61 protein-coding genes, 1 tRNA gene and 1 pseudogene (2 of these 63 only partly in view) are annotated in these 54,502 nt (G+C 73.2%); 30 read left to right on the forward strand and 33 right to left on the reverse strand.

All coding sequences use genetic code 11. The features are described 5' to 3' along the window. Together KRR39_RS23650 and KRR39_RS23655 are read right to left on the reverse strand one after the other, a co-directional pair. A protein-coding gene (locus tag KRR39_RS23650; RefSeq protein ID WP_216939779.1) for an STAS domain-containing protein crosses the window boundary here: on the reverse strand, positions 1-268 show its 5' portion. 68 nt of this gene lie to the left of the window's left edge; only the first 268 of its 336 coding nucleotides appear in the window; the start codon lies at positions 266-268; its stop codon lies off the left edge, out of view. A 25-nt stretch (positions 269-293) separates the two neighbouring features. After that, positions 294-1,466, reverse strand: a complete 1,173-nt coding sequence (locus KRR39_RS23655; RefSeq protein ID WP_216939780.1) for a PP2C family protein-serine/threonine phosphatase — start codon at positions 1,464-1,466, stop codon at positions 294-296. Positions 1,467-1,624: 158 nt separating this feature from the next. Between KRR39_RS23655 and KRR39_RS23660 the strand changes: the two genes are divergently transcribed. Both KRR39_RS23660 and KRR39_RS23665 read left to right on the forward strand, forming a co-directional pair. Then, on the forward strand, positions 1,625-2,725 hold the full coding sequence (locus tag KRR39_RS23660) for a protein kinase domain-containing protein (RefSeq protein ID WP_216939781.1): 1,101 nt from the start codon (positions 1,625-1,627) through the stop codon (positions 2,723-2,725). Positions 2,726-2,764: 39 nt separating this feature from the next. After that, entirely contained in the window at positions 2,765-3,181 is a 417-nt protein-coding gene (locus tag KRR39_RS23665; RefSeq protein ID WP_216939782.1) for a VOC family protein, read from the forward strand. On the opposite strand, the gene KRR39_RS23670 is transcribed toward KRR39_RS23665, so the two are convergent. From KRR39_RS23670 to KRR39_RS23710, 9 genes are all read right to left on the reverse strand, one after another. After that, positions 3,178-3,909 (reverse strand): glycosyltransferase family 2 protein, encoded by a 732-nt coding sequence (locus KRR39_RS23670; RefSeq protein WP_216939783.1) that lies wholly within the window; start codon positions 3,907-3,909, stop codon positions 3,178-3,180. The genes KRR39_RS23665 and KRR39_RS23670 overlap by 4 nt on opposite strands. Further along, on the reverse strand, positions 3,906-4,886 hold the full coding sequence (locus tag KRR39_RS23675) for an acyl-CoA dehydrogenase family protein (protein WP_216939784.1): 981 nt from the start codon (positions 4,884-4,886) through the stop codon (positions 3,906-3,908). The genes KRR39_RS23670 and KRR39_RS23675 overlap by 4 nt, the downstream gene beginning before the upstream one ends. Further along, entirely contained in the window at positions 4,883-5,449 is a 567-nt protein-coding gene (locus KRR39_RS23680) for a class I SAM-dependent methyltransferase (protein ID WP_216939785.1), read from the reverse strand. The genes KRR39_RS23675 and KRR39_RS23680 overlap by 4 nt, the downstream gene beginning before the upstream one ends. Continuing rightward, positions 5,446-6,192 carry a PIG-L deacetylase family protein gene (locus KRR39_RS23685; RefSeq protein ID WP_216939786.1) on the reverse strand — a complete coding sequence of 249 codons (747 nt, stop codon included), beginning with the start codon at positions 6,190-6,192 and terminating at the stop codon, positions 5,446-5,448. The genes KRR39_RS23680 and KRR39_RS23685 overlap by 4 nt, the downstream gene beginning before the upstream one ends. Positions 6,193-6,291: 99 nt before the next feature. Further along, the gene (locus KRR39_RS23690; protein ID WP_254185389.1) at positions 6,292-6,684 is read right to left on the reverse strand and encodes a sulfatase-like hydrolase/transferase; all 393 of its coding nucleotides are present in this window, start codon (positions 6,682-6,684) and stop codon (positions 6,292-6,294) included. Next, entirely contained in the window at positions 6,566-7,348 is a 783-nt protein-coding gene (locus KRR39_RS23695) for an alkaline phosphatase family protein (protein WP_216939787.1), read from the reverse strand. Before KRR39_RS23695 ends, KRR39_RS23690 begins: the two co-directional genes overlap by 119 nt. Positions 7,349-7,380: 32 nt before the next feature. Then, positions 7,381-8,220 (reverse strand): hypothetical protein, encoded by an 840-nt coding sequence (locus tag KRR39_RS23700; RefSeq protein WP_216939788.1) that lies wholly within the window; start codon positions 8,218-8,220, stop codon positions 7,381-7,383. Positions 8,221-8,223: 3 nt separating this feature from the next. Continuing rightward, on the reverse strand, positions 8,224-8,583 hold the full coding sequence (locus tag KRR39_RS23705; RefSeq protein WP_216939789.1) for a hypothetical protein: 360 nt from the start codon (positions 8,581-8,583) through the stop codon (positions 8,224-8,226). A gap of 94 nt (positions 8,584-8,677) precedes the next feature. Further along, on the reverse strand, positions 8,678-10,531 hold the full coding sequence (locus tag KRR39_RS23710; protein WP_216939790.1) for a family 43 glycosylhydrolase: 1,854 nt from the start codon (positions 10,529-10,531) through the stop codon (positions 8,678-8,680). A 94-nt stretch (positions 10,532-10,625) separates the two neighbouring features. Between KRR39_RS23710 and KRR39_RS23715 the strand changes: the two genes are divergently transcribed. The 13 genes from KRR39_RS23715 (at position 10,626) to KRR39_RS23775 (ending at position 23,302) form a co-directional block, all read left to right on the forward strand. After that, the gene (locus tag KRR39_RS23715) at positions 10,626-11,645 is read left to right on the forward strand and encodes a LacI family DNA-binding transcriptional regulator (protein WP_254185390.1); all 1,020 of its coding nucleotides are present in this window, start codon (positions 10,626-10,628) and stop codon (positions 11,643-11,645) included. A 57-nt stretch (positions 11,646-11,702) separates the two neighbouring features. Next, complete coding sequence (locus KRR39_RS23720) at positions 11,703-12,989, forward strand: extracellular solute-binding protein (protein WP_216939791.1); 1,287 nt, start codon at positions 11,703-11,705, stop codon at positions 12,987-12,989. After that, on the forward strand, positions 12,986-13,873 hold the full coding sequence (locus KRR39_RS23725) for a carbohydrate ABC transporter permease (protein ID WP_216939792.1): 888 nt from the start codon (positions 12,986-12,988) through the stop codon (positions 13,871-13,873). Before KRR39_RS23720 ends, KRR39_RS23725 begins: the two co-directional genes overlap by 4 nt. A gap of 1 nt (position 13,874) precedes the next feature. After that, positions 13,875-14,744: a carbohydrate ABC transporter permease gene (locus KRR39_RS23730; protein WP_254185391.1), complete on the forward strand. Its 870-nt coding sequence runs from the start codon at positions 13,875-13,877 to the stop codon at positions 14,742-14,744. Position 14,745: 1 nt separating this feature from the next. Further along, complete coding sequence (locus KRR39_RS23735; RefSeq protein WP_216939793.1) at positions 14,746-15,951, forward strand: Gfo/Idh/MocA family protein; 1,206 nt, start codon at positions 14,746-14,748, stop codon at positions 15,949-15,951. Further along, the gene (locus tag KRR39_RS23740; RefSeq protein ID WP_216939794.1) at positions 15,948-17,984 is read left to right on the forward strand and encodes a hypothetical protein; all 2,037 of its coding nucleotides are present in this window, start codon (positions 15,948-15,950) and stop codon (positions 17,982-17,984) included. Before KRR39_RS23735 ends, KRR39_RS23740 begins: the two co-directional genes overlap by 4 nt. 48 nt (positions 17,985-18,032) lie before the next feature. Further along, positions 18,033-18,989, forward strand: coding sequence for a glycoside hydrolase family 130 protein (locus tag KRR39_RS23745; protein WP_216939795.1), 957 nt, complete (start codon positions 18,033-18,035; stop codon positions 18,987-18,989). Then, entirely contained in the window at positions 18,989-20,212 is a 1,224-nt protein-coding gene (locus KRR39_RS23750; RefSeq protein WP_216939796.1) for an AGE family epimerase/isomerase, read from the forward strand. The genes KRR39_RS23745 and KRR39_RS23750 overlap by 1 nt, the downstream gene beginning before the upstream one ends. A 115-nt stretch (positions 20,213-20,327) precedes the next feature. Continuing rightward, complete coding sequence (locus KRR39_RS23755; protein ID WP_216939797.1) at positions 20,328-21,485, forward strand: mechanosensitive ion channel family protein; 1,158 nt, start codon at positions 20,328-20,330, stop codon at positions 21,483-21,485. A 159-nt stretch (positions 21,486-21,644) separates the two neighbouring features. Next, entirely contained in the window at positions 21,645-22,112 is a 468-nt protein-coding gene (locus tag KRR39_RS23760; protein WP_216939798.1) for an ATP-binding protein, read from the forward strand. A 42-nt stretch (positions 22,113-22,154) separates the two neighbouring features. After that, positions 22,155-22,445: a DUF1330 domain-containing protein gene (locus tag KRR39_RS23765; RefSeq protein WP_216939799.1), complete on the forward strand. Its 291-nt coding sequence runs from the start codon at positions 22,155-22,157 to the stop codon at positions 22,443-22,445. A gap of 121 nt (positions 22,446-22,566) precedes the next feature. After that, positions 22,567-22,642, forward strand: a tRNA-Arg gene (locus KRR39_RS23770). 171 nt (positions 22,643-22,813) lie between these two features. Beyond that, complete coding sequence (locus KRR39_RS23775; RefSeq protein ID WP_216939800.1) at positions 22,814-23,302, forward strand: DUF1269 domain-containing protein; 489 nt, start codon at positions 22,814-22,816, stop codon at positions 23,300-23,302. A 17-nt stretch (positions 23,303-23,319) separates the two neighbouring features. Here the strand turns inward: KRR39_RS23775 and KRR39_RS23780 are convergent. Beyond that, positions 23,320-24,859 (reverse strand): annotated as a pseudogene (locus KRR39_RS23780) (APC family permease); the annotation flags it as partial. 395 nt (positions 24,860-25,254) lie between these two features. On the opposite strand from KRR39_RS23780, the gene KRR39_RS23790 reads away from it, so the two are divergent. The 3 genes from KRR39_RS23790 (at position 25,255) to KRR39_RS25430 (ending at position 27,931) form a co-directional block, all read left to right on the forward strand. After that, positions 25,255-25,602, forward strand: coding sequence for a GYD domain-containing protein (locus KRR39_RS23790; protein WP_216939802.1), 348 nt, complete (start codon positions 25,255-25,257; stop codon positions 25,600-25,602). Between the two features lie 135 nt (positions 25,603-25,737). After that, positions 25,738-27,126, forward strand: coding sequence for a gluzincin family metallopeptidase (locus tag KRR39_RS26670; protein ID WP_216939803.1), 1,389 nt, complete (start codon positions 25,738-25,740; stop codon positions 27,124-27,126). Positions 27,127-27,265: 139 nt separating this feature from the next. Further along, positions 27,266-27,931 (forward strand): M1 family aminopeptidase, encoded by a 666-nt coding sequence (locus KRR39_RS25430; RefSeq protein WP_302053609.1) that lies wholly within the window; start codon positions 27,266-27,268, stop codon positions 27,929-27,931. Here the strand turns inward: KRR39_RS25430 and KRR39_RS23800 are convergent. Genes KRR39_RS23800 through KRR39_RS23825 form a run of 6 tightly spaced genes read right to left on the reverse strand, consistent with a single transcriptional unit; the run spans position 27,853 to position 32,501 of the window. After that, positions 27,853-28,485 (reverse strand): GTP cyclohydrolase II, encoded by a 633-nt coding sequence (locus tag KRR39_RS23800; RefSeq protein ID WP_254185392.1) that lies wholly within the window; start codon positions 28,483-28,485, stop codon positions 27,853-27,855. The two genes, KRR39_RS25430 and KRR39_RS23800, sit on opposite strands and share 79 nt — an antisense overlap. Before the next feature lies 1 nt (position 28,486). Further along, positions 28,487-29,179 (reverse strand): RibD family protein, encoded by a 693-nt coding sequence (locus KRR39_RS23805; protein WP_216939804.1) that lies wholly within the window; start codon positions 29,177-29,179, stop codon positions 28,487-28,489. Further along, on the reverse strand, positions 29,172-30,071 hold the full coding sequence (locus KRR39_RS23810; protein WP_254185393.1) for a lysylphosphatidylglycerol synthase transmembrane domain-containing protein: 900 nt from the start codon (positions 30,069-30,071) through the stop codon (positions 29,172-29,174). The genes KRR39_RS23805 and KRR39_RS23810 overlap by 8 nt, the downstream gene beginning before the upstream one ends. Beyond that, on the reverse strand, positions 30,068-31,120 hold the full coding sequence (locus KRR39_RS23815) for a glycosyltransferase family 4 protein (RefSeq protein ID WP_216939805.1): 1,053 nt from the start codon (positions 31,118-31,120) through the stop codon (positions 30,068-30,070). The genes KRR39_RS23810 and KRR39_RS23815 overlap by 4 nt, the downstream gene beginning before the upstream one ends. Next, positions 31,117-31,506: a 6-pyruvoyl trahydropterin synthase family protein gene (locus tag KRR39_RS23820; RefSeq protein WP_254185394.1), complete on the reverse strand. Its 390-nt coding sequence runs from the start codon at positions 31,504-31,506 to the stop codon at positions 31,117-31,119. Before KRR39_RS23820 ends, KRR39_RS23815 begins: the two co-directional genes overlap by 4 nt. After that, positions 31,503-32,501, reverse strand: a complete 999-nt coding sequence (locus tag KRR39_RS23825; protein ID WP_216939807.1) for a zinc-dependent alcohol dehydrogenase — start codon at positions 32,499-32,501, stop codon at positions 31,503-31,505. The genes KRR39_RS23820 and KRR39_RS23825 overlap by 4 nt, the downstream gene beginning before the upstream one ends. A gap of 64 nt (positions 32,502-32,565) precedes the next feature. On the opposite strand from KRR39_RS23825, the gene KRR39_RS23830 reads away from it, so the two are divergent. Continuing rightward, complete coding sequence (locus KRR39_RS23830; RefSeq protein WP_216939808.1) at positions 32,566-33,291, forward strand: CDP-alcohol phosphatidyltransferase family protein; 726 nt, start codon at positions 32,566-32,568, stop codon at positions 33,289-33,291. 292 nt (positions 33,292-33,583) lie between these two features. Here the strand turns inward: KRR39_RS23830 and KRR39_RS23835 are convergent, their stop codons facing one another. Both KRR39_RS23835 and KRR39_RS23840 read right to left on the reverse strand, forming a co-directional pair. Next, positions 33,584-33,940, reverse strand: coding sequence for a hypothetical protein (locus KRR39_RS23835; protein ID WP_216939809.1), 357 nt, complete (start codon positions 33,938-33,940; stop codon positions 33,584-33,586). A 63-nt stretch (positions 33,941-34,003) separates the two neighbouring features. Then, positions 34,004-34,216, reverse strand: a complete 213-nt coding sequence (locus KRR39_RS23840) for a hypothetical protein (RefSeq protein WP_216939810.1) — start codon at positions 34,214-34,216, stop codon at positions 34,004-34,006. 53 nt (positions 34,217-34,269) lie between these two features. Between KRR39_RS23840 and KRR39_RS23845 the strand changes: the two genes are divergently transcribed. From KRR39_RS23845 to KRR39_RS23855, 3 genes are read left to right on the forward strand one after another with little or no spacing between them, the layout of a single operon-like run. Beyond that, positions 34,270-34,905 (forward strand): sulfatase-like hydrolase/transferase, encoded by a 636-nt coding sequence (locus KRR39_RS23845; RefSeq protein ID WP_254185395.1) that lies wholly within the window; start codon positions 34,270-34,272, stop codon positions 34,903-34,905. A gap of 53 nt (positions 34,906-34,958) precedes the next feature. After that, positions 34,959-35,471 (forward strand): sigma-70 family RNA polymerase sigma factor, encoded by a 513-nt coding sequence (locus KRR39_RS23850; RefSeq protein ID WP_216939811.1) that lies wholly within the window; start codon positions 34,959-34,961, stop codon positions 35,469-35,471. Beyond that, the gene (locus KRR39_RS23855) at positions 35,468-36,169 is read left to right on the forward strand and encodes an anti-sigma factor family protein (protein ID WP_216939812.1); all 702 of its coding nucleotides are present in this window, start codon (positions 35,468-35,470) and stop codon (positions 36,167-36,169) included. The genes KRR39_RS23850 and KRR39_RS23855 overlap by 4 nt, the downstream gene beginning before the upstream one ends. Here the strand turns inward: KRR39_RS23855 and KRR39_RS23860 are convergent. Next, complete coding sequence (locus tag KRR39_RS23860; protein ID WP_216939813.1) at positions 36,116-36,523, reverse strand: hypothetical protein; 408 nt, start codon at positions 36,521-36,523, stop codon at positions 36,116-36,118. The two genes, KRR39_RS23855 and KRR39_RS23860, sit on opposite strands and share 54 nt — an antisense overlap. Positions 36,524-36,868: 345 nt before the next feature. Here KRR39_RS23860 and KRR39_RS23865 point away from each other — a divergent pair, with 345 nt between their 5' ends. Beyond that, complete coding sequence (locus KRR39_RS23865) at positions 36,869-37,651, forward strand: matrixin family metalloprotease (RefSeq protein WP_216939814.1); 783 nt, start codon at positions 36,869-36,871, stop codon at positions 37,649-37,651. Positions 37,652-37,663: 12 nt separating this feature from the next. Here the strand turns inward: KRR39_RS23865 and KRR39_RS23870 are convergent, their stop codons facing one another. Further along, entirely contained in the window at positions 37,664-38,098 is a 435-nt protein-coding gene (locus KRR39_RS23870; protein WP_216939815.1) for a hypothetical protein, read from the reverse strand. A 62-nt stretch (positions 38,099-38,160) separates the two neighbouring features. On the opposite strand from KRR39_RS23870, the gene KRR39_RS23875 reads away from it, so the two are divergent. Continuing rightward, on the forward strand, positions 38,161-39,861 hold the full coding sequence (locus KRR39_RS23875; RefSeq protein ID WP_216939816.1) for an alpha-glucosidase: 1,701 nt from the start codon (positions 38,161-38,163) through the stop codon (positions 39,859-39,861). Here KRR39_RS23875 and KRR39_RS23880 read toward each other — a convergent pair. Then, positions 39,849-41,723: a putative bifunctional diguanylate cyclase/phosphodiesterase gene (locus KRR39_RS23880; RefSeq protein ID WP_216939817.1), complete on the reverse strand. Its 1,875-nt coding sequence runs from the start codon at positions 41,721-41,723 to the stop codon at positions 39,849-39,851. The two genes, KRR39_RS23875 and KRR39_RS23880, sit on opposite strands and share 13 nt — an antisense overlap. Positions 41,724-42,068: 345 nt before the next feature. Between KRR39_RS23880 and KRR39_RS23885 the strand changes: the two genes are divergently transcribed. Further along, positions 42,069-43,211 carry an LCP family protein gene (locus tag KRR39_RS23885; RefSeq protein WP_216939818.1) on the forward strand — a complete coding sequence of 381 codons (1,143 nt, stop codon included), beginning with the start codon at positions 42,069-42,071 and terminating at the stop codon, positions 43,209-43,211. On the opposite strand, the gene KRR39_RS23890 is transcribed toward KRR39_RS23885, so the two are convergent. After that, positions 43,208-43,357 carry a hypothetical protein gene (locus KRR39_RS23890; RefSeq protein WP_216939819.1) on the reverse strand — a complete coding sequence of 50 codons (150 nt, stop codon included), beginning with the start codon at positions 43,355-43,357 and terminating at the stop codon, positions 43,208-43,210. The two genes, KRR39_RS23885 and KRR39_RS23890, sit on opposite strands and share 4 nt — an antisense overlap. 134 nt (positions 43,358-43,491) lie before the next feature. Here KRR39_RS23890 and KRR39_RS23895 point away from each other — a divergent pair, with 134 nt between their 5' ends. After that, positions 43,492-45,156 carry an HNH endonuclease signature motif containing protein gene (locus tag KRR39_RS23895; RefSeq protein ID WP_216939820.1) on the forward strand — a complete coding sequence of 555 codons (1,665 nt, stop codon included), beginning with the start codon at positions 43,492-43,494 and terminating at the stop codon, positions 45,154-45,156. Here the strand turns inward: KRR39_RS23895 and KRR39_RS23900 are convergent. Together KRR39_RS23900 and KRR39_RS23905 are read right to left on the reverse strand one after the other, a co-directional pair. Beyond that, the gene (locus tag KRR39_RS23900; RefSeq protein WP_216939821.1) at positions 45,153-45,785 is read right to left on the reverse strand and encodes a TetR/AcrR family transcriptional regulator; all 633 of its coding nucleotides are present in this window, start codon (positions 45,783-45,785) and stop codon (positions 45,153-45,155) included. The two genes, KRR39_RS23895 and KRR39_RS23900, sit on opposite strands and share 4 nt — an antisense overlap. An 89-nt stretch (positions 45,786-45,874) precedes the next feature. Continuing rightward, positions 45,875-46,426, reverse strand: a complete 552-nt coding sequence (locus KRR39_RS23905; protein WP_216939822.1) for a type 1 glutamine amidotransferase domain-containing protein — start codon at positions 46,424-46,426, stop codon at positions 45,875-45,877. Positions 46,427-46,542: 116 nt separating this feature from the next. On the opposite strand from KRR39_RS23905, the gene KRR39_RS23910 reads away from it, so the two are divergent. Continuing rightward, positions 46,543-47,691, forward strand: coding sequence for an FUSC family protein (locus KRR39_RS23910; protein ID WP_216939823.1), 1,149 nt, complete (start codon positions 46,543-46,545; stop codon positions 47,689-47,691). On the opposite strand, the gene glgC is transcribed toward KRR39_RS23910, so the two are convergent. Beyond that, a complete protein-coding gene (gene glgC / locus KRR39_RS23915; protein WP_216939824.1) occupies positions 47,681-48,898 on the reverse strand; it encodes a glucose-1-phosphate adenylyltransferase in 1,218 nt (405 codons plus the stop codon). The two genes, KRR39_RS23910 and glgC, sit on opposite strands and share 11 nt — an antisense overlap. Positions 48,899-48,989: 91 nt before the next feature. Here glgC and glgA point away from each other — a divergent pair, with 91 nt between their 5' ends. Continuing rightward, positions 48,990-50,153 carry a glycogen synthase gene (glgA, locus tag KRR39_RS23920; protein ID WP_216939825.1) on the forward strand — a complete coding sequence of 388 codons (1,164 nt, stop codon included), beginning with the start codon at positions 48,990-48,992 and terminating at the stop codon, positions 50,151-50,153. Between the two features lie 222 nt (positions 50,154-50,375). Next, complete coding sequence (locus KRR39_RS23925) at positions 50,376-51,494, forward strand: NAD-dependent epimerase/dehydratase family protein (protein WP_216939826.1); 1,119 nt, start codon at positions 50,376-50,378, stop codon at positions 51,492-51,494. Between the two features lie 6 nt (positions 51,495-51,500). Here the strand turns inward: KRR39_RS23925 and KRR39_RS23930 are convergent, their stop codons facing one another. After that, positions 51,501-51,686 (reverse strand): hypothetical protein, encoded by a 186-nt coding sequence (locus tag KRR39_RS23930; protein ID WP_216939827.1) that lies wholly within the window; start codon positions 51,684-51,686, stop codon positions 51,501-51,503. A gap of 145 nt (positions 51,687-51,831) precedes the next feature. Between KRR39_RS23930 and KRR39_RS23935 the strand changes: the two genes are divergently transcribed. After that, the gene (locus KRR39_RS23935) at positions 51,832-52,203 is read left to right on the forward strand and encodes a SpoIIAA family protein (protein ID WP_216939828.1); all 372 of its coding nucleotides are present in this window, start codon (positions 51,832-51,834) and stop codon (positions 52,201-52,203) included. 13 nt (positions 52,204-52,216) lie between these two features. On the opposite strand, the gene KRR39_RS23940 is transcribed toward KRR39_RS23935, so the two are convergent. From KRR39_RS23940 to KRR39_RS23960, 5 genes are all read right to left on the reverse strand, one after another. Beyond that, complete coding sequence (locus tag KRR39_RS23940) at positions 52,217-52,633, reverse strand: DUF7144 family membrane protein (protein WP_216939829.1); 417 nt, start codon at positions 52,631-52,633, stop codon at positions 52,217-52,219. A 95-nt stretch (positions 52,634-52,728) separates the two neighbouring features. Beyond that, positions 52,729-53,115, reverse strand: a complete 387-nt coding sequence (locus KRR39_RS23945) for a VOC family protein (RefSeq protein ID WP_216939830.1) — start codon at positions 53,113-53,115, stop codon at positions 52,729-52,731. A gap of 32 nt (positions 53,116-53,147) precedes the next feature. Then, a complete protein-coding gene (locus KRR39_RS23950) occupies positions 53,148-53,789 on the reverse strand; it encodes a phosphatase PAP2 family protein (protein ID WP_216939831.1) in 642 nt (213 codons plus the stop codon). A 56-nt stretch (positions 53,790-53,845) separates the two neighbouring features. Further along, positions 53,846-54,244, reverse strand: coding sequence for a large conductance mechanosensitive channel protein MscL (gene mscL, locus KRR39_RS23955; RefSeq protein WP_216939832.1), 399 nt, complete (start codon positions 54,242-54,244; stop codon positions 53,846-53,848). Positions 54,245-54,297: 53 nt separating this feature from the next. Beyond that, on the reverse strand, positions 54,298-54,502 hold the end of the coding sequence (locus KRR39_RS23960) for an SAF domain-containing protein (RefSeq protein WP_216939833.1). The gene runs 422 nt beyond the window's last position; only the last 205 of its 627 coding nucleotides appear in the window; its start codon lies off the right edge, out of view; the stop codon is at positions 54,298-54,300.

A 54,502-nucleotide genomic window follows, 5' to 3' on the forward strand; every position in this document is an offset into this window, starting at 1 on the left:
CCAGCACGGTCGCGACCTGCTGGGCGACGCCGGTGATCCGCACGTCCCCGTCGCCCTGACGGGCCTTCTTCAGCCCGGCGATCAGGGTGCCGAGCCCGGAGGAGTCCATGAACGAGACGGCGGCCAGGTCGACGACCACCCGCGGGTGCCCGGACTCGACGGCCTGGTCGATGACCGCCTTGAGGCGGGGGGCCGAGACCATGGTGAGCCGGCCCTCCAGACGGAGCACGGTGACGCCCCGTTCGCGGTCGGTCTGCTCGATCTCCATGCGGCTCCTGTTGCGGTGGGGGACGTCAGGCGACGTCGTGGCGGCGGACCACCACGGCGGTCACGTCGTCGGTGGCGTGGTGGTCGCGGGCGTAGGCGGCCACGATGTCGACGACCTCCTGCGCGGTCGAGCAGGACGCGACGGTCTCGCGGGCGGCCTCGCGGGCGTCCTCGATGGTGTCGAAGAGGTCCAGCAGGCCGTCGCTGAGCGCGATGAACGTGTCGCCCGGCTCGAGCACCACCCGGTCGGCGCGCCACGGCTCCCACGCCGGCGCGCCCAGCGGCAGGCCGTCGGACTCGAACTGGTGGGCCTCGCCGGCGCGGGTGACGATGCCGGCGATGCCGTGCCCGGCGTCGACGTAGGTCAGCGTCCCGCTCGCCGGGTCCAGGCGGGCTGCCAGCAGGGTGACGAACGTCGAGGTGTCGAAGAGGTCGGACTCCAGCGCCGCCGCGGCCCGGTTCACGGCCGTCTCGACGTCGTTGAAGCGGGAGGCGCCGCGCAGCACGGAGCGGACGCTCGCGCCGATGATCGCGGCGGGGATGCCCTTGCCCATCACGTCCGCGATCACCACCTGGAAGTCGTCGCCGAGGAGGTGCCAGTCGAAGAAGTCGCCGCCCACGGCGGACGCGGGCAGGCAGACGCCGGCGACGTCGTACCCGGGCAGGTGCGGGGTGCGTCGCGGCAGCAGGGTGCGCTGCAGCTCGCCGGCCCGGTCGAGCTCGTCGGTGCGGGCCAGCTCGGTCTCCACGAAGTCCGCCAGCTCGCGCAGGATGGCGAGCTGGTTGTCGTCCAGGGTGCGGGGCCGGGTGTCCACGATGCAGAGCGAGCCGACACGGGCGCCGCCCGGTGCGTGCAGCGGCTGGCCGGCGTAGAACCGGACGCCGCCCTCGGCAGTCACCCCCGGGTACGACGCGAAGCGCGGGTCGTGGACCGGGTCGGTCACCACCAGGGCCCCCTCGCCGCGGATGGCGTGGTCGCACATCGAGGCGGAGCGGGGGACGTCGTCGCGGTTGCCGATGCCGACCTCGGCCTTGTTCCACTGCCGGTGCTCGTCGATCAGGCTGACCATCGCCATCGGCACGTCGAACATCCGCCGGGTGAGCCGGACCAGCCGGTCGAAGCGCTCCTCGCGGGGGGTGTCGAGCAGGTTCAGGGCAGCCAGGGCCCGCAGGCGGGTCTCCTCGGTGAGTGCGACCATCGTGCTCCTTCCGCGGCCGGCCAGGTAGAGGTATCGGCCGACCCGCGCGGATGCTGACCCATTCCCCGATAGTCCGTGACGTTCTTGCTCCCCGAGGACCCGCCCGGGGACAAGTACGTCACGGACTATCGGGGGTGGGTGGGTGGCACGATGAGCCGATGCCGAGGATGCGGGTGGGGGAGACCCTGCACAGCGACACCGGGACGCCGTACCTCGTCGTCGGCCCGCTGGGCGAGGGCGGCTTCGGCGAGGCGTACGTCGGGCAGCAGCTGTCCGCCCGCGGCACCCCGCAGCGGACCGTCGCGATCAAGGTGTGCCAGAGCCTCGAGGACTGGCACGGCGAGGCGTACTTCGGGCGGCTGCTGCAGGGCGACCCGCGCGTCGTGGAGCTCCTGGACGCGTTCGTCACCGCGACCGGACGCGGCCAGCGCCAGCGCCGCCGGCACGTGCTGGTGTTCGAGCACATGGACGAGGGCACGGTCTGGGACGCGGTCGAGCGCGACGGGCTGCGCTGGAGCGAGGGCAAGGTGCGCGCCGAGATCCGGGCGCTGCTCAAGCTGCTGCGCCGGATGCACGGGGTGTGGATCATCCACCGCGACATCAAGCCCGACAACGTCTACCTGCGCGACGGGCGGCTGGTGCTTGGCGACTTCGGGATCACCAAGCTGGCCCTGGACCAGAAGGGCTCGGACGCCTCCAAGTTCCAGCCGGACTTCGCCCCGCGCGACCTCGCCTCCAGCACCCTGTGGGGGCCGGCCGAGGACATCTTCCAGGTCGGCCTGCTCGCCGCGACCCTGCTGTCCGGGGAGATCTGGTGGAACGACCTGGTGTCCGCGCGGGCGATCGCCGGGCTGGACGCCGACGACGCGTTCAAGAGCTGGATCTGGCACGCCACCGGTGCCCGGTCCAAGCGCTACTGGCACGCCGACGACGCGCTCGACGCGCTGTCCTCGCTGCGCCGCGTCGACGTCGCGCCCGGCCGGGCCCCGCGCACGCTGCGCGACCAGCCGGTGGTGTTCAGCGGCCGGCTCGACGGGCTGACCCGCGCCCAGGCGATGGCCCGGGCCCGGGCCGTGGGCGCCCACCCCCAGACCCGGCTGACCGACGCCACGACGGTGGTCGTGGTCGGGCGGGTCGGCACCTCGGAGGGCCTGAAGATGTTCGGGGTGCGCGAGCGGCTGCGCACCGGCCAGCCGATCCGGGTGATCAACCAGGAGCAGTTCGTGCGGCTGACCCGGCGGGTCCGGCTGCGCGGCTGAGACGTCCCGGGTTTGGCGGGCGCTGCGAGGGTGGGACACATGCCCATCGCCACCAGCTCCTACGCCCACGTCCGGATCACCGTCACCGACATCGAGCGCTCCCGGGCGTTCTACGACGCGGTGCTCGGCCTGCCGGTCGCCTTCGAGCTGCCGCCGGACGCAGACGAGGCCACCCGCGAGCAGCTGTCGTTCCTGTTCGGCGGGGTGATCTACCGGCTCGGCGACTCGCTGTTCGGGCTCCGCCCGGTCAGCCGCGACGAGTTCGACGAGAACCGCACCGGGCTCGACCACCTGAGCTTCGCGGTGGCCGACCGTGCGGCGCTCGAGGACGCGCTCGCCGTGCTGGACGCGCACACCGTGCCGCACGAGGAGATCAAGGACATCGGCGTGGGCTGGATCCTGGAGTTCCGCGACCCCGACGGGATCGCCCTGGAGCTCTTCGCCGCGAAGTCCTAGGCGACGCCGGCCGACGGCTCCAGGCCGGCCAGCCGGTCGGCCAGCCCGCCGGCTGCCCGGCCCATCAACCGGCCGCTGGTGACCACCGAGACGCCGGTGGTCCGCAGCAACCGGTGGCCCCGGGCCTCCAGCGCGTCGACGAGCGCCTGGTCCTCGCCGTGCACGGCGTGCGGGAAGCCGCCGACGTCGAGGTAGGCGTCCGCGCGGACGGCCAGGTTGGCGCCGTACACGTGCTGGTGCGTGTCGCCGTCGGTCTTCTCGCGGAGCAGCCGGTCGTAGGCCGCCGACGCCTCGGCGCTGCCCCGCCACCGGTCGAGGGTGGTGACGCCGACGACCGCGGCCGCGTCGACGGCACGGGCGGACTGCAGGATCCGGCCGACCCACCCCGTCCCGACCTCGGTGTCCGCGTCGGTGGACAGCACCCAGGTGCGTCCCGGGTCGCCGTCCAGGCGCGCCAGCCCACGGCGTACGCCGGAGTCGCGGACCTGCCCGACCGTCACCGACGACTCGTCCCGGGTGACCCGGGCGTCGCGGCGCCGCCCCAGCACCCCGCCCGCGCGTACGGCGGTCAGGTCGGCGCACCGGTGCGCGACGACCTCGAGGGCGCACCGGCCGACGAGGCCCTGCTCGACGGCCAGGTCCAGGGACGCGCACACGCCGTGCAGGGTCCGGGCGATGCCGTCCTGCTCGTCGCGGGCCGGCACCACGACCACGACGTCGACGCTCATCCGGTGGGCTCGCGGGTGTCCAGCGCGTGCCGGCCGGCCGCCTCGTGCGCGAGGTCGACGTGGTGCTGGCGCACGAAGATCGCCAGGTCCGCCAGCGTCCGGGCGAGCCGCGCGTCCCCGCTCAGCCCTCCCGGCCCGACGATCCGCTGGGCCTCGTCGACGACCTGCTCGCAGGCGGTGACCACGCAGGTGCGGGCCGCGGTGGTCTCGCGGGCGAGCCGGTCGCCGTCCAGGTCGGGCAGCCGCCGCGCGGTGGCGGCCACGACGGTCCGGGCCTGCCACACCGCCTGCTCCGCCACGCCGAGCCGGCGAACCTGGTGGGCGGACGGCGTGAACCGGCGCAGCCCGGCGGCGACCTGCTCCAGCACCGACTGCGCACCGCCGGCCCAGACGGCCGCGACGCCGAGCCCGCCGACGAGGAAGCCCGGACGGCGCAGGTAGAAGTTCTCCGGCCCCACCACGTCGTCGGCGCCGCACGGCATCGAGGCGGTCACGGTGAACGACCGCGAGGCGTCCATCGCCGAGGTGTGCCAGCTGTCGCGGTCGGCGCGCACCGCGTCGGCGGCGACGTCGAACAGCAGGTGGGTGTCGGCGTCCACCCAGCCCGGCAGCAGCGCCCGGTCGACGACGTCGATGCCGGAGGCGAACCGCAGCTCGCCGTCGAGGTGCCACCCGGTCCCGTTCGCACGGGCGCCGACGCCGGTGCCGGCGGAGCGCGACGCCCAGACGCCGTACACGCCGGGTCGGGGCGCGGCGCCGGCCTGGTCGAGGATCCGCAGGGCGTCGGCGTGCCCCTCGACCAGCCGCGCCAGGCACAGGTCGACGCGGGCGACCTCGGCGAGCGCGTCGGCGAAGCCGGGGAACGGGCCGGTCCACACCTCGGTGTGCTCGGCGGCGAGGTCCCGGACCGCGGCCCGCATCGCCGCGGTCGACGACCTGACCTCGTCGGCGCGCACGGTCAGCGCGACGGCGCTCACGCGGGGGCCTCGTAGACGTCGAGCAGGAAGTCCTGGTCGACGTGGGTGACGAGCGTGCGCACGTCTCTCCTCACGCAGTCGAGACGGATCCGGGCGTGCATCTCGGGCCCGCCGCGGAACGCGTCGTGGGGGTGGTGCGCCCAGTGCACGACGACCAGGTGGCCGCCGGGCTCGCACCGGGACCAGAGCGCGTCCAGCGCGCCCTCCAGGTCGGGGACGTAGTAGAGGAACTCGGCGGCCACGACGAGGTCGACGGTGCCCTCGAAGGGCACCTCGGGCAGCGTGGACCGGTGCACGCTGACGCTGGGCAGGTCGCTGGTGCGCTGCCGGGCGAGGGCGACCGCGGTGTCCGACACGTCGGAGGCGACCAGCTCCCCGACCCGGTCGGCCAGCCGGCGCGAGACCAGGCCGGGCCCGCAGCCCGGCTCCCACGCGCGCCGGTAGCGCTCCGCGGGCAGCGCGGCCAGCAGCACGGCCAGCTTGCGGCGCTCGTACCACGAGGTCTCGACCTGCCACGGGTCGTGGTCGGCCTGGTACATCGCCTCGAAGTCGGGGACGGTCATCGGCGCACCACGCACTCGTGCGGCCACGCGACCACGGCCGGCGGGAGCACCGGTCCGAGGTGCGGGGCGAGCGGCTCGACCTGGGTGCGGTACCCCGCGAGCGCCGTACGACGGGCCCGGCGGGCCGCCTCGCCAAGGGCCACCTGGGCGACGTCGTCGGGGACGTCGACGGGGTCGGTCCAGTGCACGGTCCAGAGCAGGAACTCCGCGACCCGGTCCGGTCCGCAGACCGCCAGCGCGGCCCGGGAGACGGCGCGGTGGTCGGGGTGCGGGTCGGCGTGCCACAGCGTCGCGACCCGGTCCGGCCGGTGGGTCTCGACGGCGCCCCGCACCGCGGCCTCGACCCGTCCGGGGTCGTCGGCGAGCCGGCTGTCGGGCAGGCCCAGGGCGGTGCAGCCGGCCAGCCCGAGGGCCGCGCCGGCCCGGTGCAGCTCGGCACGCCGGCGCGCGGCGAGGTCGCCGACCGGCTCGCCGACGTGGTCGAGCGCGGCCTCCCCGGAGGTCAGCGAGACGACCTGCACGTGCACGCCCGTCGCAGCCAGCTCGGCGAGCGTGCCGCCGAGCGCGAGGGTCTCGTCGTCGGGGTGCGCGACCACGACCAGCAAGCGGTCCCCGGCGGCGACGCCGACGGCGGCAGCGGGCGACACCGGTCTGACCGCGTCGAGCCGCCGCGCCCACGCGTGGGCGTGCACCGGGTCGGGGGTGACCCGGGTCGGGGTGGTCGGGTGCGGGGTCGCGGCCACGGGACTCCAGGGAGGGGGAGGACGGCTGGGGGCTCAACCGTCCGCGGGGTGGTACCCCGTCTTCCCGAAACCGTGCGTCCGGTCGGCGGCCCGGGCGTGTCAGCGGACGCTGAGCGTCTGCCGGGTGTTCAAGGTGCTGCCCGGCACCCGGGGCAGGTCGAGCAGGTCCAGCACCAGGTTGGCCAGCTCGCCGTTGCGGACCGGCTGCCGCCCGGCGTACGACGGACGCCCGACGCCGGGGTCGCGGCGGTCGTCGGCGTTCAGCGCGTACAGGTCCGCGCCCTTGGCCACGCCCACCCCCCACGCCATGAACGGCACCGTGTAGTCGACGGCCTTCGTGGGGTCGGTGTGGCCGGCGCCGAGGCCGCCGTGGTCAGCGGTGAGCACGACGGCCACGTGCCGGCGCAGCCGCGGGTCGGCGGCGACCGCGTCGAGGATCCGGCCGACCTGGGCGTCGGCGGCCCGCACGGCCCGCAGGTAGGTCGGCGACATGAACCCCGCGGCGTGGCCGGCCCGGTCGGGCTGCGCGAGGTGCACGAAGCTCAGCTCGTCGGGGGGCGCTGCGCAGCCGGCCCAGCAGCCGGGTGACGTTCGCGGCCTCGGTGGACACGGTGTAGCGGTCGATCTTGTCGCGGCCGTCGTTGGCGCCGACCCGGTCGACGGCCCCGTGGCCGGCGTCCCAGGACCGGTTCAGCAGGTCGAACTTGTGCTTGGCGGAGTAGAACGCGGTGGCGCGGCCGCGGTCGTGCGCGACGTCGAACATGCTCGCGACGTAACCGCCCGCGGTCCGGTGCAGGGTGCTGCCGTTGTCGTCGTTGAAGGTGACCCGGTGGCCGCCGGCTCCCGTCACCTGGCGGCCGGTGACCATGCCGGTGTGGTTCGGCAGGGTGATCGTCCGCTCGTAGGCGGAGCGCGCGTTCAGCGTCGTGGCGCCCTGGGCGATCATCCGGTGCAGCGCCGGGGTGCCGCCGGCGCCCAGCTCGCGGATCGCGTCGGGGTTGAGACCGTCGACCGAGATCGCCACCACGTAGTCGACCGGGTCGTCGGCCGAGCGGGGGCCGGCCGTGCTGGTGTCCGCGCCGACGGCGCAGGCCGTGGTGAGGGTGACGGCCAGCGCGAGGCCGGGCGTGCGGGTCAGGAGGCGGCGTGACGGCATGGATCTCCCCGAGATGAGTGGTACGACGTCCCCTATCGTCCCTCATCGGTGCCGGGGCCGGGCGCGCCCGGCCGGAGCCAGGCGGTCCAGCGCTCCAGCGCCAGGTAGCCCATCGACTCGTACGTCGGGCGGCCGTCGTCGCTGGCCACCAGCACGGCCGGCGCCCCGGGGTCGGCGAGCGTCGCGGCCCACGTGACCGCGGCGCCGGCGCCCCTGCCCCGCGCGGCCGGCAGCGCGGCGACGTACTCCACGAGCGTGGTGCCGGCGGCCCGGTGCGCCGCCGCGACCGAGGCGGGCTCCCCGTCGAGGTACCCCACCCACACGCGGGTCGGGCCGCCGAGCAGCCCGGGCGCGAGCACGCTGCCGGGCGGGGCGCCCGGCATCGGGTAGCCCTCGACGAGGACCCGCTCGGCGACCGCGAGGCCCTCGGCGTCCCGCACCTCCCGGACCTGCACGCCGGGCGGGTCGGCGCGCGGCCGTGGCGCGGGCAGCCGGAGCATCAGCGGCGGGTGGCCGATCAGCGCCAGGCCGTGCGGGGCGAGGTCGGGCGTCAGCCACGGGCTGAGCAGGAAGTAGGTCGTGCCGCTCGGGACCAGGTCCGCGATCTCGGCCACCACCGCCTCGGCCTCGCCGTCCGCGACCGGTGCGGTCAGCACGACCGGGTTCACCAGCGCGCCGTCGCCCTCGCCGAGCACCGCACCGGCCCAGCGGTCCGTGCGCCGCCACGGCCGGCCGAGCGCGCCGGCGACCTCGACCGGCCACGAGGCGTGCACCAGCACGGCGCGGCGCACCAGGGTGTCGTCGGCCGGGACGTCCACCTCCCAGCCGTTGGTCAGGTGCTCGCCCTCCGCGGGAAGGATCGACCCGGTCATGGCTCAGGAGCGGTGCGAGCGCTGCGCGGGGATCCTCAGGCGGGCCATCCGGCGCTCCTCCTGGTGGGCGAACATCCGCTCGAGGGCGAGCGGGATGTCCGGGTCGGGCACGGACGGCTCGGGCTCACCGGTGTCGAAGGAGCCGAGCGGGGGAGCGGCGGCCACCAGGGCGGGGTCCACGGTCACGGTGAGGGTGACCCGGGGCCACCAGCGGCCGCGGTCCTCGCGGGCCACGACGGCGCTCCCGCCGAACGCGTCCCGCGCATAGTCGAGCGCGGCCTCGAAGGACCCGCCGGTGACCCGCCAGGTCGGCCGGTGCCCGGAGACCTCGATCCGCTCCGGGATCGCCTCGAACACTTCCACGATGCCTCGTCCGAGTGGCATGACGTTCACCCCGTTCCGTCGCGACCCCTGCAGGCTAGTGGAATCGTGCGGCCGGCCGCGTCACCCGTTCTGCTCAGTTGCCCAGGGACCAGACGTGCACGTGCTCGAAGGTGGAGACGAAGCCGGCGCCGCCCAGCGAGACCAACCCGATGCGCTCGCCGGCCCCGAGCTCGTCGTAGGCCCAGGTCCCGCCGCGGACCCACCGAGTGCCGTCCTGGCTGGTGTAGGCGGTGAACAGGCTGTGCCCGCCGGAGACCCGCTTGACGATCCGCAGCCAGGTGAGGTCGGACGGGGGGCCGACGGTGAAGCCGCCGTAGCGAGGGTAGCCCTTGCCGCCGTTCGGCACCTCCTTGCCGAACTCGGTGATCCGGGTCTGGCCGGCCGAGACGTGGGTGAGCTTGAGGAACCGGTCGTCGGACCCGTAGACCACCAGGCCGCCCTGCACGTAGTCCTGGCAGCAGCCGGTGGCCGGCACGTTCAGCCGGACCGCGGTCTCCACCACGTAGCTGCCGGCGGGGGCCGCCTCGGTCAGCACCGAGGCCCCGTCGGCCCGGCCGGTGAGACCGCCGGCCTGGGTGGCGAAGTTCAGGGTGCCGCCGCTGACCGAGTACGTCGCGGGGTCGACCGGCGGACGCACCCACGACCAGCGCGGGTCCAGCGCTGTGCCGTCGAACTCGTCGCTGGCCGCGGCCACCGGGGCGCCGAGCACGTCGACGGGGACCGGCGCGGGCCGGTACCTCGAGCGCTGCTTGGGCTGGGCGGCCGGCGAGCCGCCCCACTCGACCGACGCGCCGTGGCCGGAGCGCACCGTCGGCCAGCCGTCGACCCAGTCGATCGGGTCGAGCATCGGCGGCCGCTTGGTGAAGCCGGGACGGTTGGCGAAGAACGGCTTGAACTTGTCGATCGCGTGGTAGACCGTCCACCACTGGCCGCCGAAGTCCTTGAAGACGGTGTTGTGCCCGCCGCCCACCCAGCGGTTGCCGTTGGGGGCGAGCACCGGCGTGCCGCCGACCCGGGCCGCGGTGAGCGGGTTGCCCTCCCGGTCCAGGAACGGCCCGAACGGGCTGGCGGACCGGCCGGCGAAGACGCCGTACCCGGACAGCGGCCCGGTGCAGCAGCTCCCGGAGGAGACGAAGAGGTAGTAGTAGCCGCCGCGGCTGACCACGTCGGCCGCCTCGTAGCGGCGGCCGATGGTCACCTGGCGCGAGGAGCCGGTGAGCCGCATGGAGTACTTCGCCAGGGCGACCCGCTGGGCGAAGATCCCGCCGCGGAAGCCGCCCGCGTAGAGCACCCCGGTGCGGCCGATGCTCTCGCCGAGCACGTCGGGGTCGATCGTCGAGCCGAACGAGCAGCCGGGGCCCAGCCGCTTGGGCCGGACCACGATGCTGCCCATCCGCCACGGACCGGTGGGGGTGGCGCTGGTCGCGACGCCGATCGCGGGGTCCTTGGCGCAGCCGGGCTGACCGCTGACCCGGTCGATCGTGTCGGTGACCGCGTAGGTCATGTAGTAGCGCTTGTAGGTGCTGGAGTAGACCACGTCGGGCGCCCACAGCTGCGCGGAGGCGCTGGCCCAGCTCGGCTTGCCGGGCAGCGCGGAGCCGACGTACTTCCAGTGCACGAGGTCGCGGCTGCGCATCATCGGCAGCCGGCGGAAGGTCGGGGACCCGGTGCGGGCGGTGTCCCGGTCGCTGAGCGGGTCGGAGGTGCAGTACATGTACCAGTAGCGGGCGTACTTCCCGCGTCCGCGCAGCACCGAGGGGTCCGAGCAGCTCTCGACGCGGGCGCCGGTGGAGGTCTTCGGCTTCAGCGCGTTGGCGTAGCGGCCGCGCACCTCCGCGGCCCCGGCGGACGGGGAGCCGACGGCGCCCAGCGTCAGCATCGTGGACAGCAGCGACAGCGCGACGACCAGCCGAGTTCCCCGTCTCATGTCCCGCAGTGTGTCTTTACTCTGCCCGGTGTGCAGCACTTTTCGGAAAGGTGACCCTTGACACACGGGTCCTAAACCGGTTTAGTTGCCCATCGTGAGCCGGCCCACCATCAACGACGTCGCCAGCGCGGCGGGCGTCTCGAAGGGGGCGGTGTCGTTCGCGCTGAACGACCGGCCCGGGCTGGCCCCGCAGACCCGGCAGCGCATCCTGGACGTGGCCGCCGAGCTCGGCTGGACCCCCAGCCCCCGGGCCCGGGCACTGTCGGTGTCCAAGGCGCTCGCCGTCGGGCTCGTCGTGGCCCGGCCCCCCGAGGTCTTCCGGGCCGACGCCTTCTTCCCCGCCTTCATCTCCGGGCTCGAGACGGTCCTGTCCCGGCGCGGGCACGCGCTGCTGCTGATGGTGGCCGAGCACGGCGACGCCGCGACGTACCGCCGGCTGGCCCGCGAGGGGCGGGTCGACGGCGTGTTCGTCACCGACCTCCAGGTCGACGACCCGCGGCCCGCGCTGCTCGAGGAGCTCGGCCTGCCCGCCGTGGTGGTCGGCCCGGCCGTCGAGGGCGACCCCACCCCGACGCTCGGCGTCGACGACGCCCCGGGCGTCGACGCCGCGGTCACGCACCTGACCGGCCTCGGGCACCGGCGGATCGCCCACGTGTCCGGCCCGCAGTCGATGGTGCACGGCCGCTCCCGCCGCACGGCGTGGGAGCGGGCGCTGCGGGCGGCCGGGCTGCCCGCCGACCTGTGCGTCGAGGCGGACTTCTCCGCCGAGTCGGGTGCCGCCGCCACCCGCGAGCTGCTCGACCTCGCCGAGCCGCCGACCGCGATCGTCTACGCCAACGACCTGATGGCGATGGCCGGGCTGTCCCTGGCGGTCTCCCGCGGGATCAGCATCCCCGGGCAGCTGTCGGTCACGGGGTACGACGACACCGAGATCGCCGCGCACCTGCAGCCCTCGCTCACGACCGTCAGCACCGACGTCGTGGCGTGGGGCCGGGCGGCCGCCACCCGGCTGCTCGAGCTGATCGGCTCCCAGGAGCCCACCCCCGTCGACCTGCCGCCGGCCCGGCTCGTCGTCCGCGCCTCGACCGGGCCCGCGCCCGGCCTCCCCACCTGACGTCCTGTCCCGCACCACCGCTCGACCCGTCCGACCGTCTGCCGAATTGGAGCACCGATGAGATCGAAGATCCTGACCGTGTCCGCCGCCGTCCTGGCGCTGGGAATGACCGCCGCGTGCGGGGGTGGTGGGTCCGGCTCCGGTGACGCCGCGAGCGCCACCGGCCCGATCAAGGTGTGGCTGTCGAACAACCCCGAGGAGATCGCCTGGGGCAAGGCGATGGTCAAGGAGTGGAACGCCGCGCACGCCGACCAGAAGGTCACCGCGCAGGAGATCCCGGCCGGCAAGACCTCCGAGGAGGTCATCGGGGCGGCGATCACCGCCGGCAACGCGCCCTGCCTGGTGTTCAACACCAGCCCGGCCGCGGTGCCGCAGTTCGAGAAGCAGGGCGGCCTCGTCGCCCTCGACGGCTTCTCGGGTGCCGCCGACTACATCAAGGCCCGGTCGGGCGACTCGGCCGACCAGTACACCTCGCCGGACGGGAAGTTCTACCAGATGCCGTGGAAGCAGAACCCGGTGATGATCTTCTACAACAAGGACCTGTTCAAGAAGGCCGGGCTCGACCCGAACAAGCCGGCCCTGTCGACGTACGACGAGTTCTTCGCGGCCAGCAAGAAGATCGTGGACAGCGGCGCCGCCGACGCCGCGATCGCGCCGGCCCCGTCCAGCGAGTTCTTCCAGTCCTGGTTCGACTTCTACCCGCTGTACGCCGCCGAGTCCGGTGGCAAGCAGACGATCGAGGACGGCAAGGCGACCTTCGACGACGCCGCCGGCCAGGACGTCTGGAACTTCTGGGCGCAGATGTACAAGGACGGCTACGCCCCGCAGGAGAAGTACGACGGCGACTCGTTCGCCGACAAGAAGTCCGCGATGGCGGTCGTCGGCCCGTGGGCCATCTCGGTCTACAAGGGCAAGGTCAACTGGGGCGTCGTGCCGGTCCCGACCAAGACGGGCATGCCGGCCGGTGAGGTGCACACCTTCACCGACGCCAAGAACATCGGGCTCTACTCCGCCTGCGCCAACCAGAAGACCGCGTGGGACGTGCTGAAGTTCGCGACCAGCGAGGACCAGGACGGCAAGCTGCTGGAGACGACCGGCCAGATGCCGATCCGCACCGACCTGGCGACGACCTACGCCGACTACTTCAAGGCGAACCCGGACTACGCGACGTTCGCCGACCAGGCCTCGCGCACCGTCGAGGTGCCCAACGTGCCGAACTCGGTGGAGATCTGGCAGGAGATCCGGGACAACTACTCGTCCTCGGTGATCTTCGGGAAGACGCCGGTCCAGGACGCGCTGTCCAATGCGGCGTCCAAGGCCGACGAGCTCGCCGGCCAGTCGTGAGCCCTGCGTCCAGGAGGGTGCTCGGCCGGCAACCGCTGGGCATCCTCTTCGCCGCTCCGTACGCGATCTTCCTGGCGGCGATCTTCGCCTACCCGCTGGGTCTCGCGGTGTGGATCAGCTTCCACGACTACTTCTTCGCGGCGCCGGGGGCGACGGTCCCGCGGCCCTTCGTGGGCTTCGAGAACTACGCCACGGTCCTGAAGGACCCGGACGTCCGGCAGTCGTTCCTGCACGTCGCCGAGTTCCTGGTGATCAACGTGCCGCTCACCGTGGTGCTCGCCCTGGTCCTGGCCACGGCGCTGAACTCGGTGACCCGGTTCAAGACGTTCCTGCGGGTGTCGTACTACGTGCCCTACGTGACGGCGAGCGTGGCCCTGGTCGCGGTCTGGCTGTTCCTGTTCAGCAAGGGCGGGATGGTCAACCAGATCCTCGGCCCGCTGGCGCCGTCGCCGTCGTGGCTGGTCAACAGCGCGCTGGCGATGCCGATCATCGCGCTGTTCGTCACCTGGAAGCAGCTCGGCTTCTTCATCCTGCTGTACCTCGCCGCGCTGCAGAACGTGTCGAAGGACCTCTACGAGTCGGCGTCCGTCGACGGGGCGGGCCGGGTCAAGTCGTTCATGAACGTGACGGTGCCGGGGGTGCGGTCGGCCACCACGCTGGTCGTCATCCTGGCCACCATCACCGGGGCCAACCTGTTCACCGAGCCCTACCTCCTGACCAACGGCGGCGGCCCCGACGGGGCCTCGACCTCGCCGGTGTTCGTGATGTACCAGAAGGGCATCGAGCAGGGGAACCCCGACACCGCGTCCGCCATCGGCGTGATCCTGGTGATCTGCGTCCTCGCGATCTCGCTCGTCAACCGCAAGATCCTGGAGCGTGACTGACATGGCCTCGACGAGCTCGAACCGCCTGAGCACCAGCTCGACCCGGCCGGGTCGCAAGATCTGGAGCACCACGGCCCTGTTCATCGGCGCCCTGGTGTTCCTGTTCCCCTTCTACTACATGATCATCGGCTCCTTGCAGAAGAAGCCGGACACGTCGCTGAAGGGCGCCTTCCCGACCGGCGGGCTGACCCTGCACAACTACGCGGAGATCAACAGCCGGGTGGACCTGGTCCGCTCGCTGCTGAACTCCGGCATCTTCACCGGCGGCGTGCTGCTCGGCACCGTGGTGTTCGGCGTGCTCGCCGGCTACGCCCTGGCGCGGCTGCACTTCCGGGGCCGGGGCACGCTGTTCGCGGTGATGCTGCTCGTGCAGATCGTGCCGTTCCAGCTGCTGATCATCCCGATCTACGTGATGATCGTCCGCACCTACGGGCTGGCCGACAGCTACGCCGGGATGATCGTGCCGTTCCTGATCAACTCGACGGCGGTCTTCGTCTTCCGGCAGTTCTTCCTGGCGCTGCCCGACGACCTGTTCTCCGCGGCCCAGCTGGACGGGGCCGGCGAGCTCCGGATCCTGTGGTCGGTGGCGCTGCCGCTCGTGCGGCCGGCCCTGCTGACGGTCGTGCTGCTGACCTTCATCGGTCCGTGGAACGAGTTCCTCTGGCCGTTCCTGGTCACCAAGGACCAGAGCCTGCAACCGCTGGCGGTCACGCTGGCCAACTACATCAGCAACATCGCCGGCCGGGCCTCCAACCCGTTCGGCGCGATCCTCGCCGGTGCGGTCGTGCTGGCGGCCCCCGCGGTGGCGCTGTTCGTGGTGTTCCAGAAGCGGTTCACCGCCTCCGAGATCAGCAGCGGGGTGAAGGGCTGAGATGGCCTCCCCCTCCTCGCCCCCGGTGCTGGGCCTCGGCGTCGTCGGCGCCGGCCGGTTCGCGACCTTCCTCTGCGAGGCGGTCGCGGACCTGCCGGACGTCGCCGTCCGCGCGGTGAGCGACCGCGACCGTGAGGCCGCGGCGGTGCTGGCCGAGGCGTACGGCGCCCGCGTGCACGACACGGCCGACGAGCTCGTCGCCGACCCGGCGGTCGACGTCGTCGTGGTGGCCACCCCACCCGCGTCGCACGCCGCGATCGCCGTCCGGGCCCTGCGGTCCGGACGGCACGTGTTCTGCGAGAAGCCGCTGGCCACCACCGCCGGCGACCTCGCCGACCTGGTCGCGGCGGCGGACGCCGGGCCGGGCGTGCTGGTCGTCGACCACGTGCTCCGGTTCAACCCGCTGCTCGCCGCCGTCGGCCGGCTGCAGGAGGAGGTCCTCGGGGCCCCGCAACGGTTCCTGTTCGAGAACGACGCGAGCGACGAGGACCTCGACGACGCCCACTGGTTCTGGGACGCGTCCCTGAGCGGGGGCATCTTCGTCGAGCACGGCGTGCACTTCTTCGACGCCGCGGCGATGCTGCTCGGCCGTCCGGCCACCGCGGTGCAGGCGACCGCCGCCCGGCGCGCCGGCACCGGTCTCACCGACCTGGTCAGCGCGACGGTCCGGCACGGCGACGACGTGCTCGCGACCCACACGCACTCCTTCACGCACGCCCACCGCGGCGAGCGCCAGCTGATGCGGCTCGACCACGGCGCCGCCGAGACCCGGATCGAGGGCTGGATCCCGGTCGACGCGGTCGTCGACCTCTGGACCGACGACGCCGGCGTGGCGCTGTGCGGGTCGCTCCCGGCGCGCAGCGGTGAGCTGCTCGCCGTCGACGGCTTCCGCCTCGGCGCCGGCGCGGCCGTCACGGTCGACGTACGGCGGGACGCGGACGTGCCCGCGGCGCGCGGTCGCGGCCACGACCTGCACGTCCCGCACCACGTGCGGGTGCACCTCACGCTCGGCGGCCCGGCGGCCAAGGCGGCGGTGTACGCCGAGAGCGTGCACGCCGCGATGGCCGACCTGGTCCGCGCCGTACGCAGCGGCACGCCCCCACGCTCCGGCATCGTCACCGGTGCCGCCGCCACCACGCTCGCCCTCGCCGCCACCCGCGCTGCCGACCTGCAGCAGACCGTCCACCTCTCGGGAGTCCCGTCATGAAGCGCATCCCCCTCGCGGTCGCCGCGACCGCCGCGGCCTCGGCCGTGCTCGTCGCGACACCGCAGCTCACCGTCGCCGCCCCGCGGACGCCGGTGTCCGCCCCGGTGCAGCTCGCCGCACCCTCCGCGGGCCGGCTGACCAACCTCGCGCACCTCGACTACCTCGGCGACACGTTCACGCCGCCGGCGCAGCCGGGGCACACGACCTACCAGCTGGCGGAGCGCCCGGCGCTCGGCACGCTGTGGACCTACGCCGACAGCCGTCCGGGCGGCACGTTCGCGCGCGTCGGCGGCGGCGCGTACGACGCGGCCACCGACACGTGGGGCCAGGGCGCCTACAACGCCGACGACATGGCTCGGGCGGCCGTGGTCTACCTCCGCGACTGGAAGCAGACCCGCTCCGCGCACAGCCGGGACGCAGCCTTCCAGATGCTGCGCGGCCTGACCTACCTCCAGACCGCCTCGGGCCCGAACGCCGGCAACGTGGTGCTGTGGCTGCAGCCCGACGGCACCCTGAACCCGAGCGCCGAGCCCAAGGAGCTCCCGGACCCGTCCGACAGCGACGCGTCCTACTGGCTGGCCCGCACGACCTGGGCGCTCGGTGAGGGCTACGCGGCCTTCAAGAAGACCGACCCCGCGTTCGCGGGCTTCCTCCGCCAGCGCCTCGGCCTCGCGGTCGCCGCGATCGACCGGCAGGTGCTCTCCAAGGACGGCACCTTCCTCCAGGTCGACGGCCGCCGCACGCCCGCGTGGCTGATCGCCCAGGGCGGCGACGCGTCCGCCGAGGCGGTCCTCGGTCTCGCGGCCTACGTCCGCGCCGGGGGCTCCGGCGCCGCGCGGCACACGCTCGCCCGGCTCAGCGACGGCATCGCCCGGCTCTCCGGCGGCGACGCCCGCTCCTGGCCCTTCGGCGGGATCCTGCCGTGGGCGCTGTCCCGGTCGGACTGGCACGCCTGGTCCTCGCAGATGCCGGCCGCGCTCGCGGAGGCGGCCGACGTCCTCGGCGACCGGTCGCTGGCCCGCACCGCCGCGCTGGACTCGTTCACCTTCGACCCCTGGATGCTCACCTCGGGCGGTCCCGACAACGGCCGGCTGCCCACCCGCACCGACGCCAACCAGATCGCCTACGGCGCCGACTCGCGGGTCCAGTCGCTGCTCGCGACGGGCGGCGACGCCGGTGACCGGCTCGCCGGCGTGGTGGCCTCCTGGTTCTTCGGCGCCAACGCCTCGAAGGCCCCGACCTACGACCCCGCCACCGGCGTCACCTTCGACGGGGTCGCCCCCGACGGCACGGTGAACCACAACTCGGGTGCCGAGTCGACGATCCACGGCCTGCTCACCATGCTCGCGCTCGACGCGCACCCGGCCGTCCGCACCATCGCGCGGACCGCCTCGGTCCGCTACCGGCTCGCGCCGTCCGTGCTCGAGGCCGAGGACGCCAGGCTGTCCGGCAACGCGAAGGCCGTGAAGCCCGAGTCGCTGTGGACCGGTGAGTCGCTGCTCGGCGGCACCGGCTACGCCTCGCTGCGCGGCGGGAGCACCGCCACGTTCACGCTGCCGGCACGCCGGGCCTCCCTGCTGATGCCGGTCGTCGACCTGCGCCGCGGCACCACCGGGACGACCACGTTCAGCGCCGCGGGCCACCGACTCGGCGTCGTGCGGTCCGGCGACATCGGCCCCTCGGGTGCCTCCGCCGGACCCGGCGCCCTGCTGCCCGTGACGTTGTCCGGGGAGCTCGCTGCGGGCACCCGCACGGTGAAGGCGGTCGCCACGGGCGGCGAGACCCGCCTCGACGCGCTGATGGTGCAGCCGCTGGTGACCCGTCTCGTGCTCGGCGGCAACGGGCACGGCACCGCCCTGCTCCGCTCGGCCGCGACCAGGACCCAGCACACCCGGGTCACCGTCCCCGGGCCGGGCGTCGCCACGGTCCGCTCGTACGACGGCCACGGCCGTCTCCTCGGCACGAAGCGGGTCGCCGCCCGTGCCGTCCCCGTCAGCATCACCCCCGGCGGCTTCACGCTGGTCCGCCGCTGACGACGTCCCCCCTCGTCGCAGCACACCCCCCCGATAGAAAGTGAATCCATGAGCCACCCGCACGCCGACTTCCCTCTCGGCCCGTTCACGCCGTACGAAGCGAACCCGATCCTCCGCCCGCAGGGTGACGGCTGGGAGTCCTCGAACGTCTACAACCCCGCCGCCGTGGTCAAGGACGGCCAGGTCGTGCTGCTCTACCGCGCGCACGCCGACGACATCGTCAGCCACGTCGGGCTGGCGACCAGCGACGACGGCATCCACTTCGAGCGGCACCCCGAGCCGGTGATCTCGCCGACCGAGTCCTACGAGGAGTTCGGCTGCGAGGACCCGCGGGTCACCGAGATCGACGGCACCTACTACCTGACCTACACCGCCTGGGACCGCAAGAACGCCCAGCTGTGCCTGGCCACGTCGACCGACCTCTTCACGTGGGAGAAGCACGGGCCGATGTTCCCGGACTACAACACGTTCCTCCCGCAGGGCAACGACCTCCCGGGGCCGTGGAGCAAGGCCGGCGGCATCCTCGCGACGCCGATCGACGGCCGCTACCTGATGTACTTCGGTGAGGGGTCGATCTACTACGCGTGGTCCGACGACCTGATCCACTGGACGCCGGGCCCGCAGGACGAGCCGATCATGGTGCCGACCGCCCCGGGCACCTTCGGGGAGTTCCTCGTCGAGGTCGGCCCGCAGCCGATCATCACCGACAACGGCCTGATCCTGCTGCTGCACAACGCCGCGGTGAAGAACGCGGACGGCACCGTGCGCTACACCTGCGGGCAGCTGCTCTTCGACCCGCGGCGGCCGACCGAGATCATGGCGCAGATGAACTACCCGTGGCTCGAGCCGTCGACGTACGAGGACCAGAACGGCCTCGTCTCCAACGTCACGTTCGTGGAGGGCCTGGTGCACTTCCAGGACACCTGGTTCGCCTACTACGGGCAGAGCGACTCCACGCTGGGCGTCGCGACCTACAAGGTCGGCGAGAAGTACGGCAGCCTCTGATGAGCTGGCTCACCACCCCCGCGCACGCACGCTGGCTCGAGGCCGAGGGTGACCGGCTGCTCGCCTTCGGGCGCGCCTCCCGGCACCCCGACGGCGGGTTCGCGTGGCTCGACGAGACCGGCGCCCCCGAGCTCGACCGGCCCGTCGAGCTCTGGATCACCTGCCGGATGACCCACGTCTACGCGCTGGGTCACCTGATGGGCCGGCCGGACTGCGGGACGCTCGCGGACCACGGCGTCGCGGCGCTGCGCGAGCGGTTCCACGACCGCGTGCACGGCGGGTGGTACGCCAAGGTCGGCCCGGACGGGCCGACCACGACCGACAAGACGGCCTACGAGCACGCGTTCGTCGTGCTCGCCGGGGCGAGCGCCGCTGCGGCGGGCCGCCCCGGCGGGGCCGAGCTGCTCGACGACGCGCTCGGCGTGCTGCTCGAGCACTTCTGGGACGACGAGTTCGGGATGGTCGTCGAGCAGTGGGACGAGTCGTTCACGACGTTGGACGGCTACCGCGGCGTGAACGCCAACATGCACACGGTCGAGGCGCTGCTCGCCGCCGCGGACGTCCTCGACGACGCCTCGCTGCGGGAGCGGGCGCAGCGGATCGTCACCCGGGTGGTCCACGACCTGGCCCGCGGCAACCAGTGGCGGATCCCGGAGCACTTCGACACGACCTGGACCCCCGACCTGGAGTACAACGTCGACGAGCCGGCCCACCCGTTCCGCCCCTACGGCGCGACGATCGGCCACTGGCTGGAGTGGGCCCGGCTGGCGCTGCACCTGCGGGCCGGCCTGGGCGCCTCCGCCCCGGAGTGGCTGCTCGAGGACGCCCGGTCGCTGTTCGACGCGTCCGTGCGCGAGGGCTGGGCCGTCGACGGCGCGGACGGGTTCGTCTACACCGTGGACTGGTCGGGCACGCCCGTCGTACGCGAGCGGATGCACTGGGTCGCCGCCGAGTCCACCGCGACCGCCGCCGCGCTGCACGCCGCGACGGGCGAGGCGGCGTACGCCGACTGGTACACCACCTGGTGGCAGCACGTGGCCGACTGCTTCCTCGACACCGAGCACGGGTCCTGGCGGCACGAGCTGTCGCCGCGGAACACGCCGAGCAGCGTCACCTGGGCCGGGAAGCCGGACACGTACCACGCGTTCCAGGCCACGCTGATCCCGCGCCTGCCGCTCGCGCCCACCCTCGCCGCCGCCCTGCGCGACGGCCTCCTGCCCTGATCCGCCGACCCGTCACCACTGCAGCCCCTCGCGCGGCGTGTCGTTGCAGAACTGACGGGTCGCGGACCGGTCGCGGCGCTGGAGCCGGGCCCAGCGACACCTGCCAGCATGAGGCATGACCGTCACCCTGTCCCAGCTGCTCGTCGCGCTCGGCTCCGCCCTCGCCGCGGTCCTCGTCGTCATCGTCGTGGTCCACGTCGTGGTGCTCGCGATGTCCCGTCGCTGGGCATCCGCGCGCGACCTCGCCCGCCACGCGCGGAGGCCCTTCCGGCTGCTGCTGGTGGTCCTCGCGCTGAGCGCTGTCGCGAGCTCGATGCGGCTCGACGTCGTGGACCAGGCCTGGTGGGACGGCATCCGGCTGGCGCTCCGGCTGGCCGCGATCGGGACCGGTGCGTGGCTGCTCTCCTCCGTGCTGCTGTTCCTGGAGGACCTCGGGCTCAAGCGCTACCGCACGGACGTGCGCGACAACCGCACCGCGCGCCGGATGCGCACGCAGATGCTGATCCTGCGCCGGCTCACCGTCAGCGTGGTCGTGGTGGTCGCCCTCGGCGCCGCGCTGCTCAGCTTCCCCGGCGTCCGGGCGGTCGGCGCGAGCCTGCTCGCCTCCGCCGGGCTGATCAGCGTGGTCGCTGCCCTGGCCGCCCAGTCCACGCTGGCGAACGTCTTCGCCGGCATCCAGCTCGCGTTCAGCGACGCGATCCGGCTCGACGACGTCGTCATCGCCGAGGAGGAGTGGGGCTGGATCGAGGAGATCACCCTCAGCTACGTGGTGGTCCGGCTCTGGGACGACCGGCGGATGGTGCTGCCGTCGACGTACTTCACGAGCACGCCGTTCCAGAACTGGACCCGGCGCAACTCCGAGCTGCTCGGCGCGGTCGAGCTGGACGTCGACTGGGGCGTCGACGTCGGGGCGATGCGTGCCGAGCTCGAGCGGATCGTCGGTGACACCGAGCTGTGGGACGGTCGCACCCAGGTGCTGCAGGTGACCGACGCGGTCGGGGGAGTGGTGCGGGTCCGCGCGCTCGTCACGGCGGTGGACGCCGGCACCCTGTTCGACCTGCGCTGCCACGTCCGCGAGCAGCTGGTGTCCTGGGTCCAGGGCCACGGGACCCCCGGCCTGCCGCGCACCCGCGTCGAGCTGGTCGAGGCCCACCGGGCGGGCGGCGCCGCGCGGCCCGACGAGGACTCCGACCACCGGGGCGTGTTCTCCGGCGACCCGCGGGCCGAGGAGCGCGGTGCGCTGTTCCGCGGTCCCGCCGAGCAGGACGGCTGAGCGCCGTTGAGCGGGCGAGGCCCGGCGCGGCCTAGACAATCGGCCGGTTGCCTTGGGGGGCGGAGCGGACGGGTCGTACGTTCGAGGCACACAGGTTGGGACGACAGCCACGCGACGCCCGTCATGGTCGTGACTCGAGCTCGAACGAAGTGGGGGCCTATGTCCTCGAACGACGCTCTGTGGGCCGAGCGGATGAGCCGGGGCCTGCGCGAGTGCTGCTCCAGCGCTCCCGACAGCCGAGACTTCTCCGGCACCCTCCGCGACCCGTCCCACGCTCGTCGGTTCGTGCGCGAGGGGGTCTGCCCCAAGCACGGCCTGCTCGCCCGCGGGGCGCTCGCCCTGGCCGCCAGCGAGCTCGTCACCAACGCGGTGCTGTACGGCGCTCCGCCGATCACCGTCGACATCGGCTGCCACATCAGCAAGGTCTGGCTGTCGGTGCGCGACCTCGGCGAGGGTCTCTCCAGCCTCGTGCCGCGCACGCCCAGCGAGGGGCTGGGGCTCGGTCTCAAGATCGTCGACCAGGTCAGCGAGGAGTGGGGGAGCCTCACCCTCGAGCACGGGAGCGTGGTCTGGTGCCTGATCGGCACCGGGGTGATGCAGGGGCTTCCGGAGCGGTCCGACCTCTGACCGCCCGACGCCCGGCACCGGCCCGTGCGGCAGGATGACGGCATGAGCGCCTACTGGATCAGCGTGTACAAGGAGATCGTCGACGAGGCGAAGGTCGCGGCGTACGCCGAGCTCGCCGGCCCGGCCCTCCAGGACGCCGGCGGCACCTACATCGCCCGGGGCCTGCCCGAGCTCACCTACGAGTCCGGCGAGAAGACCCGCACCGTCGTGATCGCGTTCGACTCGGTCGAGGCTGCCCGCACCGCGCACGAGAGCCCGGCCTACCAGGAGGCGCTCGCCGCCCTCGACGGCGGCGCGGTCCGGGACATGCGCATCGTCCCCGGAGTGGAGTGACCGGAGTGGAGTGACCGGAGTGGAGTGACCGGAGTGGAGTGACCGGTCCGCGTCGTGGGCGGATCTGCGTGCCGGTTCCCGGTGCCGCGCCGACGCGCCGGTAGCCTGTGCAGCAACCCCGGCCCCAGTAGCTCAGGGGATAGAGCACCGCTCTCCTAAAGCGGGTGTCGCGCGTTCGATTCGCGCCTGGGGCACCACACGTCGACCCGGACGGCACCGCGAGCGGTCCGCGAGCTGCACGAGGAACGGCGATCATTCGCCGCGGATGATGCCCGAACGGACGGAGCGGTCCATCGTCGAGGCCTCTGGGGCGCCCAGGAGGAGGACCGGGCGGACCCGTCGCAGCACCGGATCGAGGAGGCCCGAGCGTGACCGCTTTCACGGTGTGGAAGTTCGAGGACCCGCAGGGAGCGGCCCATGCGTCCTCGCTCCTCGAGGACGCGGCGCACGACGGCCTGGTCAGGATCATGGACCACGCGGTGGTCTCCTGGCCGGTCGGCGCCGAACACCCGACGGTCAAGCACACGCACGACGACACCCGGCGGGGCCTGGCGTGGGGCGTGTTCTGGGGACTGTTGTTCGGCATGCTGTTCGCCGTCCCGGTCATCGGTGCCGCAGCGGGAGCCGCGGGCGGCGTCCTCACCAAGATGAGGGACGGGCTCGGCATCACCGATGAGCAGCTGGACCGGATCCGCGATCAGGTCACCGAGGGGACCTCGGCCCTCTTCCTCGTCACCGAGCAGGCCGACCTCGACCGGCTCGGCGACCGCATGCGGGGCGTGTTCACCCGGCTCGTCGACACCAACCTCACCGAGGCCGAGAGCAGCGCGCTGAGGGAGACGTTCGGCGGGAACTGAGACGGCCCCGGGCGGGCTCAGGCGGTCGCCGCCTCGAACTCGATCTGCTCGCGGTCCTTGGCGATCGCGGCCTCGACCTTGTCCCGCGGCATCGTCAGGCTGATCGCCCAGTAGAAGATCACCAGGCTGAACACGATGACGACCAGCAGGTCGATCCACTCCGGGAGCCAGCTGTGGCTGCCCACGCCGTACCGTCCCAGGGCGCCTATGATCACGGAGCCGGCGATCCACGGGCCGATCCAGGCGGCGGGACGCAGCATCGACATCACGTCGGTCTGGGCGAGCTGGGTGCCGATGCCGAAGATCACCAGGCCGACGACGAGGGCGGCGGCGATCTTCCAGGTGTACTCGAAGCCTCCCCAGTAGAGGATCAGGTTGGCCGAGACGAAGGCGGTCGGCAGCAGCACCTTCGGCATCGGCATCCGGTACGACCGGACCCGCTCGGCGTCGCGGGCCTGCAGCGCCGCCAGCGAGATCGGGGCGAACGCGTACATCAGCGCCGTCGCGCCGGTGACCACGCCGACCAGGCGGTTCCAGCTCGGGAACGGGCCGAAGCACAGCTCGCCCACCACCGCGGCCAGCAGGATCGAGGTGACCGGGACGCCCTTCTTGCTGGTCTGGGAGAGCGCTCCGGGCAGCTCGGACTCCTCGCCCAGCGCGTAGGTCAGGCGGGCACTCGTGCCGACGTACACGACGCCGGTGCCGGACGGCGAGACCACCGCGTCGATGATGAGTACGACGGCGAGCCAGGTCGCGCCGACGGCGAGGGCCAGCGTGTACCAGGCGCCGTAGTCGGAGGGATCGGTGCCGAGCGGCGAGCTCCAGCTGCGGGCGACGTCGGTCGGGTCCACGCCGCCGATGAACACCACCTGCAGCAGGATGTAGAGCACCGCCCCGATGGTCATCGCCACGATGATCGCGCGCGAGAGGTCCCGCTTCGGGTTGCGCGCCTCGCCGGCGAGCTGCACCGCCTGCTCGAAGCCCTGCAGCGCGAAGACGACACCGGCCGGGAGGGCGGCGAACACGCCGTGCACGCCGAACGGCATGGAAGCCGCCGCCGGCGCTGAAGTTCCCGGGGTGGAAGGACAGCGAGGCGACCACGGCGATCGCGAGCAGCGGCACCGCGGTCTTCCAGATCACCACGATGGCGTTGCTCTCCGACATGAACTTGGCGCCCGCCAGGTTCACGGCCGTGAAGAGCACCATCATCACCGTCGCGACGATCAGCCCGCGACCGTTGAGCAGGCCGGCCTTCGCGCCCGACTCGTGCAGCATCGCGAAGTTCTGGTTGACCGCGTGGATGCTGTTGACGTAGGTGATCGCGGCGAGGATCTCGATCGGCGCGATCGCCACCGCCTGCAGCCACGACGCCCACCCGGCGGTGAAGCCGGCCAGCGGGCCGTGGGAGAAGTAGGGGAACCGTCCGGTGCCGCCCGCCACCGGGTAGGCGGCGCCCAGCTCGGCGTACACGAGGGCCAGCACGGTCAGCATCGCGGCGGCGATCACCCAGGAGATGATCGACGCCGGTCCCGCGGTCTCGGCGGCGTTGAGGGCGCCGAGCAGCCAGCCGGAGCCGATGATCGAGCCCAGCGAGACGAACATCAGGCCGTAGAAGCCGACCGAGCGCTGCAGGTGACCGGGGGGTGGGTGCGGGTGCTGCGGGTGAAGGTGCACGTGGTGCTCGGTCATCGCTCTGCGCCTCCCCTGAACCGGAACGATCGGAGTCGGAGGGCCGACGACCAACCCGAAGCCGCCGGGGTGCGGATCCATGCTGGCACCAAACGATCCGGGCAGCCATGGCTCATCCTGCGCACTCGGACCGGGAAACCGATCTAGACCGTGGCTTTTGCCCGTTGCCCGGCGCGAAGACGCGGACGGAGCATGGCCGGGTTGTTCGGTCGCGTGCGACCCGGCCCGCGGCCGAGTGTTCGTCCAACTCCCAGGAGGCCGACATGCCCCAGTTCCTCTTCCAGGTCGCCTACACGAGCGGCTCGTGGGCCAAGCAGGTACGCGACCAGGCCAACGTCCTGGAGCGCATCTCGCCGCTGCTCAAGGCGTGCAACGGACGCGTGGACAGCTGCTTCTACGCCTTCGGCGACTACGACCTCGTCCTGATCGCGGACTTCCCGAACGCCGAGGAGGCCGCGTCGTTCTCGCTCGCCGCCACCGCCGGCGGGTCGCTCAAGGCGATCAAGACCACCCCGCTGCTCACCGTCGACCAGGGCATCTCCGCGATGCACCGGGCCGCCGAGGCCGGCAAGAACTACGTGCCGCCGGTGGACACCCCCGTCAACCGGTGACCGGAGGCCCGGGTCGGGGTTGCGGGAGGTCCGGGGCGACGTCGGACAGGTAGTCAATTGGGCCTATGGGCACCTCGTGGCGCACTCCCTACCGTGACTGACCAGAAGGGTCCGTCGCACAAGGGGGGTAGGGGAATGGCTCAGCTGTCACGCCGGACCGGTGTCGTGGTGCTGGTCGCACTCGCGCTGGCCGTCCCGGCCACCGCCGCCCCCTCCCAGGCCGTCCCCGCGGGGACGCAGGGCGCGCCGGAGGGACGGTTCAGGCCCGGGGCGCCCGGGACCGGGGACCCGTACTTCCCGCGGGACGGCAACCGCGGCTACGACGTCAAGCGCTACGTGCTGGACCTGCGCTACCGGCCCTCGACCGGGCGGCTGGCCGGCGTCGCGACGATCCGGGCGCGCAGCACGCAGGACCTGTCCCGGTTCAACCTGGACCTGGACGGGCTGCGGGTGCGGTCGGTCCGCGTGGACGGTCGGCGGGCGACCTGGCGGCGGCACGCCGGAGAGCTGACGATCGACCCGCAGGGCCCCGGACTGCGGCGCGGGCACCGGTTCCGCACCGTGATCAGGTACGGCGGCCGGCCGCGGCTCCTGCCGTCGCAGAGCCTGGGCGCGGGCGGCTTCTTCCACACCGACGACGGGGCCGTGGTCGCCGGGCAGCCGCACGCGGCGTCGGCGTGGTTCCCGGTCAACGACCACCCGACCGACAAGGCCGGCTACACGTTCCGGATCAGCGCGCCGCGCGCCCTCCAGGTGGTCGCCAACGGGACGTTGGAGCGGCGCCGCCGGCACGGTGCGTTCACGACCTGGACCTGGTCGGCCGGCAAGCCGATGGCGTCCTACCTCGCCACGATGGCCATCGGGCACTTCGCCCTGAGCCACCACCGCCGGCGCGGGATCAGCTACTGGGACGCCATCGACAGCCGGCTGTTCCAGCCCGTCGCCGCCCCCCGGACCGGCCGGCAGCTGGCGATCGGCCAGCAGGCCGACTCCTCCTACAAGCGGCTGACGCGCTCGATCGACGTACCGGCCGGCGGCGCGCAGCTGTCGTTCTGGGTCACCCGGAACACCGAGCCCGACTGGGACTTCTTCTTCGTCGAGGCGCACACCGCCGGCCTCGACGACTGGACCACGCTCGCCGACACCCAGGGTCACACCTCGACCGGCACCGGCGCGTCGTGCCCGTCGTGGCTGGGGCTGCACCCCTTCCTCGCGCACTACCAGACCCCCCCGGGCGGACGGGTCCTGCGCCGCCTCGGGGAGCACCGGGTCGTGGCACGCGGCGTCCGGCGCCAGCGACGGCTACGAGAACTGGGTGGTCGACCTCAGCGCCTACGCCGGACGCACGGTCGAGGTGTCGCTCAGCCAGGCCAGCGACGAGACCTTCCAGATGTACGGCGCCTTCGTCGACGACGTCACCGTCTCCACCGGCCAGGGCAGCACCTCGTTCGAGGCGGACGGCGACACCCTGGACGGGTGGACGACCCCTGGACCGCCGCCCGGGAGCCCGGGGAACACCAATGACTGGATCGTCGGGACCGCCGCGCAGACACCCCCGTCGCCGGGGGCGGTCGCCCGGGCGTCGCTCCGCCGGCAGCCGGAGATCCTCGCCTTCCTCTCGCACTACTTCGGCCGGTACCCCTTCAAGGTCGCCGGCGGCATCGTGGAGAAGGACGACCGGCTCCAGTTCGCGCTGGAGACGCAGACCCGGCCGGTCTACGCGAGCGCGTTCTTCACCAACCGGACCGACGGGGACAGCGTCGTGGTGCACGAGCTCACCCACCAGTGGTACGGCGACAGCCTCGCGGTGCGGCGCTGGCGCGACATCTGGCTCAACGAGGGCTTCGCGACGTACGCCGAGTGGCTGTGGGCCCGGCACGTGGGCACCGGGTCGCCTGCCGCGATCTTCGCCCTCGCCTACAACGCGATCCCCGCCGGCGACCCGTTCTGGAGCCTGCGGATCGGCAACCCGGGACCCGACCACCTCTTCGACCAGCCGGTCTACCTGCGGGGCGCGATGACCCTGCACCGGCTGCGGCAGCAGGTCGGCGACCGCGACTTCTTCCGGATCCTGCGGCGCTGGGCCGGCGCCCGGGCCGGCGGCAACGTGTCCACCCCGGAGTTCGTCCGGCTCGCGGAGCGGGTCTCGGGCCAGCACCTCCACGCGCTGTTCCGGACCTGGCTGTACACGCCTCGCAAGCCCGCCCTGCCCCGGTCGGCCGCGCCGCGGTCCGGTGGCGGGGGACAGGCCTACGCGCCGGGACGGTCCAGCGGGAAGGGCGCCAGGTCGAGCGTGTGCAAGCCGCGGTGCGCCTTGGCGGCGAGGTAGCGCTCGTTCGCGGGGGAGCGGTGCACGCCCGTGGGCACCCGGGTGGCCACGGTGACGCCGAGCCGGTCGAGCTGGACCGCCTTGTCCGGGTTGTTGCTGAGCAGGTCCACCTGCGTCTCGCCCAGGGCGTTCAGCATCTGGGCGGCGACCGTGTAGTCCCGCTGGTCGGCGCCGTAGCCGAGGGCGAGGTTGGCGTCGTACGTGTCGAGCCCGGTGTCCTGCAGGGCGTAGGCGTCGAGCTTGGCGTAGAGACCGATCCCGCGGCCCTCCTGGCGCAGGTAGAGCAGGTAGCCGCCGCGGTCCCCGATCCGCTCGACCGCCTCGCGCAGCTGCGGGCCGCAGTCGCACCGCTGGCTGCCGAACACGTCCCCGGTGAGGCACTCGCTGTGCAGCCGGACCAGCGGGGTGCCGGTGCCGTCGCCCAGCCGGAGCGCGAGGTGCTCGCCGCCGTCGACGAGCCCGTCGAAGGTGAACACCTGTGCGGTCGCCACGAAGCCGTCGGACAGCCGGAGCGGCACGTCCAGCCGGGTGCGCACCGTCGCGGGGGACAGCACGTCAGGCCCCCCGGAACCGGGACGAGAGCGCGTAGCGCAGCAGCACCACGTCCCCGATCCGGTCCACGTCGACGAGCTCGGCCCGGTGGTCCGGGTTCCACGGGAAGGGGCCGTCGCCCACGAACCGCCGCCCGCGCGGGTCGCCGACGAAGAACGGCGCGACGACCAGGTGCAGCTCGTCGGCGAGGTCGGCGGTCAGGAACTGGGTGTGCACCGAGCCGCCGCCCTCGACCATCAGCCGCCGCACGCCGCGCGCGTAGAGGTCCTCGCTCAGCGCGCGTACGTCGACCCGGGGACCGCCGTCGACCACGGTGGCCACGCGGCCCAGCCGGGCCCGCGCGTCGTCGACGGTCCTCGTGGGGCAGTAGACGAGCTTGTCGCTGTCGCCGGCGGTGAAGAACCGGGCGCCGGTGTCCAGGTCGGCGTGCTCGGTCACGGTCACCTTCATCGGCGAGGGGCACTGGCCGCGGGCCACCCGCCGGGCCCGCCGGGCCGGGTCGCGGACCAGCAGCCGCGGGTCGTCGTTGCGGACGGTCGCGGCGCCGACCAGGATCGCGTCGCAGTCCGCGCGGACCGCGTCGACCCGGTCGAAGTCGGCGTCGTTGGAGAACAGCACGCGGTCCTCGCCCGGGCCGTCGAGGTAGGCGTCGAGGGACATCCCGCAGCTCAGCAGGGTGTAGGGGCGGTCAGCCACGGGCGGCCTCCAGTTCGACGTGTCGGTGCAGCGAGTCCACGACCAGCACGACCACGCCGGGCAGGCTGGCGACCAGCACCAGGACGCCGTACGTGACCGCGGTGGCGACGCCGGCGGAGGCGCCGAGCCCGGCCGCGGAGAATGCCCAGGCGGCGACCCCCTCGCGCGGGCCCCAGCCGGCGACGTTGGTCGGCACCGCCATCGCCAGCAGCACGAGCAGCGCGAGCGGCAGCAGCCGGACCGGTGACGCGGGTACCCCGGCGGTGCGGGCCGCGACCCAAAAGACCGCCAGGTGGCCGACGACCGCGAGGCCGGACAGCAGCGCCACCCCGAGCGGTGACCCGCGGGTGGCGAGGGCGTGCAGGTCCGTGCGGAGCACCGGCACCGCGACGCGGACGACGAGCAGACCCACCGCGGCCGCGGCGACCGCGACGAGCAGCACGCGCGGCATCGAGGAGCGGACCGGGGACGGCAGCACCAGCAGGACCACCACCGCCACGGCCCCCTGGGTGACCTGCCCCGCCACCCGCTCCCAGGCGACCGCCCGCAGCGCGCGACCGGTGGCCCGGACCTCCCGGCCGTGCCGCACCCCCCGGTGCACGTCGCCGACGACGCCGCCGGGCAGCGTGGTGTTGAGCAGCTGGGCACGGTACGACGCCGCGACCGCCGTCCGCAGGGGCAGGTCCAGGCCCAGGCCGGCGGCGACCAGCCGCCACCGCCACGCACCGCAGACCGTGGTCGCGACGGTGACCGCGGACGCGGCGCCGACCGCCCAGGCGTCGAGGGCGCGCAGCCCGTCGACGAACGGGCCGGCGCCGACCCGGGCGACCAGCAGCACCAGCACGCCGGCGCCGGCCAGCAGCCGCGCCCACCGCCAGCGCCCGGCGGTCACGCGGCCACCCCGCACAGCACGCGGGCGACCCGCTCGGTGGTCGCCGGCCAGCCCGCGAGAGCCTCGCGCCGGGCCCGGGCGGCCTCCCGCAGCCCGGCGCGCAGCGCCGCGTCGGTCAGCCACCGCTCCAGCGCCGTGCCCAGCGCGTCGGCGTCGTGCGGCGGCACCAGCAGCCCGGGGCGCCGGCCGTCCGGCAGCGTGCCCAGCGCCTCGGGGACGCCGCCGACGGTGGTCGCGACCACCGGCAGCCCGCGGGCGAGCGCCTCGGTGACGACCATCCCGTAGCTCTCCAGCCGGGTCGGCAGCACCAGCAGGTCCGCCGACGCGTACGCCGCGGCGAGGGCGTCACCGCGCAGGGCGTCGTGGAAGCAGACCCGGTCCGCCAGGCCGGCGCCCGCCACCTGGCGCCGGACCCGGGCGACGTACGCCGGGTCGCGGGTCAGCGAGCCGACGACGCTGCACCGCCAGGGCAGGCCGGAGACGCCGGCGAGCGCCGAGACCAGCAGGTCGTGGCCCTTGTGCCGGGACACCGCCGCGACGCAGAGCAGCCGGCCGCCGGTCGGCGTGCCCCGCGCCAGGCCGGCGGGGTCGACCCCGGGCTCGGCGACGTGCACCCGCTCGGGACGCAGGCCGTGCCGCTCGAGCAGCAGGCAGCGGGTCCACCGGCTCGTGGTCAGCACCGCCCCGGCGGCGGCCAGCACCGCGTGCTCGGCCGCGCCGAGCGGCATGTGCACCAGGACGACCAGCCGCACCCGGGCGGACTGCGGCACCAGCACGGCGGCCGCGGCCGCGGCGACCAGGCCGTCCACCAGCAGCAGCACGTCGTCCGGCACCCCCGCCACGACGGAGGCCAGCGCGGCGAGCGCCGCGGCGTCCGGTCGCGGCCAGCACCCCGGCACGGCGTGCTCGTGCACCCTCCAGCCCGCCGACCGCAGGCCGTCGAGCACCCGCCGGTCGTAGGCGTTGCCGCCACTCGGCCGGGCCGGGTCGTCCAGCCCCTCGGGCACGACGGCGTGCACGGTGCCCGTGCGCGGCGGCCGGCCGGTCACGGTGCCCGCTCGTAGCTGGCCCACGCGACGGGCGACTCGTGCAGCGTCACCGCGATCGCGGCGAGCTCGTCGGCGTCGAGGCCGAGGGCGCCCTGCCGGACCCGGTCGGCCAGCCGGTCCGCGACGACCTGCGCGAGCACCTCGGTGGTGGTGTTCAGCCCGGCCAGCGACGGGTCCTCGTCGAGGTTGCCGTAGGACAGCGCGCCGACGACGGCGTGCAGCTCCTCGGCCGCCCGCCCGATGTCGACGACTATCCCGTCGGCGTCCAGCCGCGCGCGGCGGAACGTCACGTCCACCACGAACGTGGCCCCGTGCAGCTGCTGCGCCGGGCCGAACACCTCGCCGCGCAGGCTGTGGGCGACCATCATGTGGTCGCGGACCGTCACGCTGAACACGGCACCGCCCCCGTCCCGTAGGTGAGTGAGTGGCACAGCGCCGGCAGGTCGCCGGTGGCGAGTCGCGGCATCACCTCCGGCAGCTCCTCGAACCGGGACTCGCCGGTCAGCAGGACGTCGTACGCCGGGTCGCGCAGCAGGTCCAGGGCGAGGGCGAGCCGCTCGCGGGTGGTCCGGCGGCCGCGGCGCGCCGCCGCGACGGTGCCCACCTGGCTGGCCCGCACCGCCAGCCGCCCCGAGTGGAACGAGCCGCCCAGCGACACGGTGGTCTCCGCGTCGCCGTACCAGCTCAGCTCGAGCACCTCCGCCTCCGGCGCCAGCAGGTCGAGGGACAGCTGCAGCCCCGCGGACGTGGCGGTGGTGTGCACCACCAGGTCGCGGCCCCCGGGCGCGGCGTCGGGCTCCGCGAACGACGCGCCCAGCGCGGCCGCGACGGGCGCCCGGCCGGCGTCCACGTCGACGAGCGTCACCTCGACGCCGGGGACCTGCGCGAGCAGCCGGGCGACGCAGCAGCCGACCATGCCGGCCCCGACCACGGCGACCCGGTCGCCGAGGAGGGGAGCGGCGTCCCACAGGGCGTTCACGGCGGTCTCGACGGCCCCGGCGAGCACCGCCCGGGCGGTCGGCACCCCGTCGGGGACCAGCGTGAGCGCGTCGACGGGGACGACGTACGCCGTCTGGTGCGGGTAGAGGCAGAACACCGTCCGTCCCCGCAGCGCGGCCGGTCCCTCCTCCACGACTCCGACGCTGAGGTAGCCGTACTTGACCGGTCCCGGGAAGTCGCCGTCCTGGAACGGCGCCCGCATCACCGCGTGCTGGCTGACCGGCACCCCGCCGCGGAACACCAGCGACTCGGTGCCGCGGCTCACCCCGGACCGCAGGGTGCGCACCAGCGCCTCGCCCGCGCCCGGCCGCGGCAGCCGGACGCGGCGGATCTCGCCGGCACCGGGGCCGCTCACCCAGAACGCCTGCGCCTCAGTCTCCATCGGCCCTTCCCACCCGCCCCCGTTGAACCGGGACCGCCACCCGTCCGTCTACCTGCTGTCCCCCATGAACGGAGGCCGGGTGCCGATGGTTCAACGTGGTCCGATGCTCGGCCTGCTCGCGCAGCTGTCCGTGCTGGCCGGGCTCGCCGCGACGGTCGGGCTCGGCGCCCCCGGCTGGGCGGTCGGCCTGGCCTGCGGCTCCGTCACGGCGGGCGCCCTGACGGTGGCGCTGCCCGCCCATGGTCTGGACCGGTTGGGCCCGGCGGACCGGGTCACGCTGACCCGCGCCGTGCTCGTCGGCGGGGTCGCCGCGCTGGTGGCCGCCCACCCGGCGCCGGTGGCGCTGCTCGTCGGGCTGGCCGCGGTGGCGCTGGTGCTCGACCGGGTGGACGGCGAGGTGGCGCGGCGCACCGGATCGGTCTCCGGGTTCGGTGCGGCGTTCGACATGGAGGTCGACGCGTTCCTGGTCCTCGTGCTCAGCGTGTACGTCGCCCGCACCGCCGGGGCGTGGGTCCTGCTGATCGGTCTCGCGCGCTACGCGCTCTGGGTCGCGGGGCGGTTCGCGCCATGGCTGCGGGAGCCGGTGCCGACCCGGCCGTGGGCCAAGGTGGTCGCCGCCGTCCAGGGGGTGGTGCTGACCGCGGTCGCGGCCGACCTGCTCCCCGCCGCGGTGGAGGTGACCGCTCTCGTGCTGGCCCTGGTCCTGCTCACCGAGTCCTTCGCCCACCAGGTCCTCTGGCTCCGGCGGCACCGGGTGCCTGCCCCGGTCCGGGTCGGGGTGCCGACGTGAGGGCCGCCGGCCGGACAGCGACGGGGGTGCTGACCGGCCTGGCCCTCGCGCTGGTGTGGGTCGCGCTCGTGGTGCCGGACCAGCTCGCGCTGCTCACCCCGTCGGCGGCCGTGCGGATCCCGCTCGAGGTCGTGCTGCTCGGCCTGCTGGTGCTGGTCGTGCCCTGGCGGGCCGCCCGGGTCGTGCTGGTGCTGCTCGGGGTGCTGCTCGGCCTGCTGACCGTGGTCAAGGTGCTCGACATGGGGTTCTACGCGAGCCTCAACCGCCCCTTCGACTCGGTGATCGACTGGCGCTACCTGGGCTCGGCCGTCGGGCTGGTCGACGACTCCGTGGGCCGGCCGGCCGCGGTCGCCGCGGTGGTCCTCGCGGCGCTGGCCGTGCTGGCGCTGCTGGTGGTGATGCCGCTGGCGCTGCTGCGACTGGCGCGGGTCGCCACCCGGCACCGGCAGGGCACGCTGCGCGGCGTCGTCGCGCTCGGCACCGCCTGGGTGCTCTGCGCGGTGCTCGGCGTGCACGCGGCGCAGGGCGCGGACGTCGCGTCGACCAGCACGTCGACGTACGCCATCGGCCAGGTGCGCCGGATCCCCTCGGAGCTCCGCGACCAGCGGGCCTTCGCCCGGGCGGCGCAGGCCGACCCTCTGCGCCGCACGCCGGGAAGCCGGCTGCTGACCGGGCTCCGCGGCAAGGACGTGCTGTTCGTGTTCGTGGAGAGCTACGGCCGGGTCGCGGTCCAGGACTCCTCGATGGCGCCCGGCGTGGACCGGGTGCTGGCCGACGGCACCCGGCGGCTGGACGCCGCGGGCTTCGGGTCGCGCAGCGCCTTCCTCACCTCCCCGACGTTCGGCGCGATCAGCTGGCTGGCGCACTCCACGCTGCAGTCCGGGCTCTGGGTCGACAGCCAGCAGCGGTACGACGCGCTGGTCACCAGCCCGCGCTTCCACGCTCAGCCAGGCCTTCGGGCGGGCCGGCTGGCGCACCGTGAGCGACGTGCCGGCCGACACCCACGACTGGCCGCAGGGCGCGTTCTACCACTACGACCGGCTCTACGACTCGCGCAACGTCGGCTACCGCGGGCCCCGGTTCGGCTACCCGACGATGCCCGACCAGTACACCCTGGACGCGTTCCACCGTCTCGAGCTCGCCCGGCAGCACCGGCGGCCGGTGATGGCCGAGATCGACCTGATCAGCAGCCACGCCCCGTGGTCCCGGACCCCGCACCTGATCGACCAGGCCGCGGTCGGGGACGGGTCGGTGTTCGACGGGATGCCCGAGACGCTGCCCTCCGAGACGCAGGTCTGGCGGTCGCCGGAGCGGGTGCGGGCGGCCTACGGGCAGTCGATCGAGTACTCCCTGTCGGCGATCGTGTCCTACCTCGAGCACTACGGCGACGACCGGACGGTGCTCGTGTTCCTCGGCGACCACCAGCCGGCCCCGGTGGTCTCCGGGGCCGGTGCCGACCACGACGTGCCGGTGACCGTGGTGGCCAAGGACCCCGCGGTGCTGCACCGGATCGACTCCTGGCACTGGCAGCCCGGACTGCACCCGTCGCCGGCCGCCCCGGTGTGGCGGATGGACGCGTTCCGGGACCGGTTCCTCTCCGCGTTCGGGCCGTGACCGGCCACACTGAACCTCCGGGAGCGGTGCCCCGTTACACCAGGGGAGGTGAGATGGCAGACCACGAGGTCGCACTCATGCAGCAGCTGCACGACGAGCACGCCGCTGCGCTGTGGGGCTACTGCCTGAGCCTGACCGGCCACGACCGGGCCCGCGCCGAGGACGTCACGCAGGAGACCCTGCTGCGCGCCTGGCGCAACCGTGCCGTGCTCGACCGGCCCGGGTCCGCGGTCCGTGCCTGGCTGTTCACCGTCGCCCGCAACATCGTCATCGACGAGTGGCGGACCCGCCGCTCGCAGTCCGAGCTGACCGTGGCCGAGGTCCCCGAGCGGGCCGACGACGGCGACCGCACCGACCGGCTGCTGCTGTCCTGGGTGGTCGACGACGCGCTCACCCGGCTCTCGGAGGAGCACCGCGCGGTGCTGCTCGAGTGCTACTACCGGGGGATGCCGGTCGCCGAGGCAGCCCGTCACCTCGGGGTGCCGGAGGGCACAGTGAAGTCCCGCACGCACTACGCGCTGCGGGCGCTGAGGCTGGCGCTGGAGGAGATGGGGGTGACCGCATGAGCTGCGAGTTCGCGCACCAGGACGGCTCCTACGTCCTGGGCGCCCTGTCCTCGAGCGAGCGGATGGCGTTCGAGCACCACCTGGCGGCCTGCCCCGACTGCGCCCGGGCGGTGCGCCGGCTGGCCGGGCTCCCCGGGCTGCTGGCGCGGGTCGACGGGTCGGTGCTGGAGGGCGCGCCCGTCGCCGAGCCGGTGCCCGGGACGCTGCTGCCCCGGCTGGTCGCGGACGTACGACGGACCCGGCACCGCCGCACCGTGCTCACCGGAGCCGTCGCGGCCGCTGCGCTGGTGGTCGCCGGCGTCGTGCCGGTCGTGGTCGCCGAGGCGCTGTCGCACGACCGGCCCTCGGCGGCGGCACCGGCCGTCACCGGCAGCCCGGCACCCGGCACCCCCATGGTGCCGCTGGGCGGCGCGCCGGTGCGGGCCACGATCGCCCTCGACCCCGTCGCGTGGGGGACCCGGCTGGACCTGGCCTGCACCTACGAGCCGCGTGCCGACCAGTACGAGCTGCCGGCCGTGGCGACGTACGTCCTGGTCGTGCGCACCCGCGACGGCCGCACCGAGCAGGTCGGCACCTGGCGGTCGATCGGCGGCCGGACGATGCGGCTCACCGCCGCCACCTCGGTGCGGCGCTCGCAGATCGCCTCAGTGGAGGTGCGCACCACGAGCGGCAGACGGGTGCTGCAGCTGACCGCGTGAGTCGGCACGCAGCGTGCCGGCCAGCAGCACGGCGCCCCCGACGATGGCCACGACCTCGCTGACCGCCGCGGTCCAGACCGGCCAGCCGATCCAGTGCTCGTGCACGCCGAAGAGCCCCACCGTCGCCGCCACGACGAAGGCGCCGAGCGTCGAGACCCCGAAGCCGAGCGCCAGCAGCGCGGGCAGCCAGTGCCGCCACCGCACCAGCAGCACCGCGATGACCAGGCCGCCGGCGGCGTTCAGCAGGAACGCCGGACCGATCACGGCCTGGCCGCTGAAGACGTCGAACCACAGGTAGAGGTGCACGGCCGCCGAGACCAGCACCGCTGCGGCCGTCACGAGTCGCATGTTCATGACACTCTCCGCTCTCCGAGTCGCTCCGGCGGGCGCCGGGCCTCATCGGAGAGACGGAGCGGGGCAACGGACGGTTCATCGGGGCCACACTCCCGACGACGGGTCAATGGCCCGACCGGTCCGATCTGCTCACCGTTTCAGTCCTCTTGATGGTGCTATAAGGCTATTTCACTTTTTATGGCAAGTTGCGGCTTAAGTTACGTGTCAAGGTGGTGCCCTGGCCGGTTCCACCGGCCGGGAGCGGGGCAGTGATACGTCCGGGTGATTGGTCGCCCAGGTGCCGGACGAGGAGCCAGAGGCGAAACCGACGCTCGTCGAGTCGGTCCGCGCCCAAGGGGTTCCCGCATGAGCATCACGCGTACGGTCATGGCCGCACTCACCGTCCTCGCGGCGCTGACGTCGCAGGCCCCGCTCGACGCCGCGTCCCACGGCACAGTGGTGGTCGCCTCCTCCTCGGTCGACCTGGCCCGCTACGGGAGCCCGGCCGTGCCGCGGACCGCGAGCGCGCGGCGTGCGGCGACCCGGTACAGCTTCCTGAACACCGACGACCTGGGGCGCCCGGCCCGCTGGAACCCCTGCAAGCCGATCACCTGGCGCTACAACCCGGCCCGGCAGCGCGGGGCCAGCGACCTGCGTGACGTCCGGGCGAGCGTCGCCCGGCTGGCCGCGGCCACCGGGCTCCGGTACGTGTACGCCGGCACCACCAGCGACCAGCCCTACCGCCCGCAGAAGGGCAACAGCACCGACGAGGACCTGCTGATCGGCTGGGGCAACCAGGCCACCCTCCCGGACCTGGCCGGCTCGGTGGCCGGGTACGGCGGCACCACCACGCGCTACCAGATCAGCGCGGACGGCGTCCGGGGGCCGCAGGAGATCGTGTCGGCGCAGTTGGTGCTGGACCACGACGGTGCGGCGCTGGCGCCGGGCCTGGGTCACGGGTACTCCCTGGGCGCACTGGTCCTGCACGAGCTCGGTCACACCGCCGGCCTGGGGCACAGCGCCTTCGCAGGCGACGTGATGTACCCAAACGTCAACGGGGCGTTCACCGGCGGCTACGCCGCCGGCGACCTGGCCGGCCTGCGGCTGCTCGGTGCGACGAACGGGTGCTTCGCCTCGCCGCTGCGCTAGCCGGCGGACGGACTACCGCAGGGCGGCCAGCCGTCGGCGCACCAGGAGCGCGCCGACCGTCGCGACCAGGACCTCCTGCGGCATCCGCTTCGTCGACTCGACCTGGATCCGGCCGTGGAAGTCGTCCCACCCCTGCGGGAACGGCGACCCGCCGACGAACAGGTCCCACGGCTTGTCGGTGTCGGGGAAGGCGGCGCCCAGCATGCCCGCCACCACCCGGGTGCGGCGTCCGCGCGGCGTGGCCCGCGCGACCAGCGTCATCGCGGCCAGTCCGACGAGCCCGTCGGCGACCGCGATCGGCAGCACGTCGCGGATCGAGGTCCCGCCCCAGTGCGGCACGGCGTCCATCGCGAAGTGCGACACGACGCCGGCGGCGAACGCGCAGACGGGTCCCGGGGCGACGCTCCCGATCAGCGCACCGGCGAGCACGTGGTTGGTGATGAGCACCCCTGGAGGGTAGGTCACCCACCTGAGAGCACCCGGGACCGACGTTGTGGAAGGGTTGGCCCATGAATCCTGATGCCCGTTCGGCCGACTGGTGGAAGTCGGCAGTCGTCTACCAGATCTACCCCCGCTCGTTCCTGGACAGCAACGGGGACGGGATCGGGGACATCCCCGGGATCACCTCGAAGCTCGACTACCTCGCCGACCTCGGCATCGACGTGCTCTGGCTCTCGCCGGTCTACTCCTCGCCGATGGACGACAACGGCTACGACATCAGCAACTACGAGGACGTCGACCCGCTGTTCGGGTCGCTGACCGACCTCGACGACCTGATCGCCGGCGCCCACGAGCGCGGCATCAAGCTGGTGATGGACCTGGTCGTGAACCACACCTCCGACGAGCACACCTGGTTCCAGGAGTCCCGCGACCCCGCATCGCCGAAGGCCGACTGGTACTGGTGGCGGCCGCCGCGCGAGGGCTTCGAGGGCGGCACCGAGGGGGCCGAGCCGAACAACTGGGCGTCGGTCTTCTCCGGGTCCGCCTGGCAGTACGACGAGCGGCGCGGGGAGTACTTCCTGCACGTCTTCAGCAAGAAGCAGCCCGACCTCAACTGGGAGAACCCCGAGGTCCGCGACGCGGTCTACGCGATGATGCGCCGCTGGGTCGAGCGCGGCGTCGACGGCTTCCGGATGGACGTCATCAACCTGATCTCCAAGGACCCGTCGCTGCCGGACGGCACGAGGCAGCCCGGCAAGAAGTACGCCTCGAGCGAGGGGGCGGTGGCCAACGGTCCGCGGCTGCACGAGTTCCTCGCCGAGATGAACCGCGAGGTGGGGCTCTCGGCGCAGAACCTGCTCACGGTCGGGGAGATGCCGGGCAGCACCATCGAGCTGGCCCGCGAGGTCACCGACCCGGCGCGCGACGAGCTCAACATGGTCTTCACCTTCGAGCACGTCGGGCTCGACGAGCAGACCGGGCTCGGCAAGTGGGCGCTGCTGGACCTCGAGCTCCCGGTCCTGAAGTCCAACCTCGCCGAGTGGCAGCGCGGCCTGGCCGACGTGGGCTGGAACTCCCTCTACCTCGACAACCACGACCAGCCGCGGGCGGTCTCGCGGTTCGGCGACGACAGCCCGGAGCACCGGGTCTCCTCGGCCAAGACGCTGGCGACGGTGCTGCACCTGCACCGCGGCACGCCCTACGTCTACCAGGGCGAGGAGCTCGGGATGACGAACAGCTACTTCACCAGCATCGAGCAGTACCAGGACCTCGAGGCGATCAACTGGTACCGCGAGGAGCTCGAGGCGGGCCGCGACAGCGCGGACCTGCTCCGGTCCCTGGCCGCCAAGGGTCGCGACAACGCGCGCACCCCGATGCACTGGGACGACTCCGAGCACGCCGGCTTCACGACCGGCGAGCCGTGGCTCCCCGCGCACCCCAACAAGGACCACATCAACGCCGCCGCGGCGGTGGCCGACGAGGACTCGGTCTTCCACCACTTCCGCAGGCTCATCGCGCTGCGGCACGCCGACCCGGTCGTGGTCGACGGCACCTTCGACCTGCTGCTGCCCGAGGACGAGCAGCTGTGGGTGTTCACCCGGACCCTCGGCGACGACGTCCGCCTGGTGCTGGCGAACTGCTCCTCGGAGCCCGCGAAGGTCGAGGCGTCCGACGTACCCGACCTCGCGGCGGCGACCCTGCTGCTGGGCACGCACGAGGGGGACGGGCTCGAGCTGGCGCCCTGGGAGTCGCGGATCTACGCGCTGTGACCCCGACCGGGTGCGCTGCCCGCCGGGCGGTGCAGCGCCCCCGGGGCCGCGGCTTGGAGCAGGCCGTCGATGCCGGCGGCCGGGAGCGGGTGGGCGAAGTAGTAGCCCTGGGCCTGGTCGGCGCCGATCGAGGTCAGCACCTCGCGCTGCCTGCGCGTCTCGACCCCCTCGGCCACCACCACGAGGTCGAGGGCGTGCGCGAGGTTGGTGACCGCGGCGACGATCGCCGCACCCCGTGACCCGTGCTCCACGTCGGCCACGAAGCTCTGGTCGATCTTGAGCACGTCGATCGGCAGCCGGTGCAGGTAGCTCAGCGACGAGTAGCCGGTGCCGAAGTCGTCGAGCGCGATCCGCACCCCGAGCGCCTTGAGGTGGTGCAGCACCAGCAGCGCCCGCTCGCTGTCCTCGATGAGGATCGTCTCGGTCACCTCGAGCACCAGGCTCCGCGGCGCGATCCCGGTGGCCGCGAGGACGGAGGTCACCTCGGCCACGAAGTCGGGCTGCATGAGCTGCCGGGCCGACACGTTCACCGCGAGGTCGAACGGTGAGTCGGGGTGGTCGATCCGCCAGCGCACCGCGTCGGTGCAGGCCTGTGTGAGCACCCAGGTGCCGAGCCGGTTCATCAGGCCGCTCTGCTCGGCCACGGCGACGATCGACGGCGGCGAGATCGGCCCCCGGTCCGGGTGGTTCCAGCGCAGCAGCGCCTCCACGCCGCAGACCAGTCCGTCCCGGCAGCGCACCAGCGGCTGGTAGACGAGATCCAGCCCGTTCTCGGTGAGCGCGGTCCGCAGGTCGCGGCTCAGCCGTCCGGACTCGTTGTGCTGCACCGCGTCCCGCAGGTCGACGACCTCGTGGACGAGGCCGCGGCGCTTCGCGTCGTACATCGCACTGTCGGCCTCGGCGATCAGCACCTCGGTGACGTACTCGCCCGGGCCGGCGAAGGCGACCCCGATGCTGGCGGTCAGGGTCAGCGCGGTGCCGGAGGTCGCGAACGGCGTGGAGAACGCGCTGCGGATCCGGTCGGCGAGCACCTCCACGTCCCTCAGGTCGTCGAGGTCCTCGCACAGCAGCACGAACTCGTCGCCGTACAGCCGGGCCAGGGTGTCGCTCGGCCGCAGCAGCCCGGACAGCCGACGACCCACCCCGCGCAGCAGCTCGTCGCCCACCTGGTGGCCGTGCGTGTCGTTGACCTGCTTGAAGCGGTCGAGGTCGATGAACAGGATCGCCGCCTGGGCGCCGGAGCGCTGCGCACGACGGCTGGCCTGCTCGATCCGTTCCTGCAGCAGGAGCCGGTTCGGCAGGCCGGTCAGGGCGTCGTGCATGGCCAGGTGCTGGAACCGGGCATGGCTGCGGGTGGTCTCCTCGCGGGCCCGGGCGTTGAGCAGGTAGGCCGCGGCCACGTTCGCGAGGGTCTGGGCGACCTCCATGGCGTGGCCGCTGAGGTCACCCGGGGTTCCGCGGTACAGGTCGAGGGCACCGAAGCGGCCGTCCGCGTGGCGCAGCGGGAACGTGAAGACCGCCGCGAGGCCCGCCTCCACCGCGGCCGGCCCGAACTCCGGGAAGCGGTGGTCCACACTCAGGTCGGGGACGGCCACCGCGCTGCCCGACTCGAAGGCGAGCACGCACGGGCCCTGGGCCAGGTCGGTCTGCAGCCGCTCGAACAGCAGCGCGGACTCGTCCGACGCGGCGACGTAGCGCGGGCTGACCCCGGGGTCGATCAGCGTGACCCCGGCGGAGGTGACCGGCAGGACGTCGACGATCCGTTCGACCAGGTGGTCCAGGATGGCCGTGAGGGGGAAGTCGGTCGCGAGCGTGAACGCCAGCTCGCTGAGGACCGCTGACAGCTTGCCTTCGTCGACCATGTGTTTTCCCCCGCGCAGGAGTGGTCCCGCGCGCGGTCCGGACAGGGTGGCGCTGTCAGCGTAAGCGCGGCGAGCCGGCGAGGGGGGTGTGCCGGCCGATGTCGGGACGAGTTTTGGGCGCCGGGAAGGATACCTGTCCCTTCTGCCCGATTTCGCGGTGGACGGTCGCTCTTGGCATCATGGGTGGCTGTCCGCGTCAGGACCGCCCGGCTGCCTGTTCCCGGGTCCGGGGTTCGGGCCCTCGCGTAGGCTGTGCCTGCCGGGCCCGGACGCTCTCCGTCCGATCACCGAACACGAACGCTGGACCTGCCCTTGTCTGAGTCGACACCGCGACACCGCGACCGCGTGCGCTCCAAGCACCGCGTCCTCAAGACCGTGGCCCTTTCCTTGGCCGTGGTCCTGGTCGTGGTCCTCACCGGCGGGTTCTTCGTCTACCGGCACCTGAACAACAACATCACCGGCATCGACATCACCGACGCGCTCGGCACCGACCGCCCTGCCGCGGTGAAGAAGGAGACCCCGCAGCAGCCGCTGAACATCCTGCTGCTCGGCTCCGACACCCGCGAGGGGCAGACCGGCCACATCGGCGGCGACACCCCCGGGCTGTCCGACACCACGATCCTGCTGCACATCTCCGGGGACCGGAAGCTGGCGTACGGCGTGAGCCTGCCCCGCGACGCGATGGTCGAGCGACCCACGTGCGAGCGCAAGGACGGCAACGGCACCGACCCCGGCGGCCTGAGCATGTTCAACGCGGCGTACGCCGTGGGCGGCCCGGCCTGCACGATCAAGACGGTCGAGAAGCTCACGAACGTGCGGATCAACCACTTCGTGGTCATCGACTTCAACGGCTTCCGCAAGATGGTCGACGCCCTCGGCGGTGTCGAGGTCTGCGTGCCCAAGGAGGTCAACGACACCACCGGGCACATCACGCTGCCGGCCGGCACCTACAACGTGAAGGGCCAGCGGGCGCTCGACTACGTCCGGGTCCGGCACGTCATCTCCGACAACGGGGACATCGGACGGATGAAGCGCCAGCAGACCTTCCTCGCCTCGATGGCGAACAAGGCGGTCTCCGCCGGCACGCTGGCCAACCCGGTGCGGCTCGTGCGCTTCCTCGACGCGGCCACCAAGTCGTTGACCACCGACACGGGGCTGTCCAGCCTGCAGAAGCTCGGTGGCCTCGCCAAGTCGCTCCAGGGCGTCGGCCTCGACCAGGTCCAGTTCCTCACCGTGCCGTTCGAGTCCTACGAGCCGGACCCGAACCGGCTGCAGTGGGCGCCCGGCGCCGACCGGCTCTGGTACCGCATCCGCAACGACATGCCGATCAACAAGCGGTTCGCCTCCGAGGTGACCACCGCCGCCAAGGACCCGTCGGCGTCGGCGTCGCCGAAGCCGGGTGCGAGCAGCACGCCCAGCCCGAGCGCCGACCCCTCCACCGACGAGGCAGCCGCCGCCAAGGCCGCCGAGAACGGGCTCTGCGCCTAGGCCCTGCGGGTGGCCGGTACGACGCAGGCCGCCGTCACCGGGGCACCTTCGCAGCAGGGCCGGATGTAGCCGCACCGGTCGCACCGCGAGTGCGAGGTCTCCCAGCGCATCGTGGCGCCGCAGTTGTCGCAGTCCATGTCGTTCATCGTTCGCATCCTGCCAGGGGAGGCCCTGGCGGCAGCGGTATGACGCGGGAAGACTCTCGAAAAGTTCTGCACAACCGGGCTCCACGGGGCTGTTCGTGGGCGGTTCTGTCGGTGGTTGCTGGGAGAGTTTCCTCATGCAGGCAACGAGATCGGCCCCCGACAGCGTGGTGGCGACGCTGGAGGCGGTGTCGCGGCTGCACGCGGTCCGGACCGATGCGGACGCGGCGTTGTTCGAGCTGGCGGCGGTGTTCGCCGACCAGCACAGCGGGGACACGCTGCCCCGCTCGGACCGGGGGCCGGCGGGCGGCGAGCGGGCGGTCCGGGTCGGTGGGGTCGGCACCCCGCGGGTCGCGGAGTTCGCGTGCGCGGAGCTCGGCGCGCGGCTGCAGATCAGTCCCTGGTCCGCGCGGCGGCTGGTCGCCGACGCCCTCGACGTGCGGCACCGGCTGCCGCTGACCTGGGCCCAGGTCACCGGCCGGCGGGCCCGGGTCTCGCACGCCCGCCGGGTCGCGGCCGCCACCCGGCACCTCTCGGCCGACGCGGCCGCCCACGTCGATGCGGCGATGGTCGAGCACCTGGACGGCTCGCTGTCCTGGGGCCGCTTCGAGGCCCGGCTGGCCGGCAAGGTGGTGGCCGCCGACCCCGCGACCGCGGCGGCCCGCGAGGACGCCGCCACCACCGAGCAGTTCGCCCACCGGACCCGGTCCAGCGAGCACGGCACCGCCGGGTTCTACCTCCGCTCCACGGTCGGGGTGATCGCCCGGCTGGAGGCCACCGTGGCGTTCCTGGCCGACGCGCTGGCCGCGTTCGGGGACCGCGACACCGAGGACCTGCGCCGGGTCAAGGCCGTCGCGCTGCTGGCCAACCCGGTCCGCGCCGTGGAGCTGCTCGCCGCCTTCGCCGCGCTCCGCGCCGCCACCCTCGACGTCCCGCTCCCCGACCCGGAACCCGAGCCGGAGCCCGACCTGGACCCCGGTGGCAACGAAGCCGGACACGAAGACCGGGCTAGCGACGCGTTGGCCCGGATGGACGCGTTCGCCCGCCGGGTCGGGTTCACCCCGCACCGGCTGCCCGCCTGGCTGACCCCGACGCCACCGACATCGCCTCCCCGGCCATCCGGCAGTGCCCCACCACCCGATCCACCCGACCCAACAACCGGCCCGGACCCCGATCCGCCCGATCCACCGGGACCGGAGTTCCGGTTCGACTGGTCCCGGCTGCTGCCCGCCCTGACCCTCTACCTGCACCTGTCCGCCGACGACCTGGCCACCGGCCAGGGTGGGGTGGTGCGCTGGGAGGGCGAGGGACCGGTCACCCACGCCTTCGTGCACCAGCACCTACGCCCACTGCACGACTACGTCATCAAACCGGTCCTGGACCTCGCCCAGCAGGCCCCGGTGGACGCCTACGAGCTGCCCGACCGGCTCCGCGAAGCCGTCCGGCTGCTCTACCCCACCGACGTGTTCCCCTACGCCTGCGCCCCCAGCGCGCGCCTCGACCTCGACCACACCGTGCCCTACGACGCGACCCGCACCGGCGGACCCGAAAAGCAGTGGGCCACCCGGATCGGCAACCTCGGCCCGCTGACCCGCACCCACCACCGGATCAAGACCCACGGCCACTGGACCCTGCGCCAACCGTTCCCCGGCATCTACCTGTGGCGCGACCCGCACGGCCTGCTCTACCTCCAGGACCACACCGGCACCCACCCCGTCGGCACCGCCCGCACCCACGACCCCGACCTCGACCTCTACCCCACCGACCTCCTCATCGAGACCGACCTCGGGCAACAGGCCTAGGGCCGGTCGGCCTGCTCCGGGCCGGCCGGGTGTCGCGGGCGGCCGGCGATCCCCACCGGCGTCGCGTGCGTCTCGAGGTACGCCGTGACCAGCGCGATGCCCTCGTCGATGACGTGCGGGTCGCCGGTGAGCGAGTCCTCGAAGGCGATCTGCAGGATCCGGTCGGCGACCTCGACGGCCAGCTCGGCGTACAGCCCGTCCGAGCCCTCCACGACCATCCCCGCCGAGCGGGCCACGTGGAACAGGTCGCGCGCCATCCGGCGGTTGTGCTCGCGGCAGTAGCCCGCGACGGCGGCGTTGGTGCGGCCCCGGAACCAGATCACCACGAACGGCGGACGTCGGTGGTAGACCTTCACGAATGCGCGCATCGTGGCCTCGACCAGGTCGCGGACGCTCATCGTGGCGAGTGCCGCGATGTCCTCGGCGAGCTGGACCTGCAGGTCCGCGACGTCCCGCTCCACGAGCGCGAGGAGGACGGCCTCCTTGTCGGCGAAGTACTGGTAGAGCGAGGCGACCGGCAGGCCCGCCCCGGTGGCGACGGCGCGGGTCGTGACGGCCTCGACGCCGTCGGCGACGACGATCTCGCCGGCGACCTCGAGGATCCGCTCCACCCGGTCGCGGCTGCGCACCTGCTGCGGGACGCGTCGCTTCCATGGCGTCAGGCTAACCGGCCGCGTCCCGCGGGGTCGGCCGTCCGAGTGCGCCGCAGCGCACCCGGTCACCGCGCGGCGGCGACCAGCTCGACGAGCCGGGCGGAGAAGGCGGGGAGGTCGTCGGGGTTGCGGCTGGTGACGAGGTTCCCGTCGACGACGACCTCCTCGTCGACCCAGGTGCCGCCGGCGTTGCGGATGTCGGTCCGCAGGCTCGGCCAGGAGGTGAGCGTGCGGCCGGCCAGGACGTCCGCCTCGATCAGCGTCCAGGGGGCGTGGCAGATGGCCGCGACCGGCTTGCCGCTGGCCACGAAGTCCCGCACGAACGCGACGGCCTTCTCGTCGGTGCGCAGGGCGTCCGGGTTCGCCACCCCGCCGGGCAGCACCAGCGCGTCGTACGACGCCACGTCGGCCCCGGACACCGTCTCGTCGACGTCGAACGTGTCCGCCTTGTCGAGGTGGTTGAAGGCCTGCACGGTGCCGCTCTCGGGGGAGAGCAGCCGCGGCGTCCCCCCGGCCTCCTGCACGGCCTTCCACGGCTCGGTCAGCTCCACCTGCTCGATCCCCTCGGCGGCCACCAGGAACGCGATGGTCCGGCCCTGCAACGTCTGCTCGCTCATGTCGTCTCCTCGCTCGGTGATGGCTGTCACCCGCGCGGTAACCCGGCGTCACGTGACCAAACCTGTTTTGCGCCTGTCAGCACGGGTACACGGTCCGACGGAGAGGGAGTGGTGGAGTGGTCTCGACGGGAGCGGACGCGCGCGCCCAGATCCGCGAGAACCTGCGTGACCCGGTCAGGTGGACCGAGGTCCTGCAGCTGGTCAAGACCGTGGCGGCGGCCGTCCTGGCGTGGGTGCTGGCGTCGCAGGTGTTCGCGCTGCCGCAGGCGTTCCTGGCACCCTGGGCGGCGCTGCTGGTCGTGCACGCGACGGTCTACCGGACCTTCTCGCGCGGCCTGCGGCAGGTCGCCGGAGCGGTCCTCGGGGTGCTGCTCGCCTGGGTGGTCGGCAACTACCTCGGGCTGACCACGTTCGCGGTCTCGACTCTGCTCGTGGTCGGCCTGCTGGCCGGAAGCGTGCGGTGGTTCCGGGACGAGAGCACCGCCGTCGCCGCGACCGGGCTGATCGTGCTGACCACGGGCTTCAGCACCCACGACCAGGTCCTCCTGGACCGGCTGTTCGACACCGCGATCGGGATCGTGGTGGGGCTCGCGGTCAACATGGTCGTCTGGCCGCCGCTGCGCGACTACTCCTCGGCCAAGGCCATCGACGCCGTCGACGACACCGTCGGGGAGCTGCTCAGCGACATCGCCCGCGAGCTGCGCGAGAAGCGCTGCACCGAGGACGACGTCCGCGGCTGGGTGGCCCGCACCCGGACGCTCGACCAGGACATCGAGCGGGCCTGGGCGCTGCTGCGCCAGGCCAAGGAGAGCGGCCGGCTCAACCCGCGGCGCGCGGCGCAGTCGGTGAAGAAGACCGACGTGTTCGAGGAGCTCCTGGAGCTCAACGAGCAGGCGGTCGCCGAGCTGCGCAGCATGGCCCGCACCCTCGGGCACGGGATCGACAGCCTCGTCGAGTGGGAGCCCGCGTTCCGGGACCGCTGGCTGGCGCTGCTCGCCGAGGCGGGGGAGGCCATCGGCGTGCCGGACTCCGCGCGCGTGGCCCAGGTGCGCGCCGACCTCAACCGGCTCGCGCACGAGCTGAGCACCGAGGAGCTCTCCGGGCTGCACTGGCCGGAGTACGGCGCCCTGATCATGAACCTGCGCAACATCGTGGCGTCGATGGTCCGCGTCGCGGAGCAGAACCCGGTGGTGCTGCCCCGCTACGCCCGACGGGACCGGCTGCTGCGCAGCTCGATCCCCCGTCGGCACCCCGTCAGGGGATGACCAGCTGGTCCTTGGCCAGGGCGACGACGCCCCCGTCACTGACCGTGAAGCCGCGCCGCCGGTCCTCCTCGACGTCGACCCCGATCACCATCCCGTCGGGGACGATCACGTTCTTGTCCAGGATCGCGTTGCGGACGATCGCCCCGCGACCGATCGTGACGTTGTCGAAGATGACGCTGCGCTCGACCTTCGCGCCCGCTCCGACGTACACGTTGCTGCCGATCACCGAGCTGTCGACGTTGGCGCCGGACACGATGGAGCCGCCGCAGACGATCGTGTCGCGGGCGAACGCGTTCTCGACGAACTTGGCGCCGGGCAGCTGCGGGTGCGAGGTGAAGATCGGCCAGTCGGTGTTGTAGAGGTTGAAGATCGGCTCGACGGAGACCAGGTCGAGGTGCGCCTCGTGGTAGGAGTCGAGCGTTCCCACGTCGCGCCAGTAGTCCCGGTCGCGGTCGGTCGCGCCGGGCACGACGTTGTCCTTGAAGTCGTAGACGCAGGCCTTCTGCTGCCCGACGAGCATCGGGATGATGTCGCCGCCCATGTCGTGCCGGGAGTTCGGGTCGGCCGCGTCCTTCTCCAACGCGTCGACCAGGACGTCGGTGGAGAACACGTAGTTGCCCATCGAGGCGAACACCTCGTCGGGGGAGTCCGCGAGCCCGGGCGGGTCGGCCGGCTTCTCCAGGAACTCCTCGATCGTGAGCCCGTCGGCCGCGGCCTTGATCACGCCGAACTGGTAGGCCTCCTTGCGCGGCACCCGGATGCCCGCGACGGTGACGCCGGCGCCGGACTCGACGTGCGCCCGGACCATCTGCGAGGCGTCCATCCGGTAGACGTGGTCCGCGCCGAACACCACGATGATGTCCGGGTGCGCGTCGTTGATCAGGTTCATCGACTGGTAGATCGCGTCGGCGCTGCCGAGGTACCACTGCGGGCCGCGCCGCTGCTGGGCCGGCACCGGGGTGACGAAGTTGCCGAGCAGCGTCGACATCCGCCAGGTCACCGAGATGTGCCGGTCGAGCGAGTGCGACTTGTACTGCGTCAGCACGGCGCACTGCAGGTAGCCGGCATTGACCAGGTTCGACAGCGCGAAGTCGATCAGCCGGTAGCTGCCGCCGAACGGCACCGCGGGCTTGGCCCGGTCCAGAGTCAACGGCATCAGCCGCTTGCCTTCGCCGCCCGCCAGGACGATCCCCAACACCTTCGGCATGTGCAGTGCTCCTGTCCGCCCTTGGAACCTGGAACTTCCGTGTTCGGCTCGACCCTAGGGCCTTGCCGGTCGCACGCACTAGATTGCGGCCATGCGAGCAGCCATCCTGACCCGAGAGTTCCCGCCCGACGTGTACGGCGGCGCCGGCGTGCACGTCGACTTCCTCGTCCGGGAGCTCCGCAAGCTCATCGACGTCGACGTGCACTGCATGGGCGAGCCGCGCGACGGCGCCACCGCGCACACCGAGAAGGAGGAGCGGCTCGCCGGCGCGAACGCGGCCCTCCAGGTGCTGTCCACCGACGTGGCGATGACCGCGGGGATCGGGGCCGCCGGCTCGGTCGACGTCGTGCACTCGCACACGTGGTACGCCAACATGGCCGGGCACTGGGCCAAGCTGCTCTACGACGTCCCGCACGTCGTCACCGCGCACAGCCTGGAGCCGCAACGGCCTTGGAAGGCCGAGCAGCTCGGCGGCGGCTACCGGATCAGCTCCTGGGCGGAGCGCACCGCCTACGAGGCGGCCGACGCCGTGGTGGCGGTCAGCAACGGCATGAAGGCCGACATCCTCGCGTCGTACCCCGCGCTCGACCCGGGCAAGCTGCACGTCGTCTACAACGGCATCGACACCGACTTCTACCGGCCCGACCCGGACACCTCCGTGCTGGAGCGGATCGGGGTCGACCTGACCCGGCCGTACGTCGCCTTCGTCGGGCGGATCACCCGGCAGAAGGGCGTGCCGCACCTGCTGCGCGCCGGCCTCGCCTTCGACCGCGACCTGCAGATCGTGCTGCTGGCCGGTGCGGCCGACACCCCGGAGCTCAAGGCCGAGACGGACGCGCTGATCGCCGACCTGCGGGCCGAGCGCGACGGGGTGTTCGTGGTGTCCGAGATGCTGCCGCGCGACCAGGTCCGCCAGGTGCTCACCGGCGCGCTGGCGTTCCTGTGCCCCTCGGTCTACGAGCCGCTCGGCATCGTCAACCTCGAGGCGATGGCGTGCGAGACGGCCGTCGTGGCCAGCAACGTGGGCGGCATCCCCGAGGTCGTCGTCGACGGCGAGACCGGGGTGGTCGTGGCCTACGACGCCGACGACGCGAAGGGTTTCGAGCGGGGCATCGCCGAGGGGGTGAACCGGCTCGCGGCCGACCCGGAGCTGGCCGCTCGGTTCGGCCGGGCGGGCCGGGAGCGGGCGGTGTCGTCCTTCGCCTGGGACGCGATCGCCGAGCAGACGGTGCGGCTGTACGAGTCGCTGCGCTGATCCGGCGGTCTGGACCACTCCGTCCTGCCAGACGGGGTGAGAAGTGCGGATCGTCCGCTGACCGGACGCTCGGCGCGGAGATTTAACGGCCGGTCCGGTCGTCCGGCTTGCCGTTATCAGTCCGTTACCCGACACTGAGGCGGTCAGGGCGACGCCGCGATGCACCGTTCGCGCGTCGTCGACCCGGGTCCGGGGGGACCTCAGACCGCGAAAGGTCCTCGTATGAGGGTGGCTGTCACCGGCGCCACGGGCGTCATCGGCTCTGTCGTCGTGCCCTTCCTGGTCTCCTCCGGCCACGACGTGGTCGGCCTCGCCCGCACGCCGGAGAAGGCCCGCTTCCTGGAGGCGCTGGGTGCCTCGGCGGCCCGCACCACCCTGTTCGACGGCGACGGCCTGGCCGCGATGTTCGACGGCGCCGACGCGGTCTGCAACCTGGCCACGCACATCCCGATCGGGCTGTCCGGCCTGCGGCCCGGGGCGTGGCGGGTCAACGACCGGCTGCGCACCGAGGGCGTACGTCGCGTGGTGGAGGCCGCGCGCGAGGCGGGCGTCCGCCGGGTCGTGCAGGAGAGCGTCTCGTTCCTCTACGCCGACCAGGGCGACGAGTGGGTCGCGGAGGACTCCCCGCTCGCGATCACCCGGGCCACCGAGCCGGCGTCGGTGGGGGAGTCGCACGTCCAGGAGTACGCCTGCGGCTCGCGCACCGGCGTCGTGCTGCGGCTGGGCACGATCATCGGCGACGACCCGATGACCCGCTTCCAACTGCGCTCCCTCCGGCACGGACGCCCGATCGGCCTCGGCTCGCCGGAGGGCTGGGCGCACGTCGTGCACACCGACGACCTCGCCGGGGCGGTGCTCGCCGCGCTGAGCGCGCCGAGCGGGGTCTACAACGTCGGCGCCGAGCCGGTCCGCCGCTTCGAGATGGTCGCCGGTTTCGCGGCGCACGCCGGGCGCGAGAGCATCGACTTCCATGGGACCCCTGCTGCACCGCGTCGGCGGTGCCCGCCTCGAGCCGTTGGCCCGGTCGCTGCGCGTGAGCTCGGACCACTTCACCGCCTCGACGGGGTGGAGCCCGCAGCGCGCCAAGTTCGACTCGACCTGGTTCGACTCCGCGAGACCCAGCGAGACGCTGCGATGAGCCCGACGCCCGACCCCGACGAGCGGCCGGTCCCGGCCACCCCCGAGCTGTCGGAGGCGGAACGGCGCCGGCGTCGTGCGCTGGTGTTCGGGGACGTGCTGCCGGACAGCACCCGCGACGAGCGCGGCGACGAGGGTGAGGGCGAGCCGCGCGAGGGCAGCGACGAGTGGTTCCGCCGTCAGGTCCCCCCGCACCACGGCTGAGCCGTCCTACTCGCGGGCGATCCGGGCGAGGTCCGCGGTCAGGTCCATCACGAGCTCGACGGTGTGCAGCACGCCCAGCACCACCGCCACCAGGACCGTCGACCCCACCCGGAGCCAGACCTCCTCCTCGGTCAGCCCGGTCCCGTCGGCCACGGCACGGACGATCTGGTGGGTACGGCTGGTCGGGCTCACGGTGTCGCCTCCGGGACGGGCGGATGGTCGCCGACCACCCTCTCCCGCCCGGGCCGGCCCCACCTCACCCCCTGCGGACGACCCGCCAGAGTCGCCGGGTGGGCGGGAGGTTGACGCGGACGCGGAGGCTGCCGAGAGTGGAGACATGATCCGTCTTCTCTCTCACATGCCGGCCGGCGTGCTCGGGCTGGAGGCGGTCGACGACGTGGAGAAGGAGGACTACGAGAACGTCGTCGTCCCCGCGATCGAGGCGGCCGTCGCGGAGCACGGCAAGGTCCGCCTCGTCTACGTCCTCGGGCCGGAGTTCGACGACTACGAGGGCGAGGCCGTCTGGGAGGACCTCAAGCTCGGCGCGCGGCACCCGACGGCGTTCGAGCGGATGGCCGTCGTGACCGATGCGCGCTGGGCCGGGCCGGCGATCAAGGTGCTCAGCCTGCTGTGGCCGGGGCAGGCGCGCGCGTTCCCGTTCGCCGACCTGGAGGCCGCGAAGCGCTGGGCCGCCGAGGACGCCGGCTGACCCGGCGTGCCCGCTACGGGTTCGCCCAGTCCTCGCGGAGCCGCCTGCACAGCGCCCAGATCACCGCGACGTCCACGGCGATGATGGTCAGCGCCCACAGCGGGTAGTAGGGCATGAACAGGAACTGGGTGAGCGCCGACAGCGCGGCCAGGAAGATGCCGGTGAAGAACGCCCAGGACTGGCCCGCGACGATCGCGATGCCGGTCGCCACGGCGAGCGCGCCGACCACGAGGTGGAACCACCCCCACACGGTCAGGTCGAACTCGTAGACGTACTGCGGCGTGGACGCGTAGACCTTGTCCTTGCGGACGGCGGAGACCCCTTCGAAGAACTGGAAGAGCCCCGCGGTGGCCAGGATGATCCCGCCGAAGAGCGAGACCCCGTGGGCCAGCCCGCTGCGGGCGAGGATGTCGTCGTCGGTGCTTGCCATGGCGGTCCCCTTCGCTGCCGGCTCCCGACGCTAGGGGCGGTGGGGCGGCCCCGTCATCATCCGGGTCGGACGAGACCTGGGCGGCCGGTGGCGGGTCAGTCCCAGCCGGTGAGGGTCGAGGAGCTGCTGGCGCAGAACACCAGGCCCTCGGGGTCCTCCAGCACCGCCCACGTGTCCGGGTTCGCCAGCGTGTCCGGGTCCTGGCGGAACTCGACCAGGCGCGCCCCGAGCCCGGTCAGGCGGTCCACCTCGTCGGTGAGGGGTCCGTCGGTGACCACGTCCAGGTGGAGGCGGTTCTTCTGGGTCCGGGGCTCGGGGACCTTCATGAAGTAGAGAGGAGCAGCCAGCCCGGCCGGGTCGCGCACCAGGAACTCCTCGGTGTTGCGCTCGACCACCTCGTAGGACAGCACCTGGGACCAGAACCCCGCCTGCCGGCCCGGCTCGGCGCAGTCCACGACGACCGCGAGCAGCGATGCCGACACGACGCCCACCTCCTGGCTGTCAGATGCCCCCCTCACGCCATGCTGCCACCGCGGACCCGGGCCCGGAAGCCTGTCCCGCTCGCCTGCACGCGGGGCCGGAACAGCAGCAGCGTCACCGCGGACAGCCAGACCAGCGCGAGCAGCAGCGCGGTCAGCACGTCGGTCAGGTGGTGGGCGCCCTGGTACATCCGGGCGGCCATCGTGAGGACCGGGACGAGCGCGAGGAGCAGGGTGGCCGGGCGCGACACCCGGGTGAACGTCCAGAGCAGGAGCAGCAGCGTCCACACCACGGCCGTCGACGTCATCGTGTGACCGGACGGGAAGCTGTGGTCCGGCACCAGCCCCTTGTCGAGGATCTCGACGGGCGGCCGGTCCCGCGGGTCGAGCTGGGTCGCGACGAGGTAGACGCCGAGCAGGCCGCCGTACCCGACGGCGACGAAGGCGAACGGCACCCAGGTCCGGCGCCACAGCGAGAAGCCGACGCCGAGCAGCAGCAGCGCGACGATGCCCGCGAGGGTGTCCCCGAGGAAGGTGCCCACCTCGGCCACCGTGTCGAGCGTCGGGGTGCGCTGGTCGGCGAACCAGCGAGCGAGGTCGTTCTCCCGGACGCCGACCGAGCCGGCCAGCGGGCCGGTGAGCAGCCGGCCGACGCCGACCACGGCGGCGCACAGCACCAGCCAGCAGGCGGCGAGCAGACCGGCCGTGCGTGCGGTGGAGGGCGCGGAGCGGTTCAGCTGAGACCGCCCCCGCCCCGGACGTTCGTGCTGCCGGCGCGACCGGCGAGCAGGTCGCGGATCTCGGTCAGCAGCGCGATGTCGGGTGCCGGGGGAGTGGGCTCCTCGCCCCTCGACATCCGCTCCTGCAGCTTGTTGTAGGGCGTCACGACCAGGAAGTAGACGACCGCGGCCATGATCAGGAACGAGATCACGGCGGTCAGCCAGGCGCCGATCGAGATGCCGCCGGGGCTGTAGCTGGAGAAGTCCGGGGTGCCGCCCACCTTGCCGACGAGGTCCATGATCAGCGCGACGGTGGCGGTGACCACGGTGGCGAACGCCGCGCCGATGACGAACGCGACGGCGAGCTCCACCAGGTTGCCGCGCATCACGAAGTCCTTGAAACCCTTGAGCATGACTGTCTCCTCCGAGAAGGCCGAGGGGCTGGCTGGTGCGGACAGGCAGCACGCTAGCGGGTCAGCACCACCGACAGGAATGCCGTGACCGAGGCCTGTGCGACGGTTGGGGCGGTGAGGTCCGGAACGCCGAGCACGACGAGCGCGCCCGAGGTGAGGCCGGGGGACTCCGGCCCGGCCCGCGGGATCGCCAGCACCGGTGCGTCCCGCCCCACGAGGCGTGCCGCCGAGTCGGACTGCGGGTCCGCCGCGAGCAGG

The sequence above is a fragment of the Nocardioides panacis genome (genome assembly GCF_019039255.1).
Taxonomy (GTDB): domain Bacteria; phylum Actinomycetota; class Actinomycetes; order Propionibacteriales; family Nocardioidaceae; genus Nocardioides_B; species Nocardioides_B panacis.

What these genes read in the sequence shown, in the direction of transcription:
- KRR39_RS23655 (WP_216939780.1), bottom strand. Translation starts at nt 1,466, where the DNA reads ATGGTCGCACTCACCGAGGAGACCCGCCTGCGGGCCCTGGCTGCCCTG.
- KRR39_RS23660 (WP_216939781.1), top strand. Translation starts at nt 1,625, where the DNA reads ATGCCGAGGATGCGGGTGGGGGAGACCCTGCACAGCGACACCGGGACG.
- KRR39_RS23665 (WP_216939782.1), top strand. Translation starts at nt 2,765, where the DNA reads ATGCCCATCGCCACCAGCTCCTACGCCCACGTCCGGATCACCGTCACC.
- KRR39_RS23670 (WP_216939783.1), bottom strand. Translation starts at nt 3,909, where the DNA reads ATGAGCGTCGACGTCGTGGTCGTGGTGCCGGCCCGCGACGAGCAGGAC.
- KRR39_RS23680 (WP_216939785.1), bottom strand. Translation starts at nt 5,449, where the DNA reads ATGACCGTCCCCGACTTCGAGGCGATGTACCAGGCCGACCACGACCCG.
- KRR39_RS23690 (WP_254185389.1), bottom strand. Translation starts at nt 6,684, where the DNA reads ATGTCGCCGACCTACCTGCGGGCCGTGCGGGCCGCCGACGCCCAGGTC.
- KRR39_RS23695 (WP_216939787.1), bottom strand. Translation starts at nt 7,348, where the DNA reads ATGCCGTCACGCCGCCTCCTGACCCGCACGCCCGGCCTCGCGCTGGCC.
- KRR39_RS23700 (WP_216939788.1), bottom strand. Translation starts at nt 8,220, where the DNA reads ATGACCGGGTCGATCCTTCCCGCGGAGGGCGAGCACCTGACCAACGGC.
- KRR39_RS23710 (WP_216939790.1), bottom strand. Translation starts at nt 10,531, where the DNA reads ATGAGACGGGGAACTCGGCTGGTCGTCGCGCTGTCGCTGCTGTCCACG.
- KRR39_RS23720 (WP_216939791.1), top strand. Translation starts at nt 11,703, where the DNA reads ATGAGATCGAAGATCCTGACCGTGTCCGCCGCCGTCCTGGCGCTGGGA.
- KRR39_RS23730 (WP_254185391.1), top strand. Translation starts at nt 13,875, where the DNA reads ATGGCCTCGACGAGCTCGAACCGCCTGAGCACCAGCTCGACCCGGCCG.
- KRR39_RS23735 (WP_216939793.1), top strand. Translation starts at nt 14,746, where the DNA reads ATGGCCTCCCCCTCCTCGCCCCCGGTGCTGGGCCTCGGCGTCGTCGGC.
- KRR39_RS23740 (WP_216939794.1), top strand. Translation starts at nt 15,948, where the DNA reads ATGAAGCGCATCCCCCTCGCGGTCGCCGCGACCGCCGCGGCCTCGGCC.
- KRR39_RS23745 (WP_216939795.1), top strand. Translation starts at nt 18,033, where the DNA reads ATGAGCCACCCGCACGCCGACTTCCCTCTCGGCCCGTTCACGCCGTAC.
- KRR39_RS23750 (WP_216939796.1), top strand. Translation starts at nt 18,989, where the DNA reads ATGAGCTGGCTCACCACCCCCGCGCACGCACGCTGGCTCGAGGCCGAG.
- KRR39_RS23755 (WP_216939797.1), top strand. Translation starts at nt 20,328, where the DNA reads ATGACCGTCACCCTGTCCCAGCTGCTCGTCGCGCTCGGCTCCGCCCTC.
- KRR39_RS23760 (WP_216939798.1), top strand. Translation starts at nt 21,645, where the DNA reads ATGTCCTCGAACGACGCTCTGTGGGCCGAGCGGATGAGCCGGGGCCTG.
- KRR39_RS23765 (WP_216939799.1), top strand. Translation starts at nt 22,155, where the DNA reads ATGAGCGCCTACTGGATCAGCGTGTACAAGGAGATCGTCGACGAGGCG.
- KRR39_RS23790 (WP_216939802.1), top strand. Translation starts at nt 25,255, where the DNA reads ATGCCCCAGTTCCTCTTCCAGGTCGCCTACACGAGCGGCTCGTGGGCC.
- KRR39_RS26670 (WP_216939803.1), top strand. Translation starts at nt 25,738, where the DNA reads ATGGCTCAGCTGTCACGCCGGACCGGTGTCGTGGTGCTGGTCGCACTC.
- KRR39_RS23825 (WP_216939807.1), bottom strand. Translation starts at nt 32,501, where the DNA reads ATGGAGACTGAGGCGCAGGCGTTCTGGGTGAGCGGCCCCGGTGCCGGC.
- KRR39_RS23830 (WP_216939808.1), top strand. Translation starts at nt 32,566, where the DNA reads ATGAACGGAGGCCGGGTGCCGATGGTTCAACGTGGTCCGATGCTCGGC.
- KRR39_RS23850 (WP_216939811.1), top strand. Translation starts at nt 34,959, where the DNA reads ATGGCAGACCACGAGGTCGCACTCATGCAGCAGCTGCACGACGAGCAC.
- KRR39_RS23855 (WP_216939812.1), top strand. Translation starts at nt 35,468, where the DNA reads ATGAGCTGCGAGTTCGCGCACCAGGACGGCTCCTACGTCCTGGGCGCC.
- KRR39_RS23860 (WP_216939813.1), bottom strand. Translation starts at nt 36,523, where the DNA reads ATGAACATGCGACTCGTGACGGCCGCAGCGGTGCTGGTCTCGGCGGCC.
- KRR39_RS23865 (WP_216939814.1), top strand. Translation starts at nt 36,869, where the DNA reads ATGAGCATCACGCGTACGGTCATGGCCGCACTCACCGTCCTCGCGGCG.
- KRR39_RS23875 (WP_216939816.1), top strand. Translation starts at nt 38,161, where the DNA reads ATGAATCCTGATGCCCGTTCGGCCGACTGGTGGAAGTCGGCAGTCGTC.
- KRR39_RS23880 (WP_216939817.1), bottom strand. Translation starts at nt 41,723, where the DNA reads ATGGTCGACGAAGGCAAGCTGTCAGCGGTCCTCAGCGAGCTGGCGTTC.
- KRR39_RS23890 (WP_216939819.1), bottom strand. Translation starts at nt 43,357, where the DNA reads ATGAACGACATGGACTGCGACAACTGCGGCGCCACGATGCGCTGGGAG.
- KRR39_RS23895 (WP_216939820.1), top strand. Translation starts at nt 43,492, where the DNA reads ATGCAGGCAACGAGATCGGCCCCCGACAGCGTGGTGGCGACGCTGGAG.
- KRR39_RS23905 (WP_216939822.1), bottom strand. Translation starts at nt 46,426, where the DNA reads ATGAGCGAGCAGACGTTGCAGGGCCGGACCATCGCGTTCCTGGTGGCC.
- glgC (WP_216939824.1), bottom strand. Translation starts at nt 48,898, where the DNA reads ATGCCGAAGGTGTTGGGGATCGTCCTGGCGGGCGGCGAAGGCAAGCGG.
- glgA (WP_216939825.1), top strand. Translation starts at nt 48,990, where the DNA reads ATGCGAGCAGCCATCCTGACCCGAGAGTTCCCGCCCGACGTGTACGGC.
- KRR39_RS23925 (WP_216939826.1), top strand. Translation starts at nt 50,376, where the DNA reads ATGAGGGTGGCTGTCACCGGCGCCACGGGCGTCATCGGCTCTGTCGTC.
- KRR39_RS23935 (WP_216939828.1), top strand. Translation starts at nt 51,832, where the DNA reads ATGATCCGTCTTCTCTCTCACATGCCGGCCGGCGTGCTCGGGCTGGAG.
- KRR39_RS23940 (WP_216939829.1), bottom strand. Translation starts at nt 52,633, where the DNA reads ATGGCAAGCACCGACGACGACATCCTCGCCCGCAGCGGGCTGGCCCAC.
- mscL (WP_216939832.1), bottom strand. Translation starts at nt 54,244, where the DNA reads ATGCTCAAGGGTTTCAAGGACTTCGTGATGCGCGGCAACCTGGTGGAG.